This window comes from Bernardetia sp. Wsw4-3y2, from assembly GCF_037126295.1.
GTDB lineage: Bacteria > Bacteroidota > Bacteroidia > Cytophagales > Bernardetiaceae > Bernardetia.
In genome coordinates this window covers 2,130,172-2,186,004 of the sequence record NZ_CP147017.1, presented here as the reverse complement: position 1 = coordinate 2,186,004, position 55,833 = coordinate 2,130,172, and the positions used below count along the sequence as shown (strand labels likewise).

The following is a 55,833-nucleotide window of genomic DNA, read 5'->3' as shown; positions in this document are numbered from 1 at the left end:
TCTTGCTAATAAAATGCTCATAGGCGAACCTACAATATTACTTCTTCCAATTACAACAGCATGTTTTCCTGAAGTTTCAATATTATATTGTTCCAAAAGTTTTACAATTCCGAAAGGTGTTGCAGGTAAATAACACGGTAAACCCAAAACCATTTTACCAATATTAGAAGGATGAAAACCATCAACATCTTTTTCTGGCGAAATTGCTAACGTTATTTTATCAGCATCAATATGATTGGGTAGAGGAAGTTGAACAATAAATCCATCAATATCTTCATTTTGATTAAACTCTTCTACAATTTTTAATAACTCTCCTTCTGTAATAGTAGCAGGAAGATGTTTGAGAGTAGAAGCAAAACCAATTTGTTCACATGATTTGACTTTACTATTTACATAGGTCTGACTTGCTCCATCTTCGCCTACCAAAATAGCTGCAAGATGTGGCGTTTTGAATCCTTTTTCTTTACGCTGTGCTACTTCAATAGCTAATTCTTTTTTGAGTAATTCGGCAGTATTTTTTCCGTCTATTAATTGCATGTAGTTTTGTAGAAATTTCTTCTTAGATAAGAATGAGTATAAAATACATTTTGATGCTTACAAAGGTAATTAATTCAAACTCAATTAAGAAGTTATGATTTTAGATTTAATCTTTTTTGATAAGTAAATAATTGGGCATAATTAGCGAGTGATTTTTATGATTACTATGATAATTACAGGATAATACATTAATACTTTTTTTTAAAATTTAAAACAACAGAAAGTATTTTTATTGTATTTATTTTGCATTTTATCATACAAATCACTTGCTAATCAGTTCTAGTAATTTTTAATTTTCTTTGACTAATTACATAAAACCTAACTAAAAATTTTAGAACTAATCCTCAAATTTCTCATACTATTTTTGTCCAAATATTCTGATTATTTCTTAATTGATTGAGTGTCTTGGCTTCATAACGCCAATGTTTGTTTGTCGTTATTTCAAAATCATCACAGACATACTTTGCAACTGACTTAGAAAAGTCTTGATATAAAAAAGAACTTTCTAATCTAATTACAAATCCCTCTACTTGCCTGTTTTTCTGATTTCTATATTCTTCAAACTTTTCTAAAATGGCTTTTTTATCATAAATTCCTTCATAAATAATGGTAGGATAAGAAATTCCAATTTTATCAAAAATGGCTTTTGTTGCGTGCCAAGATAAAGAATAATTTGATTCCTGATTTTGATTTTCTTGATTTTCTATCCAAATAGAATATCCTAAAAAAACACTTTCCAAATCTTGATAAGAAACAGTATGTTTGTAAAACATATTTTCACCACAAATTCGCCAATTATGAAACTGATTTAATTGAGGGATAATAAAATTTTGAAATCGTTCTAACCAACGATGAGATTCATCTTTCACACTATCTATCGAACGAGCATGCAAATGATTGGTGTAGATAGTTGTGTTTTCTCCATCCATTTTTTCTAGTACAACAATGTACTTTCCTTCAAAATCAGAGTCATCAATCAAAACTTTGTCGTCTGAACCACGTTTTGGAGAATAAGGCAAATGAAATGTACGAGGATATTTATAATAGCTTATTTGTTTTATTTGAGATTCCATTTTATATTTTTGTTTGCTTAGGTATAATTTGAGAAAACAAATTTTGTTTTATGCCTTTGATTTGCTAGTTTTCCTATATTTTTGACTAAAACAATACGTTTTTTTGAATCGTTCCTCTTTACACTTATAAATCATACAAATTTTTAGGAATTTGAAATATACTTTGTTCATCTATTCTTCTTAATACATTAAATCTTGGGAATTCGTCGTACTCTGAAAGACATTTTTAAAGCTATTTATAAATCTATTCCACTTATACGTACTTGGAATTGGTCTCGTCTTTTTCTGTGTATTATTATTTCCTGTTTTATATGGAGTTTTCAAGCTCTCAATAAAGATAATTATCATTCTACAATAAATTTTCCTTTAGTAATTAATTACGAGCGTCAAGATGTAGTTGCTTTAGAAGAGCCTCCCAAATTTATCTCTGTTCAAGTAAGTGGAAGTGGTTGGCGATTGCTTCAAAAAACACTTGGTTTTGGAATAACTCCTCTTCAAATAGAAATAGAAGACCCAACACAAGTAAAATATTTTACTGCCAAATCTTTAATGCCTGATATTGTACAACAACTTAGTGATGTACGAGTGGATTTTATTGCAGAAGATTCGATTCATCTCAACTATGATAGTACAATAAGTAAGCAAGTTTTACTTTTTATCGATAGTTCAAAAATTCCTTTAGCTAAAAATCATCGTATTGCTTCTCATATTTTTCTTGACCCAGATTCTCTAACAATTAGTGGTGCAGCATCTTTTGTGCGTGCCGAACCAGATAGTTTTGAGATTTTTTTAAATGAAAATACACTTGATGAAAATTATGATGAAATGATTGATATTTCTTATGAACCTCCTAGAAAAGTAAGTTTTTATCCACAAGGTGTACAAGTAAAATTTGATGTTGATTTGTATTTCAAAAAAACAATTACAGTTCCTGTAAAGCCTCTTAACTTCCCACAAGATTCTTCAGCATATCTTGCTCGTCAATTAGCTGTTGTTGAATATGATGTTAGAAGAACCAATGAAATGCTTACTATTCCTGATAGCTTATCTATTTTAGCAGATTACAAGAATAGAAATATGAATGATTCGACAATAGAACCTACTTTTCAGCCTCCTAGTTTTATGGAAAATGTAAAAATTATCCCTGAAAAATTGATTCTTATTTTTCCTAAAAAATTAAGTGATAAAAGAAAAAACAGATATAGAAGTGAATAAAATTTAAGAAATACTCTGAATCATTCACACGTTAAGATTCAATAAAAGAAGGATAAAAAAACTAAATTAAATTAAATTCATAACTTTAAAGTGATGATTGCTCGTTATGTTCGTAAATTGAGCTTTCAAATAAACGTATGTTAATGTATTCATTTGTTTCTGTATAAATTATGAAAAAAATTTTCCCCTCTTCGTTTCTAACTCTACTCTTTGTAGTTAGTATTTTTCTTTTCTCTTCTTGCTCAAATGTTTCTGCTCAGATAGAACAGCATTCGCAGTGGAAAACTTATACTCAGCCTAGTGATTTATCAAATGTCAAGGTAGGCGAAACAATAAAACTTTATTTTGAAGTAGATATTGAAAAAGACTGGTATGTATATTCTTCTGACTTTGATAAAAATTTAGGTCCAATAGTAACTGAAGTAGCTTTTGAAAAAAGTGATGCTTTTGAAGTAATTGGAGGTTTGAAAGCTGTAAGTCCTAAGAAAAAATACGATGACCTTTGGGGAGGAGAATATACATATTTTGTCAAAAAAGGTAAGTTTTATCAAGTTATAAAGATTTTGAAGCCTACTGCAACTATCAAAACTACCTTAACTTATCAAGAATGTTCAGAAGTTTCAGGAAAATGTATCATGCAAGAACCTGAATTTGAATTCAATATAAAAGCTCAAGCAACACAAACAGAAAAAGTAGAAGAAAAAAAAGAGGATAAAAACGATAATCAAACACCAACTACTGCACAAAATGACAAGGTTGATGAAAATAAAAACGATGATACAAATACTGAAATTTCAAATGTAGTCGAAATAACAAGCAATGATAGTTCACTCCTTGAAAATCTTACCAAAACAGAAACCACCCAGACAGAAACTGTAACATTAGACAAAACAAAAAACTACATTCCAGCAGGTGACCCTTTTAAAGAATTGCCAGAAGTTACGACAGATTTGAGTGGAGAGAGTGAGAGTTTGTGGGGATTTATGATAGCTGCTTTTTTGAGTGGTTTGGTAGCTCTTCTTACACCTTGTGTTTTTCCTATGATTCCAATGACAGTTTCTTTTTTTACGACACGAAGTAAAAATCGTTTTGAAGGAATTGCTCGTGCGATGTTTTATGGTTTTTCTATTATTGGACTTTATACACTAATTGGTTTTATTGTATCTCGTTTTTTAGGAGATGATGCAGCAAATATTTTGGCTACACATTGGATTCCTAATGTTTTGTTTTTTACAGTCTTTATAGTTTTTGCCATTTCATTTTTTGGGGCTTTTGATATTGTTCTTCCTACCAAAATGGTAAATAGTATAGACAAACAAGCTGATAAAGGAGGTTATGTAGGAATATTTTTTATGGCTCTTACGCTTGTGGTAGTTTCTTTTTCCTGTACAGGACCTATTGCAGGAAGTATTTTGGTAATGTCAGCACAAGGAGAAGTTATCAAACCTGTCTTGGGAATGTTTGCATTTTCTTTAGCTTTTGCGCTTCCTTTTACGCTTTTCGCTATTTTTCCTTCTTTGCTCTCTAGTCTTCCTAAATCTGGAGGTTGGTTGAATACTGTTAAAGTAGTTTTAGGTTTTATAGAGTTAGCTTTAGCGTTTAAGTTTTTGAGTGTAGCTGACCAAGTTTACCACTGGGGAATTCTTGACCGTCCGATTTATATTGTAATTTGGATGTCGACAGCTTTCTTTTTGGGTCTTTATCTTTTAGGAAAAATTCGTTTGCCACATGATAGTGTTATTGAAAAATTAGGAGTTGGAAGACTTTTGATGGCGATTGCTTCTTTTGCTTTCTTTTTATACTTAATGCCTGGTCTTTTTGGTGCGCCACTTAGTCCACTTTCGGGATATTTGCCACCACAAAGCACCAACGAATTTGATTTGGTTGCGCTTATTAGAGGAGAAGAAAGTACATCAGTAAATAGCAAAGCAAAGTATTCAGATATTTTACATTTGCCACATGGCTTAGAAGGTCATTTTGAGTATTTTGAAGCTATAGAAGCAGCTAAACAAGCTAATCAACCTCTTTTTATAGACTTTACAGGACACGGCTGTGTAAATTGTAGAGAAATGGAAGCATCAGTTTGGAATCAGCCAGAGATTTTACCATTATTCAAAAATGAACTTACAGTTGTTGCCCTTTATGTAGATGAACGTCAAGAACTAACAGAAGAAGAAAAATATACCTCTGATAGAAATGGAAAAGAAGTAACCACAGTAGGAAAACGAAATTCAGATTTTCAGATTCGTCGTTTTGGACAAAATGCTCAACCTAATTATTTTATAATTAATCCTTACACACATCAGCCATTAGTAAAACCTGTTGGAAAAGTTAGCACACAAGAGTTTCAAGCATTTTTGAAAAAAGGAATTAAAGAATTTCAAAAACAGCGTTTGAATAATGGATTGTAGAAAAATAGGATTTTGAGAAAAAACTTGTAATGCTGTTCTAGGACTAGACACTACCAAAATAAAAAAAGAGGCTGTCCGAAAAGGTCAGCCTCTTTTTATGCAGCTATTTTTTGTAATTCTTCTTTTTGGTTGATTTTTTTGATGATGCAAACAAATTTTGTCTTTTGGTGATTTTTTTGAGTATAAAAAAAGGTGCAAAAAGATGATTTTTTAGAATTGAAAGTATTTTTTAGCTTATCGGCAGTTTTTGCCACCATTTTTCTAAAATTATGCCCAAGAGCCATCAATAGAAACTCCATTTCTACTTTTGCTAATCCCTTAAAAGTAAATCGATTAAACTTATTATTATATTTGAGATGCCCAAAAACAGCTTCTACTTCTATAGGGCGTTTACTGCGCTGCTCTAATCCTTTCTCACTAGTTAGTAAATTTCTAGCTTTCTCTTTTAGTTGGTTTAAACGATGATTCACTTGTATTATTCTATTGCCTTCAGCTTTATGACATAAATTGCGAAGAGGACAATCTTGACACCTTTTTGCTTGATAATAAGATACTTGCGATTCGTATCCATTACTTGAAGTACGTTTTCCATCTCTTATTTTCTTCATTCTTTGCCCCATCGGACAGACATAAAAATCTAATTCTTTGTTGTAAAATAAATTCTGAACTAAAAAAGGATTATTTTTCATTTTCCTTTTTTGCTCTTTATGGAAATAATTGTACTTAACGTAGGCAGTAATTTCTTTTTTTTCAAGTAATTCATAATTTTCTTCACTTCCATAACCTGCATCAGCTACTACTTCTTTACTTTGTTTATTGTACTGATTTTCAAATCCTTCTAAATGAGAGGATAAAGTGGTGGTATCTCCTGCCGTTTGATGAATAGAAACGTGGGTAATAAATTGATTTTCTGTGGACACTTGAGCATTATAAGTAGGTTTGAGTTGTCCATTTTTCATGTGATCTTCTTTCATCCGCATAAAAGTAGCATCCGTATCTGTTTTACTATACGAGTTTCTACAACCTAAAATTTTCAGAGACTCTTCATATTTACTTAATCTAGGAAGATATTCATCTTGCATTTTTTTTAGTTCTCTTGCCTGTTGTTTACTCGGTTCTTTTAGTTTTTTATTGATTTGAGCGAGTTTTTCTTTTAATAATTCTGAATCTAATGGAGTAGATACTTCTTCTTTATTTTCTTCTTGATTATCTGATTGAATACTACTTTCAATATCAGATAAAATTTTATTTACTTTAGTTTCTAACTTTTCTTTATTTTTTTCAATACTACCACGCCAAACAAAAGTATAACGATTAGAACAAGCCTCTATTTTTGTTCCATCAATATATTGAACATCAAGACTTACATAACCCATTTCAACCAACATTTTAACAACTTCTCCAAATAAACGATGAATGTGTGCCTTCAAAATTTTACCTCTAAAGTCATTAATTGTTCTAAAATCTGGTGTAGAATTGCCTGATAAATACATAAAATGAATATTCTCCCCAAGAGCTTTAGCTATTTTACGACAAGAATAAATATTGGATAAATAAGAATAGAATAGCACTTTAACGAGCATTCTTGGATGATAAGCTGAACAACCTCCACCTTTGTATTGAGAAATCAAATCGCTAATATCCAATGAATCAACCACCTTTTCAACTAAACGAACAGGATGGTGAGCTGGAATTTTGTCAAATATATTGACAGGAAAAAGTTCGGGCTGCTTACCACTTTGGTTTTTGAAAACTACTTTTGCCATAGGCTATATAACGTTAGTATAAAAGTATATATACCTCGAAAATAAAAAAAATTAACCATAAAAAAAAGGCTATCCGTACTTTTCGGACAGCCTCTTTTTTATTATCTTGTGGACCATATTGCACCACGGTAAAAATTATAAAAGCCTGATTAAGTGAGGTTTTAGCACGTAGCTAAAACAGTCGTGTATAAACTAGTGTATAATAATTAAGCAATACTACGATAAATAGTGTCTTTTTCTGCATCATTATTATTCACAAGCTCACTTTCTATACACGCCTTATCCTTTCCCAATTCAATAGTCATTCTATCAAATACTTTTTTTTGAAACTCTATGAAGTCAGTTTTTAACTGGCTTATTTCATTTTGCAGAGTATCAACTTTTTGTTGAGCTTCTAAATATTTTACTTTCCAATAATCATCTTTTGTTTCTACTACTTCTTTTTTTACTTCTGGTAATTCAACACCCTCAAGTTCTGTAAAAAAATATGACAACTCAACATTAAAAATTTCGCATAGGCGAATAAGCAAAGCTGTTTCTATTGTGTCTCTTTCAAATAGTCTTTGCAAAGTAGGACGGCTTATATTTAACTCTAAAGCCACTTTTGTTTGACTAATATCAGAGTTGTCAATTAACTTTTTGATTTTTTTTCCTAACATAACATTCTGATTTACAATATTTTAAGTGATTTTTTTGGTAATTGTAAAAATTATTTACGTAAAATATTTTTACAGTAAAGTATTTTTACATATATTTGTTACATAGATACAAACGAATGACACAAATTTACACAATTTTGTAACGTTTTTCAGTATGTCGTATCTATTTTTTTTACAATTAATCTATTAATTATGGCACAAGCAACCGAGAAAGAAGAAAAACTCACTACAATTTCGGCACGAAATGTAACGAGAAAAACAAAAAGAGACTTTTTGAAAGTTCTCAAAAAAGAAAAAGTAGGAGGGCAATCAGATTTTATAAACTGGTGTGTCGATTTGGCAAACTCTCCACTTAGTAAAGAATTTTTTGAAGCTCTTAGAAATCTAAACGCACGATTAGAAAATGGCGAAATACACACAGGAACAAGAGGCTAAACTTTCTATTCTGACAAGAGAGTACAAGAGATTGACAAAGGCAATGGAAAGACATCCTGAGGACAGGAAAATGTACAAGGAACAGAGAGACAAAGTAGTAAAGCAAAAGGCTGCTATTAGAAACGAAAACTAAATTATTCACTCACTCAGTTAGATTTTGTTTATATGAAATTTTGGAAATTAAAAACAACAGATAAATATGTAGCTGAATTTGATAGATACATTATTTTAGTTGATTCGGATTCTGTACAGAAAACAGAAGATAAAGACATTTTAGATGACTACAAAAAAGAAATATCTAGTAGTACGTTTTTAGAGAAATACAGAAGTACATTATTAGAATATGAAAAATGTATATTCTTTAATCTTTAAACTAAATTATTCACTCACTCAATTTTTATTTATTCAAATTATGGCAAATTCAGAATTAGACCACGCAAAAGAAGTTCAAAAATTAATAAGCTATTATGAGCAGGAACACAATATAAATATTGTTGCTCAAATTGGCATTGAAAGTAAAGATTCTATTAAACATGTATTTACAGCTGTAGGGAATGCAAAGTTTATTATAAACTGTTTTATGATGTTTAAAGATAGAGAGAAAAGGTTTATTGAAGAAGAACTTCTTAAACAATTTTAATTATTCACTCACTCAATTTTATTCACTTATGGAAAAAGAAGTTAAGAGTCTTAGAAAACAGCAAAATATTCTTTTACATCTTATGAAGCATCATTTTGATTTATACATGGGATACACAGCAAAGTACCTTTCTATAAAATGGGAAATTATAAGACTAGAAAGAGAAAGAAAAGAAGAAAAGTAATTTATTCACTCGGTTAAATTTCAATCAAATGGATAGAACTAATTAAACAAAACTCACAATCTAAATTTAAAAACTAATGAATGATGCAAAATATTACAGAGAAAAATATACTAATAATGTTTTCTACTGCAAACAACTTGGAACTATAATAAGAATACAGACAGGTAAATACGCTTGTATTGAAATAGTAAATGATACCTTTCTTAATAGTAAGCCATTCGAAGAAGTAACAGAAAAACACTATAAAACTTTCTTAAGGACAGCTTTTGAACAACTTACCGAAGCTCATGAAGCTATAAACGAGATTGAGGAAAAAGGAGCTTTTGCAGGAACGCCCCCAAGTCTACGCTCAACAATGGAATTACAACCCTATTGTAATGAATTTTGTAATAAACTGATAGAAGAAACAGAAAAGATTGAAAAGGCTTTAGAGTGGCAAAGAAAACTAGCTGAAATTTGTATCGATTTGTTCCAACAAAGAAGAAATATTTTTACTGTTTTGGACGACTTCTATACCAACTTTGACAATTTAGATGATGATTGTGATAAGAAGGAAATAGAAACGGTTGTGAGGATTCTAATTAACAGAATAAAGCAAAATAAAAAAATAGCAAATGAAAACGAAAAACAAGATTTAGTAAGTGAAACGTTAGGTGATTTACCTTTCTAACAAAGCCAAACACGCCCTAGACACCTAGAAAACCCTATTTATTTAGTGAAGTAATAGACTTACTGTAAAAAGTAAGGTTGTAAATTAATGCCTAATTTTTAAGAAAAATGCCAAATAAGAAAAAAGACAGCATCAAAAAAAATGCTTCTGAATTACAAAAAGAATTGCAACAATTATCAGATTTTTTATTCAAAGATGAAAATATGAATCTGATTGAAAAATTAGAATTAGAACACTATTTAAGTATCGATTCTATGATATGTAGTTCTTTAGATTTAATAGAAACAATCAATCAAAAACTAGACTAAATGGAATTATTACACGAAGCCCACGCAATTTTAAACTACTTCTATGTTTTTCTAAAAAACACGGATTTACTAACGATAAGCATTTTAGATGCTATCAAAGTATTAATAGCTTTTTTTGTTTTTATCAAAATAGGAAAAGCACTTTCTAACCTATTTACTCCAAGGAAAAAATGACATTATTAGATATATTTTTCATAACCGTTTTCACTTTGGGAACGGTCTATTTACTCAGACTAAAAAAACAATACGATGCAAAAAACTAAAATAGAAGTTCCTCAGATTGTTAGAAAATATCTAGGTCAAGACTTAATAGACTTTCTGACAAATTATATAATAATATCTCTAAAAGAGAGAGAATATACAGTAAGAAGTATCAAAATAGTAATTATAGATATTTCAAATCTTGTATTTGAAGTAGTCATTTTTGCAGCAAAAAAATGCCATGTCGAAGAGATGCTATACCGTAAAAACGGATCATTCTTAGATATAAAATTAAAGTCTGTTCGTAGTGCTGATGATTTGTTAATAGGACAATTGACAACTCAAATAAGTAAAGGAAGATTGGAAAATCTATATTTTGATTATATCAAATTTCCTCCATTTAAAAAATATTTCAAAACACCTACTAAAAAGTATTACAAATGAAAACAGAACAGATAATATACAAAGACGGTAAGGCAAACACAAGCATCAGGACTTTAGCAGAATACTTGCCGAATATTCTACTTATAAAAGCATTTGTTTTGAGAGTAGCAATATTTGCACTAATAAGCACTTACCTAGTTTCTCAATTCTTAGAAGTCAGTACTTTATTAGGTATTTTAGTTTTTGTAATTGTACTGATTTTAGAAAGTACATTTACTATGTTTAGTGTGGTAACAGCTCGTTTTTTTAATGCAAAAATGAATTATCATGGCGCATTTTTTTTGACAGTTTCTATAATTGGTTTAGCCTTTACTATCCTAAAAGGTGTCGATTATGTAGCTAGTTTGAAACTAGAAACAAAACTAGAAACAACATTAAACGGACTACTTTTTTTTACTTCTCTTTTGGCTTTTGTATGTTCAGAAGCAGGCGCATTTATGATGTTTAAGTTTCCAAACGAAACAAAAAATGAACAGCAGAAACAAGAAACAGAAACAAATGAGAAACAAGAAACAGCAGAAACAGAACAGAAACAGGCTGTTTCAGAGGAGCAAAAAGAGTACACATACACGCCAAAAGAATTAAATAGAATTTCTGAAAAGGAATGTTACGACGAAAAAGGGGAGGTTTACGACCTCACAACATCAAAAAAATACTTCCATATCTACAAAAACAGAACAGGCGAAAACAACGAAAAACAAGCCTTTTTCTATAATTACATTATTTGGTTTTTGGAAAGTGAAAGAAACGATGTAACAGAAGTAAACCCAAATGAAAAGCCTGAAGAATATTTTGAAACCTCAATCACACCGAAACAGCAACCGAAACAGAACGGACATAAAATAAATGGTGTGAAACAACCCTCTTTAAATTTTTAATTATGAAAAAACAACAGATAACAGAAGAAAGAACTTTATCAAAATTTGATATTCTTTCAATTATTGCCTTTGTCTTTTTTCTTGTTTTGCTTCCTATTTCTGTAACAAATTACAGAATCTATTTAGAGAATAGAAACAAAGAAACAGCAGCAGAAACAGAAACAGAAAAACCAAAACAGCCGAAAAAGTCAAAAACAGAGTTCATATTATTTCACTATAAACAGTCTGAAAGTTATGAATAAGAATGCAAAATACAGGAGTGAAAAGGAAAGAGCAGAATTCTTTAAATATCAATGTTTTCTTTTGCATAAAGAAAATATAGCATTGAAAGAAGAAAATACAAGGCTCAAAAAACAGCTACAGGAAGAAGCGAAAACAACGAACGAACCACAACCCCAGTAAATCAAATCAAAATTATTTATTCATTCAGGACCTACCAAGGTTTTTAATTTTGGTAGGGCTGTAAAATACTGTCTATTATGAAAGATGAAAAAGATAAAAAGGAAGTTTTGACAGAGTACGAAAAAGAAATGCAAGAACTTTATAAGTTCAATAAAATGCCTGAAATCGTATCTATTAAAATCTATCTAAATAAAACGTATGATTTTCGTTACAACATAATAAACAACGAAATTCAGATAAAGAAAAAGAACACAGAAGAAAGCGAATTTGAAGATGTCGCATTTGCAGACTTATTTTGTGAATTGCTAGAAAAAGGTTTTAAAATTACAGACCAGTTACTCACTGTTATTTTACAAAGTTCATTTGTTGAAAAGGTAGATTTTTTTGAAAAATATTTTGAGGATTTAGAGTGGAACGGTAACGACGAAATACAAAAACTAGCTAGTTACGTAAATGTAAAAGAACATGACAAAGAACGCTTTTACACACAGTTTAGAAAGTTTTTAGTTAGGAGCGTTGCTTGTAGTCTTGATGCAGGTTATTTTAACAAGCAATGTTTGACTATAATAGGAAAGCAGAACGACGGTAAGAGTACATTTTGTGAGTTTCTAGCACCTCCATTTTTAGCCGAGTTTCTGCAGCGTGGTTTAAATGGAGATGGTAAAGACCAACAAATTACACTTACAAACAATTTTATAATCAATCTTGACGAACTAGCCACTTTTGGAAAGTTTGAGCTAAACAGTTTAAAAAGTATGTTTTCTCAGGCTTACGTAAAAGTGCGCCCACCTTTCGGCAAAAAAGCAATAAGAGCGCAAAGGAGAGCTAATTTTGTAGCCAGTACAAACGAAAAAGATTTTCTAACAGATCCAACAGGTAGCGTAAGATGGCTATGTTTTGAGATTGATAGTATCAACTTTGCATATTCTAAAGAAGTAGATATAAATCAAGTTTGGGCGCAAGCATACAGTTATTATAAAAAACAAGGAGCGCAAAAGTTTGAAATGACAAGAGAGGAAATACAAGAAAACGAGAGAGCAAATAAACAATTCTCTAATAACAGTATAGAAGAGGATTTACTACAAAAGTATTTTACACCAAGCACAAAGACAGAACCAACAGCCGAATTTTTTACAGCTACAGATTTTCTAACAACTCTACACGAGTTAGAGCCAACTATCAGGCTTAAAAAAGTTCCAGTAGGAAAAGCAGCAATTTCTTTAAATTTCGAAAGAACAAAAAAAGCAGGTATCTATGGCTATTATGCTACTCGTAGATTTGGAACAGAAACCGAGCAGGAAGAACAGGAGCAAAAGCCACTAACCAAAGAAGAGAAAAAAGAACTATCAAAAAAGAACGGACAAAAACAGAAATACGGACAAAAGGAATTTGACATTAACAAAGTGCCATACACAACAAAAACGACATTTTAATATGAATAATTTACTAATTTCCTTTAGTGGAGGTCGTACAAGCGCACTAATGACAAAGTTGATTTTGTCTTTGCCTACCTATCAAGATTTTAATATAGTTACAGTTTTTGCAAACACAGGAAAGGAAAAAGAAGAAACTTTATTATTTGTAGAAAAATGTAATAAAGAATTTAACTTAAATTTATTTTGGTTAGAAGCAAAAGTAAATCCTATTAAGGGAAAAGGCACGAGCTACATAATTACAGACTTTGAAAAGGCAAGCAGAAAAGGCGAACCATTCGAAGCTGTAATAAAGAAATACGGTTTGCCTTCAAAATTAGTAAGGCATTGTACAAGAGAATTAAAACAAACAACTATCAATAAATTTGCAAAAGACTATTTTAAAGGCGAACCCTATAAAACAGCCATAGGGATAAGAGCAGATGAAAGTCACAGGATAAAACAAGATTCTAATTTTATATATCCTTTGTTTGATTTTGGAATAACAGAAAAACAAGTTAGGCAATTTTGGGAGCTGCAAAGTTTTGATTTAGAATTAAAAGATTATGAGGGGAATTGTGATTTGTGTTTTTTAAAAAGTAAACGTAAACGAATGACAATTTTAAAAGAAAATCCTTTGCTTTCTGAATGGTGGTATAAAATGGAAAACAAATATCAAAACGGTTATCAAACTAAATTTGATGCTCTTAATGATTTATCAATTTTAGAATTAAAAGAACTATCAAAAACTAAATTTAGAAAGGTTTTAGATAAACACGACAGCGCAAACCCTCAATTATTCGAATTAGATTTTGATATTGAATTTGACTGTTTTTGCAAAAATACTTAAATCATCTTACCCACTTACCCATCAACTTACCCAAACTTTGAAAAACAAACAAAAGGATTTTATCATAAAATCTTTTTTTTGTACAACGTTTTAGAATTCTTTGTAAAAACTTAATTCCTTCTTACCTACCTACCCAAATAAAAAAAAATACTCTTATAGCTTATTAGAGTAGATTATTAAAAAAAAATAATTAAAAAGATAGGGTAAGTAAGGGTAACTTAGGGTAAGAAGCTAAAAAATAGGGTAGGTAGGTAAGTAGAAAAGGAGGTTTTAGTTTTAAATAAATTATTTAGCTTTTAGCGAAAAGAAAAAAATCAAATCAAAATGACAACAGGCACAGCAAAAAACATTCTTTGCATAGATATTTTAAAAAAAGTAAATGCAGTTTACAGTCATAGTACTAACAAAGATTATTATTATTTTGCGCCAACACGAAGCGAAAAAACAGCATCTTTTGGAGTACATAAAACAAAGAATCTGTTTTATGATTACGCAGAACAAACAGGAGGTAATAGTATATCTTTAGTAATGCTTATTCAGAATTGTAGCTTTAATAAAGCTATGATTTGGTTAAAAGAAAATTTTAGTTATTACGAACCAAGCCAAGCTCCAATAAAATCAAATCAAAATTTTTCTTTTCGCCAAAAATCAAATCAGACTTATACAATTAAAAAAACACAGGATTTACAAAACCTCGCTTTATTGGATTATGTAAAAAGCAGAAAGATAAATTTAGACTTTGCTAAAAAATATTGTAAAGAAATTTATTATCAAGTCAGTAATAAAAATCTTTTTGGAGTAGCATTTGGAAACGATGCACAAGGATTTGAAGTAAGCAGAAAAAAATACAACGAAAAAGACAGATACAATAAAATTTGTATTGGAACAAAAGACATAACTACTATACTGCATTCTGAAAACAAAACAGATTTTTCAATCTTTGAAGGATTTTTTGATTTTTTGGCAGCGTGTACATACTTTAAAACAGATATAAAAACTAGTGTAATAGTCCTTAACTCTGTAAGTAATTACGATAATTGTATAAATAAATTACGAGAAGAGAACTCTAAAAAATTGTATCTATTCCTAGACAATGACAGAGCAGGAACAGAAACAAAAGAGAAGTTTTTAAGTATAGAAAGTATTGAAATTATAGACTGTTCACACGTTTATAAAGGAGCTAAAGACTTCAACGAATTCATAGGCTATACATAGTAGCTTTATAGGTAGGTTTTTCTAAGGTTTCAACAAGGTATAATACAAGGTTATAAGCTGCAAAGGCACTTTTGCAGTTTTTACTTCTATCAAAAAAAAGGTTTTTATAAGGTTTTTGCAAGGTTTTTTATTTTTTCATCATCACTCAACTTTACAATTATGAAAGAAATACCGTTTAATAATTTAAATATTTTAGAAGAAAAAGTATTACTTAGATTTGAATTAGACTCAGATTTGTATTTAGATAAATTGAAATTCTTAAGTAAATGCAATGAGAAAGTAAGCAAAACTAAAATAGAAGTTCCTCATGAATTTTTAATTGATACTTATTCTATTGTACTAAAATCAAAAAAAATAAGAATAATTGTTTACTCTCTATAATAAAAAAACGCTTTATAAATACATCTATAAAGCGTTTTTTTTCGTATCTTTATATAATGTAACAGCTTAATTTACTTATACTTATATGGAGAAAATACACTTTATCACAGCAAAAGATGTTTCAATATTATTCGACTGTAAAATATCTCAGGCACATGTGAAAATACAGTTAGTAAAACAGAATTTAAAATTGAGGATAAACAGAAAAATAACTTTAATTGAACTATGTGAAGCATACGATTTAGATTATATAAGAGCTAAAAACACACTTCTTTTTTGATTATTAATTATGAAAAGTAATGATTACTAATGAAAAACTATCTTTTCTGAAAATGTAGTTTTTTTTTGTTCGTAAGTTTGAAATATATAAAGCAGCCAAAAGGTTTGTAAAATTCATTTCTAACTTAAATTTACGAAAGTGAAAAACTATCTATTTTCAATTTTATTCATACTAGTTAGCTTTATAGCTTTTTCTAGTTTTGAATATTCTTCTATAACAGAAGACAACCAACAAACAACAGTTTGTACAACAGTAGAAGACAAAGAAACGCCAGTTTCTAACCTTGTTTTCTCTAATCCTTATTATAATCTGTACCCAAATTATGACAGTCGATCATACTTTGATGCCAAGATTTTACATAATAATAAGACCAGTTTATTTTCTTTTTCCCAAAAAATAGCAAACCGAAAACCTACAACGATAGACTTTTCGACAGATGCCAAAAACTCTATCAGGAGTAGGACAGAGAAAATACAACATACATAACTATACAGGCGCAATGCCACTAAGAACAAATAAAAAAAGCTATCTGATTTAGATAGATAGCTTTTTTTTCTTCACAAAGACAATGAAAAAGCCAAAAAAACTATTTACTCTATTTATCAGGATTAGGCAAGTAGTAAAAGCTATTCGATTTATTCAATCAAAATTCAGAAAAAAACAAAAGTTTGCAATTATGCAGGATAACGAAAATTTAGGAACAGTTCAATTAGTAGCCTTTTTTGGAAATGTTGGAACATTTGCGAATACGGTAGGAACAGCATTGGAAGACAAAAAAGTAAGTGTTCAAGAGGGTTTTACAATTGCATTTGGTTTAATGCCTTTTCTTCAAACAAATATATCTCAAACTTTCGAAGAGTTGAAAGACTTACATGAAAATGAAGTACAGGAGGTTAGCAACGCATTTGCAAAACGTTTTGATATTTCAAACGAGAAAGCTGAGGCATTTATCGAATTGTGCGTAAATGCCATTCTAGCAAACACGGCTATTTTTGTAGCAGGAAAAGATATTTTAGGACGTTAAAAGGGTAGTAGAGTGAGTAAATAAAAAAAACTAGCTAATTTATTTTAGCTAGTCTTTTTCAAAAAATTGACACGATAAAATGGCAAAAAAGAAAAAAAAGAAACTCTCTAAAAAACAGAGAAATAAAAGGATAGCAATAGGAGCAGGCGCAACGGTAACAGTTGGGATTTTGGGTTTTTTAGGCTATAAGTATTACTCTAATATAAAAAACTATTTTAAAGGCTTAAATGCAAATGGTGAAAAACTATCCTCTGTTAAAGAATTTGCAGAACTCGGACTTTCCGACAGAGAGGAAAAAGAAGTAATACAAAATGCAAGAATAGCAGTACAGAGCCTAGAAAATGCAAAAGCAGCAGGAAATACAAAACAAGCCGAAAAAATACAGCAGGATATTCAGAATATGGCAGACAGAACGTATGCAGGACAAAGAGCAGAAACAGCGTGTTTTGAGGATAAATATAAAGACTTCTATGTCTGTAAATATAATTTAAGTTTTTTAGAAAAAGCTAAAACAGGAGTTTACACAGCAGATGAAGAACAGCCTTTGCTGATTTGGAAAAACGGAGACATAGCTAAAAAATGGAAACAAGAAGGACGTTGGTAATAAAAAAAAATACAAGATGTTAAAAACGATAGCAGGAATAGGCACAGGGTTATTTACTACAGTAGCAGCCGTTTACGGTATAAATTTATATTCTCTAGTAAATAATATAGAGTTTGCTTTCTTAGGAATACAAAGAATAGTAGGAGGTTCGCAATTAGGTAATATACTAGCACCAAAATTTCTTATTGCTACACAAATTACAAACCCTTCTAAGATTACAGTTTATTTAAAAGCGATGTTCCTTACAGTTTCTGTAGAAACACAGCCTAATAAATTCGTAGAAATTGGCACTATAAACCAACCAAATTTAAATTTAGAAATACAAGGAAAACAAAACACTACATTAGGAGTCGAATTTGGAACAGATATAACACTTATAATTGGTTTAGTAGCACGTGGAGCAGTTGCAATATACAGGGCATTAACAAGTGGAAATATTCCAAAACTACGATTTACAGGAAATGTACTTGTAAATAAAATAAGAAAAAAAATAGACATCATACACGAATTTTAAGAGAAATGAGCGACCAAATAAAAGGAATTCCTATTGGCACATGGATAACTATTTTACTTCTTGTTCTTTCGGTTGGTGTTAATTATGGTGTTCTACAAAGCAATCTAAGAGTAATTGAAACGCAAATAGAGAACTTTAAAAAAGTAAGTGAAAAGGAAAGTAACAAGCAAGAAATAATACTTCGTAATATAGGAGAGCAACAAAGGTTAATAGATGCAAATGCTAACGAAATAAGGCATTTAAGAGAACTCAGAGCTTTAGAAAAAAAATAGAAACAAAATGAATAAAGGATACGCAGAATACAACGCTAAAAGAGATTTATATATCCCTTCTTATCGACAATTATCGAATTATTCGCATTTGATTAATATGTCTAAAAACGGTTTTTATGTACATTCTGCAAGCGATTTGCCTAAAACTCTAGCACGTGTAGCACAGATAGTCGAAAACGATAATAGGCAAGTTTCAAAACTAGCTCAACACCTGAAAGCAGATACTCACATACAGAGTGCGTACAACGTTTGGCACTTTCTGAAAATGAATATTAATTACAGAAAAGACACTTTAGGATTAGAAGAAATACGAGACTGTGAAAGAAGTTACTACGATAGACGTATTGGAATAGACTGTGAAGATTTTACAGTCTTTGCAGCATCTTTAATGCTGCAAATGGGTTATAAAGCAAGTATGTATGTCGTAGATTATGATAATAAAAATAACGAATACGATCACATTTTTGCAGTAACAGGCGAATACATAATCGACCCAGTTTGGTCGATTTTCAATGAAGAACCAACAAGTAAAAAAATAGAAGAAAAAACATTAAAATATGAATTTTACACCAATAGAGCAAGATAAAGGCTTAGGAGCAGTAACTGAAACAGGAACGCCCCCACAAGGAGCAGCAACAACAACAGCAGTAGTAACAACCCAAGAAAAGGAAAATAAAAGTCTTTGGGAAAAGATTAAAAACTCTAAGATTCTTACTACTGTAGCCAATACAGCAGCACAAAATTTAGTGAGTGGAGGTAATGGAGTAAATCCAGACGTTTACACAAATCTAAATCCAGTAGTACAAAATAAAAGTTGGTTTGAAAAAGACACTATTATTACAAGCGTGCCAAATTGGGTGACAGCTACAGGAGGTACATTATTAATAGTGGGTACAGTGTGGGTAGTTACAAAAGAAGAGGACACACCAAAAAAACGAAAAAGAAGATAATATGCAATTTGTACCAATACAGCAAAACAGAGGTTTAGGAGCTTTTGAAATACCAGGTCTCAAAGAATCTATGGAGCAATATTTTAAAGACAATCCGATAAACATAGACTATAACAAATGGATAAACAATTTAACGCCAGAAGAAAAGGCGCAAATTGATGAAAGAGCTAAGGAGATTGAAAAAGAAATGATAGCAGGTACTTATACTTCTTCTACTTACAATCCAGTAAAGCAGCCAGTTACAACAACAACACAACAGCCAAAAACGACAAATACAACTACTAATACTACTACTACTGTAAAACAAAGTAATACAAGTAATACGGTAGCAACACCAAAAACAGCCGAGGAAAAAAAATGGATTCCCGGGCTAGATAATTGGGTAACAGGAAGCTTGGTAGGTGTAGCAGCTATTACAATTGTAACTACTGTTATTATTGTAACAAAAAAAGATAAGCCAAAAAAGAAAAAGAAAAAATAGAATATTATGCGATTTGTACCAATACAGCAAAAAACAGGATTAGGGTTTACTTGGGATTTTTCAAGCATAAATTTAGGTTCTGGAGCTACAGGGGTAAACCCAAATGTAGATTATTTAAATTTAGATTGGGGATTGTTTGATGATAAAAAAAGACTAGAGAGAGAAGCCGAAGCTGCAAAGTTTAATAAAACTATTCTTACACAAGATGAAGAAGATAGAAAAAGACTTGCAAAAGCTCAACATGATTCAATTTTACAATTAATAGCTAAAACAAAAAGTACAGGTACACAATTCGAAAAAGACTATTATTTACCACAGTATGAAGAACAATTAGAATGTTATAGCAAAAACCTACAGGGTTTTGATTTAACTGAATGTATAACAGCAGCATACACAAAGCATCAAAACCTAAGAAATAAAATTAAAAGAGATGCAGGCTTGCAACACGAATCACAATATTCTGAAATTTATAACGAAAAAGCAGCAGAAGAAAACAAAGCAAATAAAAAAATATACATAATTGGAGGTATCCTTATAGGCACGGCAGTAATAGGAACTACAATTTATTTAGTAAACAAAGACTAAAAAAAAGATACAATAATATGCAATTCACACCAGTAAAAAGAAAAAACGGTTTAGGAGCAATAAGCCAATACACAGGCATTAAAAGAGTTTTAGAGGTAGCAATACAACAGGGTTTTTTACCGAATTCTTTTAGTGCCCTTCTTTCAAACTTTGTCTATCATGGACAACCTTTTTTAGATGCGTACAGAAAAGCAGAAGGGTTTATTTATCCTTCTAAAATTGGAGACTTGCCAAATGTAAACTGTGATTGTTTCGCTTGTAAAGATTTGTGTAATACTATTAAAGATTATAATAATTTACGTGGTAAAATTGCAGTTTTAGGGCAAGAAGAAGGAGCAATACAAAATGTACACAATGCTTTTATTGCAGCTTTCCTTTGGTTAGCAGCAAACGAATTACAAGGAACAGAATTAGCACAAGCAGAAAAATTACTAAGTCCTCTTATGCAAAATGTACCAGTAGAATTACAAAGTAAAATATTAGGAATTCCAGACACGAACATAAAATACATGCAAACAGAATATTTAGAGAAACCACCAGCCCCAACGGTTTTTATGGACGAAATGCCACAAAAGCCAGTTGGAGATGTCACAGATTTTAGAGGCTCAGAACCTTATCACAGAACAAGCACAGATAATGGTATGATGTACACAACAGGCGCACAAAGTCCATTACCTCAAAACTCTTCTGCTTCTACACAAAACTATTATGTAGTAGGCGAAGCAAAAACACCGAATCCAGAAGGTAATAATTATTGGTGGTATGTTGGAGCAGGTGGGTTAGTAATTGGTGGTATTATTACAACAGTTGTATTATTAAAACCAAAAAAGAAAAAATCTAAAAAACGAAGATAATGAGATTTACACCAATACAGCAAGAAACAGGCTTGCAGGGTGGTATTATCGACATATCTGATGTTTGTTTAACAAAAGACTGTAGAGAAAGAAAACAAGAAACAGAGATTTTAAAACAGCAAATTTTAGCAAACGCCTTGCAAACTACTGCAAACTCATTTATTGATGATACCAGTAACACATTAAAAACAGTACAATATGTAGCCATTGCCATTGGTGGAGCTGCAACAATAGGAATTTTATATTATGCTTTTCGTCCCATACCAAATACAACAAAATCAAAGTCAAAACGGACTAGGTAACATCTTCGACAAGGCAGGCTATTTTCTTAGGAATAATTCGAATGTATTTTCAGGTATTCCAGTTGTCGGGCAATTGGCAACGATTGGCGCAAGAATAAGCCAAAACAATGTAGATAGAAACAATCTAGCAAAACAAGAAGAGCAACAAAGACAATTACAACAAGAAGCAATAAAAAGAAGCATACAAACAAAACCTTCTTTTTTCGCTGAAAACAAAGAAATTATTATTGCTAGTGTCGTAGGTGTAACACTTATTACAGCAGTAATTATAGCAACAAAAAAAGACAACAAAACTAAATCAAAATCAAAACAATCAAAATAATTTTATATGTGTAAATCAAATTTTTTAGACAAAGCATATGTTTTCTTATCACAAGAAATAGCAGCAAAAAGAGTAGAAGATGAAGCTGCAAAAGCTGCAAATTCTGGACTGACAGAGTTAGTTCCATATTCTCCAGCTTTTCGCAGAATGGTAACAGGCGAATTAAACGAACTAATCGAAAGTGATGACGATTACAAAATCGGTAGACATCCTTTGCAAGGGGATACTCTAAAGACAAAAGAAGTCTTTATTGTTGGAGGTATTACAATCGGAACAGCAAACAACGCTACAGAAGTAGACCCTGAAACATTGTCTTATGTAACACCGACAGCACTAGCGTTTTTACATGGAGAGGTTGTTCTATCTGTAGCTGATAAAGTTGTTTTTGCTATGGGTATTAAAGACATTGTAAGAGAACAGGAAAAAAGCGAAACAGGCATTTTTGATTTGCGTGGAGTTATGAAACTTATCAACCCAAAAGAAAGCATTCAAATTACTGTTCGTACACCAAAAACAGTGGCTTTACCAGCAGACAGTAACTATATCGAAGTTACTCTACACGGAATCAAAACTCAAGTAAAATAATTTAGACTATGCGTGAAACAAGAAAACAAACTGTTACTATCACGCTTGCATCAGGAGCAACTGAAGGCACAATTGTCGAAGGTCAAATAAACCTCGACAAAGCCTTCGATAGAGTTGTTGGAGTGTGTGTCTATGAAAATTTTAATCCTTCTGTTCCTTATCAAATAATCTTAAAAGATGAAAAGGGAAATGTAAATGATTATGTAAACTCTTTAGACTATCAAGCAAAGCAAAGTAGTAACCACCCAGCCGAAAAATATGCACCTATTAATCTGAATGTAGATGATTCTAATATTCTGACTATTCGTGCGAAAATGTTAGGAGCAACAACAACAAATCTAAGTTTTGATTTTGTCGTACTCTTAGCCAAAGACAAACCAACAAACTGTTAAACTAATAATTAAAACGATTTTAAAAAATGCAAGTAGAGCAAACAACACTAGAAAATGTAATTGACATTATCGAAAATGAAGGTTACCCAAATGTAAAATTGTTTTTACAATATTTTGGTAAAGATTTTTCTATACTCAATTTTTTAGGAGACCATACAGCAGAAGAAGCAAAGCAGGCAGTTTTAAAAAGAGCAGCAGCCTACCCAAACGGCGCAGATTTTAAAATCGTTTTATCTCAATCAAAAACAGCTAATTCATCTAGTGTTCTCGTGTTTTTCTTTTCTACCAAAAACACCAACCAAAATACACCCACACACCAGCCACAGCCACAGGCGCAATATGTAGGTTTAGGAAGTGTCGACAATGTAGGCCTGGGAGCAGTAGAATTAGAAAGAAAAAAACGAGATGCAGACATTGAAGCACTAAAAGGAGAGTTTGCACTTCTATTAGAAAAAAACAGTTTAAAGGATCAAAGGAACAAATTCAAGGAAGAAAAAAGAGAATTTGAAAATCAACAAAGGTTCGCTTTAGCCAAAAAATTTGGTGAAGGTTTGGGAGCAGTAGCAATTCAATACGCACAAAATCACCCAGTTTTGTCAGGACTTTTGGGGCAATTAGGAACAACACAACCGACAGGACTAGGAGCAGCAACAGAAGAAGAAGAAAGTTATGATCCAAAGGAAAGTTTATTTGAAGATTTACAAGATGGTAGCATAACAATACAAGACATACAGGAAGTTTTAAATAACCTACAAAATCAAAATCAAAATGTCAATTCTGAACAAGAAGAAGAAGAAACCAACGAAGACTAAACAAGCAATAACAGAGAATACACTTGACGAACTTCTACAAACACAATTACAGTATTTGACCGAAGAAGATGCAAAGGTATTTATCAAAATGCTTAATAGTAATGTAGCTAGAGAAAGAGCATTACAGGAGCTTCACAAGAATCAATATTTATTTATTTAAAAAAACATATATCAATTATGGCGAAGAAAAAACTTAAACTTTTAGATTTACCAAAAAAACCGACTAAAAGTGCAACACCAGCGCAAAAACTTAAATTCTTAGAAAAAGAAAAAGAAGTAAATGCAGAAAACGACAGAAGAATAAAAGCTGATTTGGCTAGACAAAAAGCCGAAAAAGAATTACAAGCAAAGGTTGAAAAAGCCATAAATGCTAGAAAAAAACGTAAATAAAAATGGAAGATTTAAGCGAATTTTACGATATATTCAAAGTAAAAAAACCTAAGAAATACGAGAGTACAGGAGTAGGAAGTGTCGATAATTCGCTTAATACCTCTTCTATTTCGAAAGAAAAAAAGAACGAAGCCAAAAGGGAGCAGTACGCACAAAAAAGAGATAAACGAGTTGAAAGTCAAATTTCTGAATGTGGTGCATACTATCGTTTAATTTCTCGTATCAAAGTAGATGAAAAACGTTTTCAGAACAGAGAAAATGCTTTTTCTGAATTGTCAGCCCAACAGGTAGCCGAAAACTTCAACAAAAATTATTTTGATCCGATTGTAATTTGGGAAGACCCAACAGACAAAGAATATTATGTACTTTCAGGTCACAGCAGATATGAAGGTCTAATAAGAAGGGGAGAACTTAAAATACTTTGTAGAGAGTTTGTAGGTACAGAATCCGAAGCAATAAACTACTCTAGAGTTATAGCCAATAGAGCAAACAACAAAGAATCTTTAGTAGAAGATTTAGAGGCGTTTCGAATAGCTAGAGATGGAAACGAAAACATCAAACCTAGTAGCAAAAAGGACTTACAGCAGTCTTTTGATGATATTAATAAACTTGATGCTTATACCTATTTGAACCCTAAAGGAATGTTTATCGATGCTCTTAAATTAGATGCAGAAGGAAACGAAAACTTTAAGAAAATCAAAACTTTTAGTTTGTGGGTTGGAGAACTTAGGAAAGTTTACGACCAAATTACAAATACTCATGAAGTTGATATTTTTAATTTCTTGTATGGAGATGATGAACGTTTCAAAATCAAAAAAGATGATTTTATAAAATTGGTTCAAGAGCGTTTGGCAAAAGGACAGGATAGACTTTTTCCTGAGTGTTCGCTTGAAGGTTGTGAACCTATTAAGGATTATGAATTTCTTCCAGCACGACAGCGAAACATCACACGAGATTTAATAGATTTACAAAGTGAATTAGACGAACTAAATGAAAGGCGTGCGTCTAAAAACTGGGTTCGTAGAATCTACACAACCGAGGAAGGTTTGAGATTAGAAGAAGAAGCAAAAAAGAAAAAGGAGCAACTAAAAGCAAAACAAAGGGAACTAAGAGCAGCCGAAAAAGACGAAAAAGAAGGCGTAAAATTCGGCTTATTTGGAGTACATAAAAACCAAAAAAGAAAAAAAAGACGATGAAAAATTTTACAACACTTTTACTAGTTTCTATTGGAACAGCTGCAGTAGCAAAGGGCGTGTATGATATAATAGAACTTATTGCATTAACAAAAGAGCTAAAAACAAAAGAGTTAGAAGCACTTCGAAGAGGGCAGTATTCTGTACAAGTCGATGAAGTTACAGGGCAACGAACTATTTACTTTTACCAACATTCGAATTAAACATGGCTAATAGATTATTAAAATTTCTTTTCGTTCATTGCTCAGCAACAAAGCCGAAACACGGACACACGCACAAAGACATAATTACATGGCACGAGAAAGAATGGGGAAAGGGTGCAATAGGTTACAGAACTGTTATTGAATTAGACGGGAAACCCGTAAAGCTAAAAGCAGCAAATATAAATAATATTGTTGAACAAATAGAAATAACATGGGGCGTTAAAGGCTTCAATTCTGAATCTCATCATATTTGTTATATCGGTGGTATTGATAATAATACAGGAATGCCAGCAGATACACGTAATCAAGCACAAAAAGATACAATGGAAGAAATTATAAAATTCTACATTGAGAAAATGAGTAATGATATACTTATCGCTCCTCACTATTCGGAAGCTGTAAAGGCGTGCCCTAGTTTTCATTTACCTGACTGGTTAGAATCAATAAATATTCCTAGTAAGAACATTTATTATAAAGACAAATATAACATAGGACACTATCATAAAACAGGCGTTTGGATCTAAAAATATTATGGCAAAAAAGAAAAAAACAAAACAAGACAAAACACTCTCAAAAATTGGTGTAGGTTTTGGTGTTGCAGGTGGTTTACTTCTAACTTGGTACGGTATAAACCGTTATCAAATTTGGTTAGATAATCGTAAAATGTTAGACGGTGCAACTACAGCAATTACAGGAGGTAATGGAAATAATACAGGTATTCCAGTTTCTCAAAATGTAATTTGCAAAGGAGACAAAAAGCCTGAGGTACGTATCTTACAATCTTATTTAAAATTCGTAAAAGGTCAAGATTTGGGAGCTTACGGAGTTGATGGCGATTGGGGAACATCTACCCAAAAAGCTGTAGATAATGTATTCTCAAATAAACCTATTTGTTTTAACCAAGCAGCCGTCGATACTTTTAGAATAGCTTACCAAGGAATGTAAAATTATGGAACAAACACTAGGACAAAAATTTGTGAAATATACTCTTACGGGTTCTTTGGGTGTACTTACTTTACTTCTCACAGGAAAGGAACTTTCAAAAAGCCTAAAGAAAGCAAAGGCAAAAGGTTTAAAGTTAAGCACAGACAAGCATGTACGTTGGGCTAGTAGATTATACACAGCTTTACACAATACTAATTTTTTAGGTTTTCCAGATGAAGATGAAGAGGGAATTTATGCAATAGCTATCGAAATGTGTGAAAATGATTTTGAAATAGTATCTAAAGCATATTTAAGAACATTTGAAGAAGATTTATTTACACAATTAACATCTAAGTTAAGTAGTTCAGAATATAATATTTTTCTCAACAAACTAGCTATTTGCTAAAAAATCATGACAAGACAGGAATACATAAAATACATAGCCAACAGCGCAATAAGAGCCGTATCAGGAACAAAACTTTTTCCTTCTGTATTGATAGCTCAAGCAACTTTGGAAAGTGGAAACGGTAACTCTTCTTTGTCAAAACAGCCGTATAATAATCATTTTGGAATAAAAGCAGGAAGTACATGGAAAGGAAAGAAAGCAAGCTTTAGGACCAGGGAAGTAATTAATAATGTATCTGTTTATGTAAATGCTTATTTCCGTGTTTACGATTCTATTACAGAAAGTTTAAAAGATAGAAATTCTTTATTACTTAATAATAGTAGATACAAAAAAGTATTGCAAGCCAATACTGCAGAACAGCAAACTAGAGAATTGCAACAGGCAGGATATGCCACTGATCCAAATTACTCTACTGTTCTTATTCAAATAATAGTAGATAACAATCTAAAAAAGTACGACAGGATAGCAAAAATAAACAAAGTATTGCCTTTTGCTGCAATTCTATTTTTAGGAGCAGGCGCAACGGCATTTTATAAATTTCATAAATCTTAACTCAAACATGAGAATTTTAAAAACAATCGACAGTAGTAGTTGCCAAGACAGAAAACAAACTGTACAAAATCTACAAGAAGATATATTATACAGTATAGATTCTTTTGCAGCAGTTTTAATAAATCCTACAACAGATAAGGATTTAACAGTATTTACAGAACATGACGAAGAAATTATAAAACTTCTACCAGGGCAAACATTTAACCTAGTAAAAGAATCTACATCAAAAACATACGGAAAAATTAAAGTGTCTATTACAGATACAACAGAAACCACAACACCAACACCAACAACAACACCAACATTGGAAACAAAAACAGGAACATTTGCAGTAAGTGATATATCAATCCCACAAGTAGTCGATTTATCTGCACATTTTACAGCGAACGGAAGTTATATTACAAGGCTTAATTTAGTAAGCGCAGGCGAGAAATTTGACGAGCAATTAGGGTATGAAAACTTTGACGGCACAAGATTAAAAGAAGCTGATAGAGTTTTTACATTCGGACCTTTTAGAGCGATAGGAACATACGAATATGTAATTATACGAGTAGATACAGACACAGTAGCAGCATAAAAAAGAAAAGATTTAACAGCTACCAAAAAAGACATGCTATTTTAGTGTGTCTTTTTTTGTGTCTTATATTACACGAAATTATTTAACCAGGTGAACCTTGGTAACAGCTGAGAGCGCAGGAAGTAAAACACACTTTAAAATACATTCAAGGCAGATTAAGAAAATTAAGGGTTTTCTTATCTGTCTTTTTTTTGTGCTTTTATTTGGGAAATAGTACACCATAAAAACAAGGGGATTGTTTTGTTTATTCTGCTATGTATTTTATCAAAGTAGCTTTCGAACCATCATCAGCTATAATAACAGCGTCAAAGTCTCCAATACGGTTTCGATCTTCTTTTTTACGTATTCTAGTTATTAGTTTGTCAACTGTTGCCCTTATAGAGTATTCTCTACTAGGATTGTTTTCACTTGCAACAACTTCGTAATCGTCCAAGGGTTCGGACATTATGTAAACTGGTATTCCTTGTACTTTATCGACTCTAGCATTATAATCTTTTTTTGTTGCAAAAGAGAAAGCTAAAAGAAAAACTACTGTAATTCCTAATAAAAATATAGATACATTTTTCATATAAAATTTAGTTTATTTGAGTAAATAATTAAGTTACGAATATAGAAATTTATTTTATTCTTTCTTTCCAAATACTTGATTAATTTCTCTAGCTATACGAGTTTGACGTATCTCTACATAAGAGTTTTCAGTTATTTGTGTGTTAGAATGTCCGTACATTTTAGATATAGATTCGTTGCTTATACCTAATTCAGATAAATAATTACCGAAGGACTTTCGACCATTGTGACTTGAAATGTCCTTTTTTATTTTGGCTAAAGTACAAATACATGCTATTGCTAAATTATAATTTCCGTTCTCAAATTTTGGAATCTTATAATTATACTTTTCTAAAATTTTCTTTGCTTCTGGAAGAACAGGAATAATACATGGTTTTAATTTTCGTTTTTTGGTTTTCTTTCTTTTAATCAAAATCCATTCTTTCCATTCCAGTTTTGGAGTTTCAAAAATAGTATCTTTTGTTATTCGTGTCAATTCTGCAAAAGCAACACCAGTATAACACTGTAGTAGAAAGCCGTCTTTTGCCTTTTGTACGTGTGGAGCTTGTTTACTAATATCTACATCAGCAAATCTTTTTATTTCCTTAGCAGTCAGATAAACCAAATCAACAGGAAGCCTTTTAATAGAATGTTCGACAGGAACAGAAACAATATATTTTTTTTTCTTTCCAAACTTAAAAACTTCTCTTAATTGTGAAAGGACCTTTTCAGCGTGATTATGCCCTCCCTTGTATTTTTTAATATAACTTTCTAATTCCATAGCTATACCATCATTCCAAGAGTTCGCATTTAGATATTTTGTCTTTGTAAAAGTTACAAAATCTCTAATATTATTTAGTTTTGATTTGTAAGATTTGAAAGTTGAGTATTCTAAATCTGTACCTACTCTACTTTCTAAATAGTCTTGCCACTCTTGAATAAGAACCAAAAACGAAGTATAAGCCGTTTCTTTATTTTTCCAAACTTCATTGAATAATTGCCTTAATGTATGTGGATTGTGTTTTTGAAGTATTAAAAGCTCTTCATGTCTTTGCTCAAATAAAGCTCTTAATTCTGTAATACGTGCATTGTCAGCCGTATTATTTTTTGTCCGTTCTTTTTGTTTATCCCAGTTTTCAGGTGTACAACGCATTCCAGTTACAAACTCTACTCTTTTTTGATTTGTACTTGATAGCTTACAAGTAATAGAATTATTTCGAATAAAGAACCAAATCTTTAAGCGCATTTTTTTTAAACATAAATAATTTTAAGATTTAATGAAATAAATAAAAAATGTACACTAGTGATAATAAGTGTATCATATAGTGTACATCTTGAATAAAATTACTTCATTCTATAAAAAAAGGCTATACATATTAAAATATATAGCCTTTTCAGTTTCTAAAACCTTACTTAATCTCTTTATTTATCCTATTTGTGGACCATATTGGATTCGAACCAATGACCCCTACCTTGTCGAGGTAGTGCTCTAAACCAACTGAGCTAATAGTCCTTTTTGCTCTACTTTTCACTTCTTAACAACCTTTACAATAAAGAGTGTTAATTATCTGCAAATATACACACATAGCTAGTAACTTTGCAAACACTTAGACTACTTATTTTCTTAAAAGAAAAGTGGTTTTATTTCTATAGTCTGTCTAACACCTGATTATAAACTAGTTATAAGGCAATTCTCATTTTTTTTATTTCCTTATTTTACCAAATTTTTAATCAATAATTTATTTTTTACTTTCTGCTATTTGTAGTTGAAGGTTTTATACAAAACTCTACTTCCTTGGAGTTCTCATAAAATGTTATGAAAAACAAAGTTTTACTCTCTCTTGCTGCTGCAATTATTTTTTTAGGTGGAGGCTATGGTCTTTATGTATGGCTTGGTAGTATGCAACAAGAACCACCCAAAAGAGCAGCCAAACCACAAGCCATAGCTGTCAAAATCCAAAATGCAAATCCTTCTACTATAGAAGCCGAAATAGTTACATTCGGTAGAGTAGAATCGGAGCAACCTGTTGATATTGTAGCTGAAGTTTCAGGCAAAATTCGTGAAAGTGTTCATTTACAAGTAGGGCAATCTGTCAGAAAAGGACAAGTTTTGTTTACACTTGGTAAAGAAACATTTGAATTAGGACTTCAATCACAAAAAAGTAATTTTATGCGAGAAGTTGCAATGATTTTACCAGACATGAAAATTGACTATCCAAATCGTTATCAAGCTTGGAGTAGTTATTTTGCTAGTTTGGAAGTAGATAAATCATTACCAAAACTTCCTTCTTATGAATCCGAAAAAGAAAAAACATTCCTTGCTACAAAAGGAATACTGACAAGTTATTATAACATAAAAGCGCAAGAAGCTACTTTAGATAAATATGTTGTAACTGCTCCTTTTTCAGGTTCAATTAGTGAAGTCTATTTACAAAACGGTTCGGTAGCTCCTCCAAACGGTAAAGTATTGCGTTTGGCTCAAAATAGTCAATTAGAACTCAAAGTTCCTGTAGATACTAGAGATGTACATTGGCTCAAAATAGGAACGAAAGTAGGAGTAGCCACAGAAGATGATAGCCAACAATGGATAGGAACAATTGCACGTATAGGCGATATTGTCAATCCAGCCACCCAATCTTTAGATGTGTATGTAAAAATTCAGAATGGAAAAAATCCGATTTATGCAGGAATGTATTTGCGTGCAACTATGCAAGGAGGAACAATCCAAAATGCTATTGAAGTACCAAGAAGAGCTGTTTTTAATGATAATGAAATTTATACAGTCAAAAATGATTCTGTTTTGCATCTTCAAACTGTTCAAATAAAGAAATCCAATAAAGAAACATTGATTATTTCAGGTATAAATGAAGGTGAAAAAGTAGTAACTGAGCCTTTAATAAATGCTTATGATGAAATGATTGTCAAAATTTTGAAGGAAAATACAGGAAGCACTGACGCAAAATTATCTGTTAAATAAAAACATAAATCCTAAAGGTCTTTGAAGCCCCTTAGGGTTTTAATGATAAATACTATGAAAAAACTTGTAGAATATTTTGTAAAATATCCAATTTGGGCAAATGCCATCATTTTTACCATGGTAATATTTGGTGCAGTTTCGTATGGTTGGGTCATGAAACGTTCCTTTTTTCCTGAAACTGACCCTACTACAATTACAGTAGGTGTAGTTATGCCAGGAGCATCACCCGAAGAAATGGAAGAAGGCGTAACTATCAAAATTGAGGAATCCTTAAAAGGAATTGAAGGAATTAAAGAAATTACTTCTACTTCCTCTGAAAACAATGCAAATATTGTCGTTCAGTTGGAGCGTGGTGTCGATGCTGATGAAGCACTTGCTGAAGTAAAAAATGCTGTAGATAGAATCAACTCTTTTCCAACCAGCGCAGATCGACCTTTGGTTTTCAAAGTAAAGCCACGAAGCAGAACCATGTACTTGGGTTTGAGAGCAAGAGAAGGAAAAGATTTAGATTTGTTTCTCTTAAAAAAATATGCTGAACAAATTGAAGATGAAATGTTGGCATCAGGAGTTATTTCTCAGCTTAATATTAGTGGTTATCCTGATATAGAAATTTCTATTGAAGTTCCAGAGGCTACACTTTTACGTTATAATTTACGTTTTGAGCAAATTGCAGCAGCAGTTAGATCAAATAACCGTGATATTTCGGCAGGTGCAATCAAATCTAAAGAAGAAGAAATTCTAATCCGTTCAAGAGCCAAAGAAAAAATGGCTGAAAAAATTGGAAATATTGTTCTTCGTGCTAATACAGATGGAAGTAATCTTCGTTTGAGAGATATTGCTACTATCAAACAACAGTTTGCAGATGTTCCGAATGCCTTACACATCAATGGAGAAAGAGCTGTTTCACTAGAAATTACAAAACTTAAAGAAGAAGATTTAGAAGAAATCTCAATTTATGCGAATAATTATGTCACAGAATTTAATAAAAAACATTCTGATGTTGAATTAGTCGTTTCGTTTGATTTCTTTGATTTGCTTTCGCAACGTCTTCAAATGCTAATCGATAATGGAATCATGGGACTTGTTTTGGTTCTGATTTGTCTAGGACTTTTTCTTAGTCTTCGTCTTTCCTTTTGGGTAGCTATGGGTATTCCAATTTCATTTGCAGGAATGTTTGTTATTGCTGCCTTAATGGGAATTACGATTAATATGATTTCCCTTTTCGGAATGATACTCGTTGTCGGTATTTTGGTAGATGATGGTATTGTGATTGGAGAAAATATTTTTACGCACTTTGAGATGGGCAAGTCGCCTATGCGAGCAACTGTTGATGGTACTTTTGAGGTAATGCCTTCTGTTTTTACGTCTGTCCTTACAACAATTGTAGCCTTTTTGCCTATTGCTATTGGTATTGAAGGATTTGATTTTCTTCAAGAAATGGGACTGATTGTAGTTCTTTGTTTGGGCGTTTCGCTGATTGAAGCCTTTTTTGTTTTGCCTTCTCACCTTACTCATAAAGATATGGGAGATACAAAAAGTGAAGGAAAATTTAGAGGAACACTAAATAAAGGCATTGATTTTTTACGTCATAAAGTTTATGGAACTGCACTTGCCCACGTTTTACGCTTTCGTTATGTGTATGTTTTTGTTCCTGTTGTTTTTGTGATGCTTGTTCTAGGACTGATAAACGGGCAATTTATAAAAGTAGTTTTCTTTCCAAATATTCCTTTTGATAGTTTTGATGCCAGTATTGCCTTCAAAGCAGGAACACCAAAAGAAAAAGTTATTTCTTATTTAGAACGCTTCGAAAAGGCTACTTGGGATGTAAACGAAGAACTCAAAAAAGAATATAATGATGAAAAAGATTTTATCAATTATACCTTTAGAAATTTGGGCAGAACTTCTGATGGAAGTGAAAACGGTTCGCATGCAGGACATGTTTCTATTTCGCTTTTGGATATGGATGATAGAGAAATTACCAGTAATGAAATTTCAAACCGAGTAAAAGAAAAAATAGGTAAGATTCCAGAAGCTGAAACCTTTACTGTTGCAGGAAGAAACCGTTTTGGAAAACCTATTTCAGTTCGTTTATTATCCAAAAATAATGAAGCCTTAGACCAAGCTACCGAAGAACTTAAAAGGGAGCTTGAAAATTTTTCAGAACTAAAAGAAGTTACAGATAATCAGCGAGTAGGGCGAAGAGAACTACAATTAGAACTCAAACCGAAAGCCTATTTCCTAGGACTTACACACGCAGATATTACTAACCAAATCCGACAAGGTTTTTTTGGAGAAGAAATACAACGTCTTCAAAAAGGAACTGATGAGGTACGTGTGTGGGTGCGTTATCCAGAAGCTAGTAGAGAAACTTTAGGGCAACTTGAAACTATGCGTATCAAAATGGCTGATGGAAAAGAAATTCCATTGTCAGAAGTTGCTTCTTATACCATTGATAGAGGAATTGTAGATATCAAACACTTCAATGGCTCAAGGGAAATTGCTGTAGAAGCAGAATTAGCTGATCCAAATGGTTCACCTGTTAGTATTATCCAAAAACTAACAGATTCTACATTTGTAGATATGAAAAGTAAATATCCAAGTCTTTCTTTTGAATTTGGTGGACAACAGCAACGCAGTAGTCAGTCACAAGAATCGTTGAAGTTTGCACTTCCAATTATGCTTTTTGTAATTATTCTTTTGATTACACTTACTTTTCGTTCGCTGAGTCAGTCGCTTTTAGTAATGTGTTTGATTCCTTTGGGACTGTTTTGTGCTGTCTTTGGTCATTTCTTTGCTGATAAGCCTGTTTCACTACTAAGTTTGTGGGGAATTTTGGCACTTTCAGGCGTTATTATCAATGATGCTGTGGTTTTGGTCAGTAAATTCAATTCCAATTTACAAGAAGGAATGACAATGCCTGATGCCATTTATAATGCAGGAATCTCTCGTTTTAGAGCAATTTTACTTACAACTATCACGACTGTTGCAGGACTTGCACCACTTATCATGGAAACAAGTTTTCAAGCTCAATTCTTGATTCCGATGGCTGTTTCGGTGGCTTATGGAGTTGGTTTTGGTACGTTCTTGATTCTACTTATTTTCCCTGTTATTCTGCTTGTTGTAAATGATATGCGTAGAATGATTGTTTATTCTAAGCGTTGGGTTAAACACACTTGGAAAGGATATAAAGGAGAAGTTCTTTATCCCACTTCCGAAGAAGTAGAACCTGCCAATCGTGAAATGATACGCTTGAAGATTATGAAGGAAATGGAGTAATTTTTATGTGTCGTTTGTGCAGACACCATGTCCGTTAAGTTAAGAAAACTGTACTCTATTTTTCCCATTATCAACGTCCATTTTGGCTTCGCCGACTTAAAAGTTCTTCGAAAATACACGATTGCTAAGGGAGAAAAGTGCTGATTTTGTTTATTTTACCTTAGCAATCGTCAGTTATCGAAGATAACAAGACGTTGATAATGGTAGAATAAACAATAGCTTGACGGCTATGGGGGAGACACAAACAAAGGCTAGATAATTTTATCATGAATAACAAAAAAATTGCCTTACTTTTATTATAGAAGTAAGGCAATTTTTTGTGGAAATTTTTAGCAACCACAATAACCAGAAATTGTCAAAATCTTATTTTTGTTTTCTATAATACTTATGTAACAACCTGCTCCTTGATCACTCGGCTCAATAGATATAATTTTTGTTTTTTTATCAAATGTAATTGTATGAGGTATTGTATTTTCATCATAATATTCTTGATAATATAAAACAATAGCAAAAAAGTAAGCTTCTCTTAAAGATAAATTTGGAATCATCATATCCCAATCCATTCCTCCTTCACCACAACTATTTTGTTTATATTGTATATCTTTTTTGCTCCCAAATTTTTGTTGAAAAGCACAATCGTATTCATCTTCTCCATCATACTTTTGCCTTTTTATTTCATATCTATCATGATTTTTAAAATTACTTTGTAGATAATATAAATCACCAGATAAATAATCATTCTCTTGTGTTCCTCTATAATCCAAAACAGGCACAGGAAATTTAGTCAAGTACCCATCAAAAACATATCCTTCTAAATTATTCAAACTATCAATCTGACTGATTACTTTTACTTTTTGCATCCGTCCTTTTATCTCAAAATATTTTGTTTCTTGAACTGTTAGTTCATCAGAAATTGTATCTTGATTTAATAAAACTATTTTAGTGGCGTAGGGAAGTTTAGCTAATTTATTACAGGTCAGATTTGCACTATCTCTCAAATAAATTCCGTGAGAAGCCATAATATTGAAAGTGTCTTTTTCAATTACATATTCTGTTTTTTTACTTGTTGTAATGGAATTTTTAGGAATAGAAAAGCTAGTTAAGGCTAAAAAGCTAAAGACTAAAATGAGTAGTAAATAATTGGTTTTCATATCGTTGTGAGTTTTGACTGATTTTAATAAATTGGTTCTTACTTAACACGCCCAACATTCATATTCAATAACTAATTCATTCGTATTATTTTTAAAAATAGAATAATAACATCCCACTCCTGAGAGAGGTTCTATAATAAAGCTATTATTATTTTTATCAAAAATTACTACATCTCCTTCATTATATTCGTTGTTTTCACTAAAGAATAATACTAGAGAGAAAAAATAGGCTTCTCGTATTGACAAATTAGGAATTATTATTTTATGTATAGGAACATCGACAGTTGTAGATTCATTGTATTCATAAGTTATATTTTCGCCATACCTTTTCTTCCATTTAATAATCCAATCTTCATTTTCCTTATGTCTTTCAATAGCATATTTTTCAGACTCCTTAAAGTTACCTTTCAAATAATTTAATTCAGAACTCAAATAATCATTTTCCTTTGTTCCTCTATAATCCAAAACAGGTACTGGAAATTTAGTCAAATACCCATCAAAAACATAGCCTTCCAAATCATTCAAGCTATCAATCTGACTGATTACTTTCACTTTTTGCATTCGTCCTTTTATCTCAAAATATTTTGTTTCTTGAACTGTTAGTTCATCAGAAATTGTATCTTGATTTAATAAAACTATTTTAGTGGCGTAGGGAAGTTTAGCTAATTTATTACAAGTTAAGTTTGCACTATCTCTCAAATAAATTCCGTGAGAAGCCATAATATTGAAAGTGTCTTTTTCAATTACAGATTCTGTTTTTTTGCTTGTTGAAATGGAATTTTTAGGAATAGAAAAGCTAGTCAAGGCTAGAAAACTAAAGGCTATAAGAAGTGATAATAAATAATTGGTTTTCATTTTTGATGATTCAAGTTGTAAGTTATTTTTTATCAGTACGACTAAAGTACTGGTTTCGTTAAAAAAATCGAATAAAAAAACCTTTCCTAAAAAGAAAAGGTATTTTTTGTCCACTTACTTACTTTACTTACTACTTAAACTGTTCAGAAAATCGAACGACGATTTCATTCCTCAAAAGAAAGTGTAAAAATTGTCAGTTGCTAAAAATTTGTTTATTTAATAAATAAACGCTAACTAACGACTTTCTTTCTTGATTTTCCAGAATTTTAGTTTGCTATGATTTTAGTATGAAACCAAAACAAACACTCACAAAAAATAAGATTTTGATAAAAATGGTGTAATTGCCAATAAAGAGAAGCTACAAACAAAAATCTTGGTGAGTAAATATCTTTTCATTCTACATCTTTTTGTAGAAGTTATTATCTATATTTCAATCTGTTTGCCAAGCCAAATTAATTATGCTATTTTTTTGATTTTTTCTATGAATTAATATAAAAACGTTTATTTAAGCAAATAGAGCTAGTTTTTTAAAGAAGATTTTTTTTTCTTAGTTTTTTAGATTCTATTTTTATAGTCAATTCCTTTCCAAAATGAAAAGGTGTTTTTTTCATTGTGAAAATTAGATAGAATAAGTCTAATTAAAACTACATATCAAATTTGCCAAGTTGTCTTAAAAGTGCATTAAAATCTTTTGGGTATTCTGTTATTGCTTTTATAACTTCTCCATTCATTCCATTAAAAGCTAATTCTTTTGCATGAAGAGCTACACGCTGCATCAGAGGAAGTTCTTCTTCCCATTTTTTAAGATTGAATTTTTTACGCTTGATTTCTGACAAGAATAAATCTTTTCCTCCATACGCTTTATCAGCCACCAAAGGCGCACCTATAGTCTGTGCATGCACACGAATTTGATGCAAACGCCCAGTAATCGGACGACATTCCAAAAGTGTATAATGACGGAAAGCCTCTAAAGTAGTAAAAAATGTAAGTGAATGCTTTCCTTGTTTGTAGTTAACAGCTGAAAGTCCATTTTTCATTTTGTGTAAAGGAACTTCAACAGCTTGCTCTTGAAAATCATGCACTCCCACAGCAATAGCATGATAAACTTTTTCTACCTGACGTTCTTGAAATTGAATAGAAAGATGACGATAGGCTTCAAAGTGTTTTGCTATTGCAACAGCTCCACTTGTTTCCTTGTCCAAACGGTGTCCCAATTTTGCTTCTGGTAGTTCTGCTCTGACAATCTGTAAAAGATTCATCGCATTTCCTAAGCGTTCATCTAAAGAAGACAAAAAAGGAGGTTTATCAACAATTAAATAATCGTCGTTTTCAAAAATAACAAGGTCAGAAAGTTTATAGCGTTTCATAAAATACTCTACAGAATAAAGAAAGTCAAAAAATAAAGACTACAAAATTACGTATTTATTTGATTCAATTACGAATTACAAATTAAAAATTACGATTTGTTGAGTATTCTAGTTATAAATGAAATGTTTTTGTTTTTTTGGTATTGCTAAGAATTTCGTAGATTGTGTATTTATTGTTTTTAATTAAAAGATAAAAATTTGCCTTGTATTAGATGTTATCACAGTTAATGTTTATGTCCCTATGTTGTACTCTCATATTGTGTAATGCAACTGCAATTCTAAATATTCGTTCTCTCACCTTAAAAATTTTGAATCTAATTTTGTTCTGTATAGTTTTCAGTCATTTTACACCTATAAATGTGTGTTCTACTGTCATTCTTAAAATTATATCACTTTTTTAGTTTTTGTCTAGTAGTATGTATTTTCACAATAAAAAACGAACCACCTCTTTTTTTGAGATAGTTCGTTTTTTGAGATAGTTCGTTTTTTATTATTTACTTTATACCTGTACTGACACTTTAAAATGTCTGCCAGTTTACTTTTATTTAAGCATCAGCTTTTGCGTCATGAAATTGCTCTTCTTCTGTCGAACCTTTCAAGGCAGCAGTAGATAAACCTTCGCCTACGATAGCTTGAGCTACTTGATCAAAATAACCAGCACCTACAAAACGTTGGTGTTTAGTTCCAGTATAGCCTTTTTCTTCGTAATCAAATTCTTTGTCTTGAAGACGAGAATAAGCAGCCATTCCTTCAGTTTTGTATTTTAATGCAAGTTCGAACATTCCCATGTTTAAGCTATGGAAACCTGCAAGTGTTACGAATTGGAATTTGTAACCCATTTCTCCTAATTGCTGTTGGAAACTAGCAATTGTGTCTTTATCTAAATTAGCTGTCCAGTTGAAAGAAGGCGAACAGTTATACGCCAATAATTTACCTGGGAATTTTTCATGAATTTTTTCAGCAAAATAACGAGCTTCCTCTACATCTGGCTTACCAGTTTCACACCAAACTACATCAGCATACGGTGCATACGCCAATCCACGAGCAACAGCAGCTTCAATTCCACCTTTCAAAACAAAAAATCCTTCTGAAGTACGAGGCTCATCAGAAATAAATGGAGCATCAGTTTCGTCAATATCACTTGTAATCAAAAATGAACCATTTGCATCTGTACGAGCAATCAGAACAGTAGGAACGTCCAAAACATCAGCAGCCAAACGAGCAGCTTTCAATTTTTGAACAGCTTCTTTAGTAGGAACTAATACTTTTCCTCCCATGTGTCCACATTTTTTAGCAGAAGAAAGTTGATCTTCAAAGTGAACACCTGCTGCACCTGCTTCAATCATTGCTTTCATAAGTTCAAAAGCATTCAAAACACCCCCAAAACCAGCTTCTGCATCAGCTACAATTGGAGCTAACCAATGAATTGGTTCTTGCCCTTCTGCATTTTCAATTTGATCGGCACGTAAAAGAGCGTTATTGATACGAGTTACCATTTTTGGAACACTATCAGCAGGGTACAAACTTTGGTCTGGATACATTTGTCCAGCATTGTTTCCATCTGCTGCTACCTGCCAGCCACTCATATAAATAGCTTTCAAACCAGCTTTTACTTGCTGTACAGCTTGGTTTCCTGTAATTGCACCTAATGAATTTACATAAGGTTCATTGTGCATAAGATTCCACAAACGCTCTGCGCCCATACGTCCTAATGTATGTTCTACTTTTACTGAACCACGTAATTTAGCTACATCTTCTCCTGTATAATCTCTAGTAATTCCTTTCCAACGAGCTGATGTTTTCCATTCGTTTTCTAATTCTGACACGCTTCTGTGAGCAAATTTGTTCGAAGTTCCGTTTGTCTTAGACATAATATTTCAGTTATCAGTTTTTCAGTTATCAGTTATCAATTACTCATAATCAGTAAATCACAATCTAATAACAGGTTTTAAATTATTTTTTTATGTTAGAAATACAGTTTGGCGTGTGTTTGTGCTTGTCGATTTATTGTGTGTCCAGTTAAGGATTTTGGTTTTTCTTTTTACTAGACCCTAAGGGTTTCTGAAAACCCTTAGGGTCTAAAACTTTATATTAAATGATATGCTTCTGTTGTCAAAAAGTCTTTGTATTCTTTTGTGAAAACCAATCCTTCCATAAGCTCTTTTGCTTTTGGAAATTTTGAGTTTTCGAAGTCAAAGTTTGGATATTGAGCAGCTTCATCTTTTATAGATTGATACTCTTCTTCCATACATTTTCTCAAATATTCTTCTGTAATTGGCTTACTGCTATCTCCATCCAATACAGCATTTGGATTGTTGAGCCATTGCCAAAGTTGTGTTCTTGAAATTTCGGCTGTTGCTGCGTCTTCCATTAAATTAAAAATAGCTGCTGCACCAACTCCATCTAGCCAAGAAGCGATATAACGAATGCCTACATTGAAGTTCATTCTGACACCTGCATCAGTAATTTTTCCCCCTTCAATATCAAAGTTGGTAAGATTTTTTGCAGTTTCTTCTACATTTACATCTTCTCTCAAACGGTCTTTTTGGTTGGGTTTGTCTCCAAATTTAGCATCAAAAACATCTTTTGCTACTTTTACCAAATCTGGGTGCGCTACCCAAGAACCATCAAAACCATCATTGGCTTCACGTTCTTTGTCTTTCCTTACTTTTTCGAAGGCTTGTTTGTTGATTTCCTCGTCGTGTCGTGTCGGAATAAAAGCAGACATTCCACCAATAGCGTGCGCTCCTCTTGTATGACACCCTTTTACCAAAAGTTCAGTGTAAGCTCTCATAAATGGAACTGTCATTGTAATTTGTCCACGGTCAGGAAGTGGATTTTTGACTACATTTCTGAATTTTTTGATAGCAGAGAAAATATAATCCCAACGTCCTGCATTGATTCCTGCCATGTGGTCTTTGAGTTCGTATAAGATTTCCTCAATCTCAAAAGAAGCCATAATAGTTTCTAAAAGAACAGTTGCTTTAAACGTTCCGATAGGAATATCAAGATAATTTTCAGCAAAAACAAAAGCCTCATTCCAAAGACGAGCCTCTAAATGAGATTCTATTTTTGGAAGGTAAAAATAAGCTCCCGAACCACGATTCATAAGTTCTTTTGCATTGTGGAAAACATATAAACCAAAGTCAAAAAGACCTCCAGAAATAGGTTTTCCTTCAATCAATAAATTCTTTTCATTAAGATGCCAACCACGAGGACGAACCAGCAAAACAGCCGTTTCTTTATTCAATTCATAGTGTTTATTTTTCTTTTCATCGTGGAAAGTAATTGTTTTGCGAATAGCATCATAACAATTTATCTGACCTTGAACAGCATTTTCCCAAGTAGGTGAATTTGAATCTTCAAAGTCTGCCATAAAAATATTTGCACCCGAATTAAGTGCATTTATCATCATTTTTCTTTCAACAGGTCCTGTAATTTCTACTCTTCTATCTTGTAAGTCTTTCGGAATTGGAGCAACTTTCCACGTTTTGTCTTCTCTGATATGCTTCGTTTCGGCTAAGAAAGTAGGCATTATTCCATTATTGATTTGCTCTTGTCTTTTATTTCTTTTTTCTAATAATTCGTGGCGACGAGCATCAAATTTTTGGTGTAACTCTGCCAAAAAAATAAGGGCATCATCAGTAAGTATTTTCTTAAATTCAGGCGTAACTTCTCCTTTCACTTCTAGATTCACTAGAAGTTCAGATTTTGTGTTAGACATAATTGATTGTGTTGATTTTTTGAATGAAATATATTTATTTCTATGATAGAATTTCTTGTGATAAGATTTACTAAAAACAAAGCGACAAAAAAATAGTGAAGTTTGGAAACCAAACAACAAGGTAGCTTTTGGAAAGAATTTATATCTAAATAGATAACCAGTCTTTTTATGTTTTTTAAATCTAAAACGTGTATCACAAAACGGATGATTAGCGATTAATTAGCAATAAATCAGAATTTATTAAATTCGATTCAATAAAATTAAAACTAGAACTAGACTAGAACACTAAGACCCTAAATCGAATTTCTTATCTATTTATAGTAAGAATAGAGCGATTTTTTTTACAGTAAAGCTAATTTAGAAAAGGATTAACTTTGTTAAGAAAAAGTTAACTACTTATTATGTTTTCTAAAATTGTTATGCGTGCAGCGTATTTATTGGTATTTTGTTCAAATAAAGTCAATTATTTGGATAAAAGCAAATTTGAGTATAAAAAAATTATGTATTTATTCTAATAAGTAATTTTTGATTTGGCTATAAACAAGGTTTCAAAAAAGTAAGAGACAAAATATTGATTAATTATGCCACAAAAAAACTCCTTATTCATTTTTAGACAAATAAGGAGTTTTGAATAAACGTTATCACAGTTGTTTACAGGTCTAATAATTAGCAAGTTATAGAAAAACAAATCAGTCTTATTTTTCCATAACGCAGGGTTTGCAAACCCTGCGCTATGGAAAAATGAACATTACTAATTTAATTGTGATAACGTTTAGAGCCTGTTCGAGTTTTTATTTTTTCTTTCTTCTAGCCCCTTTATTTATGAGGTTTAAAATCATAGCTAAATACACAAATGCTTTAGCAGAATCTACAGTTTTCTCATAATCTACTTTTAGTCTTCTGTTTTGATTAAGCCAAGCAAAAGTTCTTTCTACTACCCACCTTTTGGGTTGAGGTACAAATGCTTTATCCTCTTTTTTTTCTCTTCTTGGACTATTGACAATCTCAATTTGTACTCCTGTTTGACTAAATATTTCAGCAGCCAAACTAGCACTTCTATAGCCTGCATCAGCAAGAATTTTAAAGAATTTTCTTCCTCTAAATTGAGCTAAATAAGCTAGATAAGCAAGTTGATTCACGTCAGCTTCATTGGCTGGACTAATCTCTAATTCTAGTAAATTTCCTTGCGTATCTACCAGTATATGCCGTTTACGTCCTTTTTTGAGCTTGTAACCATCTACACCTATAGCTTCCCCTCCATATACACTTTGTACACTTTGAGAGTCTATAGAACCCAAAGAGGGTTTAGCATTTCTACCTTGAGCCAACCGTTCTCTTGTGACCAACTTGTCCAAAAGTTTTTTGTACCAACCCATCTTCTGCCATTTGCTAAAGTAGTCATACAAACTACTCCAAGGAATACCATAACTACTGGGAAGTAAACGCCAACTACTGCCAGAACGAGTGATGTAAAATAGTCCTGAAAAGATATTATACAAACTGTGTTTGCGTTTTCTTTCCAAGTACGAAAAAGGTATAAATTTTTTCATATATTGCCAAAGAGCATCAGATAAATATTCATTAGTAAACATAGTCATTGATATTTTAATTAGTAACTGAAAATCAATAACTTAACTAATAAAAAAATCTGATGTTCTTTTTTATGTATCTAAACTCGAACAGGCTCTTAATATATATTTATTAAAAAAGATATTAATCAAATCTAGAACGAACAAACCATCTATCACTAATAGAAATTCCTAAACCAAATTTTACATATTGTTCTTTTATAGTGTTCAAACTTCCACGCTGACCGATTGCTCCATACATATTAAGTGAAGAGAAGTTATTCTTGACAGGAAGTGAAAAGCCAATACTTACACTCATATCTTCAATTGATTCATTATTGACAACTAATGGTGTTTGAGAATAAGAAAACCCTGCTCGGTAAGTTGTTCGGGCTAGATAATTAGAGTTACGAACATTAGGTGTAATTTCTCCTCCTACACTAACTTTATAACTATTCTGCAAACGATTATTTCCTACAATAGAAGAGCTATTTGAGATGCTCCAATCTTGCATACTATAATCTATACCAAAACTATAAGCTGTATTTTGAGTTCCTGATGCAGCTTCTAGATAACCACGTTGTAAGCTAATACCAAACGTAATAGCATCAGGAATTTGAATAGCTTCTTTCTTTTCTGAAAAAAGTGTATCTCCATCGATAACTATATCACTAAAATTTTTGCGTTCGAAGGCTCTGAAATGAGTTGCTTCAAAGTCAGCAGCTCCATCATAACTTACTCCTACATTAATCTGTGAATTATCAAAAACAGGAATAAAATAGTGTACTCCCAAACGATACGTAAAATCACCATAATTATAACGGTCACTGAGTTGAGCTATAAAACCACCTCTAAAGTCATCTAAGGAAGCAGTAGAAGTATTACTGACTGCTCCAAAATTATAATTGATTTGTGCACCTACAGAAAGATTTTGAATAATTTTATATCCTGTACTCAAAAATACTTGTGAAACACCTCCTGAGCCTGCATAATCATATTTTACAAAAGTAGGAGTATTTTGTAAAAGTTCATAACTAACAGCATTATAATTGACAGAAGAAAAGGGTTGAAAGCCAATATTGATAGCCATATTTTTATAAACAGGAAAAATAAGTGATAGATAACCCAAATTTCCACCAAAATCATTTGTCTGAATAGTATTTGTTCTTAAATCTTTGTATTCTCCGATTCCAGCAGCTTCAAAAACAGTAAGTTTATGATAACTCAAAAGAGCTGGGTTTTGAAGGTTTGAATATTTTACTGTCGGAAGACTCACCCCTACTCCTCCCATTCCAAGATTGGAAATAGAACGCTGTGAAGAAATTTCTCCTAATCCAATTCGTGAAAAAGGATTATTTGCTGTTTGAGCAAAAACTGAAAAAGATACAGAAAAATAGGTAAACAAGATAAAAATTACTACCAAAACAGGAGTAAATAACCTTGAACTAGAACGGAGATAAAAATTAGTTGTCTTCATTATTTTTTATAAACTGGAAAATTCGTTGTAATCCTATCAAAACCAAATTTGATTCGATAGTCCATTTTGGGTAAGTGTGAGAATTATTTGGAAAACGTATTAAATATTCCTCCCACCATTTTTTTAAAATTTGAGCATCGCCACCACAGACGACAATATTTAGCTCTTTATTTGTGTTGTTTTCATTAGTATTTATTTGATTCTTTTTTATAGAAACTTGATTCTGATAAAAATCAATAATACCCTTTATTTCAGAAATAAGTCCAAACTGAACCCCACTCTGCATTGCTTCCTGTGTTGTTTGTCCTATAGGTGTAGGCAATATTTCATTTGGTTCAAACAAAGGTAGTTTTGCTGTAAAATGATTCAGAGCCTTAAAACGCATCTGCAAACCTAATGAAATGCTTCCTCCTTCAAAAATTCCTTCTGACTGATTTGTATCAATAAAATCAAAGGTAATACAAGTTCCTGCATCAATTACTAAAGTAGGCTGTTTGATAACTTGTTTTTGTAAAAAAAAAGCACCAATTACAGCAGCCAAACGATCTTTACCTAAAGTTTTAGGGGTTTTATAATTATTTTGAATGGGCAAAGGCGTATTTTCATCTAATAGCATAACTGATACTACGACGCTAACTCCTTTACTATCTGTTGCAATTTCTTTTATTTCTGAATTTGATTTTATGATTAATTTAGAATTATCAAGATGAGTAGAAATTAATTTTCTTTTTAAATTTTCCACAAAAGAAAGTTCAATCTCTTCATTTTTTCTAACAGAACTTATCATTATACCTTCTAAAGAAGTAGAAAACGAATTTCTAATTTCATTTATCCAATTCTCTAAGTCAGTAGTAGAAAGAGAATAACGCACTTCTAAAAGCACTTCACTTTCGAAGAGTGCTGCTTTGAGCGACGTATTTCCAAAATCTACTGCCAAAAGAAGCATAAAATCATTTTGTATAAAAAAACCTCATTCGTAAATCAAATAAGGTCGCAAATTTCGCTTTTTTGTAGCGAAATAGAAAATATATAAAGAAATTAAAACAATAAATCATTTTTTTTCTAAGAAAACCACCTCATGAGCTTCTTGTATATCAGGAAATTCTAAACGCTGGTACATCTCCCAAATCTTTTTAGTAGGCACAATCTCTTTTTCTTCTCTTGCTTTATTATCTTTTACAATCTGATTAATATTTTTATGAAGAAACACAATCTTGATTTTGGGTTTGTAAGGAAGCCAAATTGAAATCAAACTACTTCGAACTTGTTTTGTCAGATTGGTAGCATTCCAAATAAAAGATTGTTTTTTTCGGCAATATTCTCGGCTTCGTTCTTTGGCTGCTTGAATGATTTTACCCTGATTATCAGTTGGTTTTACTTTTAGTTCTCTTCTCAAATTATCCATTGCAACGATAGGCAAATCTTCATTCATTTCTACTATGAAGCTATCCTTTCCACTAGCAGGAAGTCCACAAAGCATCGTTATTTCAAAATCATAACTGGCATAAAGCTGTGTGTTTGGAAAATTATCTTCTTTTCTAAAATATTCAAATCTATCATAATCTGAATAAAAAGTATAAGGCACATCAAAACACTCATTTTCTGCTCCCAATTCTTTAAAAACTTCTAAGCGATATGCCCACTCTTCCCAGTCTTTACAAATACGTCCTCCTAAATCAGCTTTTCCAAAAGTATACAACCATTTATTATTTGATAAAATACTGGTCAAAATCATACTCTTTTGAGGATTATCTTTTGAGTATGCCCAAAATGGATAACCGTGATAAAAAATAGTTTGATAGACTTTATAGATTGTATCAAAATCATAGTTTTCTTTATCTAAAATCTGTCTTGTTAGTTGTGCACCTTTTCGTGCATGGCTTGGGTGACTAATACCTCCATCAGCTTCATGTGTAAGTGTATGAGGTTTGCAAATGTCATGAAAAATAACTGTCAAGAGCAAAATATCTTGTTCTTCTTTAGAAAATGTATTCCATTCTTCTGTCTTTAATATAGAATCCAAAACCATTTGAGTATGTGTAAAAACATCTCCTTCTGCATGTTTTATTGGGTCTTGTATGGTATTTTTCATATCCTCAAAAAAAGGATTATATTTTTTCACTAATTCAAAGTCTTCTAGTTTCATTACTTCTATTTTTTATTTGATATTCAATTGAGACAATACTCAAAACACACAAAAGTTGATTTAAGTGTCCTTGCTTGAACAACTTTCATGAAAAAATAGTGCATTTTATATGAAAAATTTCTCAGTCCTCTGACAAAAGATTTTGAAACGAGATAAAAAAAAGCCATAATTGAGTTTCTTACAAAATTTTTCTCACAAATTTTTCTCAATTATGGCAAAAGCAAAGTATGCTTCTAGTGGTAAAGTTACAAAATTAGTTACTGTTTTATCTTCTCATTTAACAGAGTTTCATTTTGCACGAGTTCAATTTATAGGTCTTTTTGTAATAGCTGTTATAAAAGTAGGATTAGGAGGGTTGATTCAAATTGCTACAGCTTTTGAACGGAATGTAGAGTGCAGCTCCTCTTTACGTCGTATTGAACGCTTTTTAAATCACTATAACCTTGATTTTAAGGCAATTACTCTTTTAATTGTTTCTTTACAAGGTATTGATAAGTGGAAGGATATTGTTTTATGTCTTGACCGTTCCAATTGGAAAGTGGGTAAAAAAAATATAAATATTTTGTTACTTTCAGCAGCTTATAAAAATGTTTCAGTGCCTCTTATTTGGTCTGTTTTTCCAAAAAAAGGAAACTCTTCTACTGAAGAACGCATCGAATTAATAGAACGTTTTTTATCTATTTTTCCTAACCTATCTATTTCTTCTATTGTAGCAGATAGAGAGTTTGTAGGTCAAAAATGGTTTACTTATTTATCAGGAAAAAACTTTGATTTTGTAATGCGACTAAAGTCTAATTTTAAAGCGACTAGAAAAGGTAAAACAAAGTCAATTGCAGCCTGGTGTAGAGGACTGGCTATTTCAGAAACGTATCATTTAGAGGGTGTTTTTATAGTCAATGGTGTAGAAGTATATTTATCTGTAAGTAGAACACAAAAAGGATATATTTATCTAGCTTCACCTGTTTTTTTAGAAAACGCTTTTGAAATTTATAAACAACGTTGGGAAATAGAAACGCTGTTTAAAGCACTAAAAACACAAGGTTTTAAGCTAGAAAATACAAAATTGACAGAACCAGAGAAAATAGCTAAATTACTTGCTCTTTGTTCTATTGCATTTGTTTGGTGTTACAAAGTAGGGGAGTGGAAACATAAAAAAACGAAAATAAGAGTCTGTTCAAATGGATATAATGAATACTCTTTTTTCCGATATGGATTACTAGAAATCAAAAAAATACTCAATAATCCAATGAGTAAAGAAACTAAATTCAATCAGAAAATTAAAGTTTTGTCAATGGAGTGAGGAAAAATTTATACTTTTGAAACATTCAAAAAAAAATATCTTATACAACATATTTTATTATTATTCTTTAATAATGATTTTTATTAATAAAATACATAAGAAGCAGAAAACACAGAAAGAAATTTCAGAATATTTTTTACGTCCAAGATATATAACAATAGATAAAAATTGCCTAACAGAGAGCAACTATTTTATTTACTCCTCCTCTACTACTTCGGTACGCTGCAATTTAAAAGTAAACTGTGTTCCTTCTCCCATTTTACTTTTAACACTAATTTTAGAATCGTGCTTTTCAATAATATGTTTTACAATGGCAAGTCCTAAACCTGTTCCTCCTTCTTGTTTCGAACGGCTTTTTTCTATTCTATAAAAACGCTCAAAAATACGAACTAAATGTTCAGGTTCGATTCCATTTCCATCATCTTTAATAGATATTTTTAGATTTTTGGTGGTTTGAGTGAGCATAACTGTTACCGTTCCGTTTTCTTTTCCATATTTGATGGCATTAATAATTAAGTTTATCAAAACCTGTCGGATACGATTATAATCAGCATATACATAAACACCTTCTTCGTACTGACTGACTAGTTTTAGTGTAACTCCACGCCTTTCAGCCTTATTTTCAAGCTGTTCGAAAACTTCCAAAACTTGGTCTTGCATTTCATATTCTTCCAAACGCATCGTAATGTCGCCTGATTCTATTTGGGAAAGAGTCAATAAATCTTCCACCAAAGCAGCTAAAGCCTTTAAACTACGGGCAGCTTTACCCAAAAAAGCATCACGTACATTTTCATCATCTACTGCACCATCAATAAGAGTAAGAATAAAACCTTGTGCCGAAAAAATAGGTGTTTTAAGTTCATGTGAAACATCTGCAATAAACTCTCTTCGAAAAACTTCCATTCTACGAAGCTCATCAATTTCTTTTTGTTTCTGTCCTGCATACGCTGTAATTTCTTGATTTACTCTGCGAATAGGATTTGCAGAAGGAAGAAGGTCAGAAGAAGGAGGAACAAATTTGAAATCTTTCTTTTTTATCTTTGATAGCTTACTATATACATTATTTATTTCCTTGAAAATAAGAAACTCAAAAGCAATATAGATTAAGATGAAAGAAGATGAAAATGAAACTAAAAAACAAACTGATAAAGCCACCGAATTAACACTAGGAATTAGCGATAAAAAAGCACTCGTTACACTACTTACCAATAAAGAAAGTATAATGGCTACAGCTCTTGAGCTTACCAAAGAACGTTTGATAGCATTCATCAGACTTTCATAAATGCTCTTATTTTTTTTTCCTTCTAGCAAGGTTTTACTTTTTATTATCATGTAGTTATGATAAATTCTTAAATACATTGATTTTCTGCCTTTGTTGATATTTTAGAGAAACGAGACCAACAAAAGTAAATTTCTACATTTCATCAATTGACATAAATTTATATCCGACTCCTTTTACAGTTTTGATATAATTATCTCCAATTTTTTCTCTGATTCTACGGATATGAACATCAACAGTACGAGCCAAAACATACACATCTTGTCCCCAAATATTTTTCAATAAATCTTCACGATTATATACTTTATTTGGACTTTGAGCTAAGAAATAAATTAGTTCAAACTCTTTTTTAGGAAGTGCAATCAGTTCACCATCTTTCTGTAAGGTATAACTTGTTTTATCAATATACAAATCCGAAATTTCAATTACTTCATGAGATTGTGTCTGCTGCTTTTTAAACTCTCTACGAAAAAGCGCATTAATACGGCTCATAAGCGCACGAGGCTTGATAGGTTTGTTCAAATAATCATCTGCTCCAACATCAAAAGCTGCTACTTCTGAATATTCTTCAGCACGAGCCGTCAAGAAAATGATATAAGAATCTATCATATCAGGCATTTCACGAAGCAAACGACAAGTTTCTACCCCATCCATTTTGGGCATCATGATGTCCAAAAGAATGAGTTCAGGTTTAAAAAACTCAGCTTTTTTTATAGCTTCTTCGCCATTGGAAGCGACCTCTACTTCATATCCTTCACGTTCCAAATTGTATTTGAGCAAATCCAAAATATCGGGTTCATCATCTACGACAAGTACACGGTTGTTATTCTGCATGAGAATGGGGTATTTTTTTGATTGATAGAAGTAAAAATAGCATGTGTAAACTTTTATACGTCTTAAGGTGTGTATAAAACTATACAAAAATGCCTCTATTCTTTTAGTTTTGCAAAAATAAAGTTAATTAGGCAGTTTTCTATCAACAAATAAATAAACTTATTATGAATTTTTGAAATATTTGTTTTTGATAGATTAACATCAGAGAAATATAGACACAAAAAAAACCATTTTAGAAACTAATCTAAAATGGTTGATGTCAATTTAATGACTTAGTAGCGAGAACAGGACTCGAACCTGTGACCTCCGGGTTATGAGCCCGACGAGCTACCAACTGCTCTATCTCGCGCCGTAATTGGTACAACCAAGATTTATTTACCCTGATTGTTTTACAAAGGTACGAAAATATTTTTAATCTGCAAGTATTTATCTAAAAAAAAGTAATTATTTTCTATAAACAACCTAAATTATAGGTTTTTATCAATTTAGTTGTCCTTTTTTTGAGCAAAAAACAACAATTATACTATATTATTCTATAAAAAAAGCGAACTTTGTAGTATGAAAGAACTTGACTTAGATGCCATTTTAAATGCTGGCAAAGAATCTGAAAATCATAAAGCTGGTTTTGTAGCGTTGGTAGGAAAACCAAATAGTGGCAAATCTACACTTATGAATACTGTATTAGGAGAAAAATTAGCTATTGTAACTCCCAAAGCACAAACTACTCGCCATCGTATTATGGGGATTTTGAATAGTGAAGACTATCAAATTGTGTTTTCAGATACACCAGGGATTATTTCTCCAAAATATGAGCTTCATGAAAAAATGATGCGTTTTGTAGAAAAATCATTAGAAGATGCTGATGTAATTTTGCTTGTAACTTCCCTTGATGAGAGTCATGATGAAGAAAATGCTATCGAAAAACTTCGTAAAGCATTAGATAAAAAGAAAATCCCTCTCATTGTTCTACTAAATAAAGCTGATTTAGTTGATCAAGATATCATTGATGAAAAAATTGCTCGTTGGAAAGAGGTATTAAATCCACAAGAAATTTTGCCTATTTCTGCCTTAATTGGTTTTAATGTAAATGAAGTATTAGAACTTATCTTAAAATACCTTCCAAAACATCCTGCTTATTACGACAAAGAAATGCTGACAGATCGTCCAGAACGTTTTTTTGCAGGAGAGATTATACGAGAAAAAATATTTTTGCATTATGATCAAGAAATTCCTTATTCTACTGAAGTAGGCATTTTAGAGTTTAAAGACGAACCAAAAATTCTTCGCATCAATGCAGAAATACATGTTGAAAGAAAATCTCAAAAAGGTATTTTGATAGGTAAAAATGGAAGTGCACTCAAAATAATTGGACAAGCAGCACGATTAGACATGGAAGCCTTCTTTGGTAAAAAAGTATTTTTAGAACTTTATGTCAGAGTAAGTGAAAACTGGCGTAAAAAATCTGATAAATTGGGTTGGTTTGGCTATAAATAGTCAGTAACTAGTTATGTAGTTATCCTTAGTCAGTCAATTTCACTGAATTTCACTTCATAATTTTTAATTTTTAATTAGCTTCGCTGATTATTTCATAATTCGTAATTTATATATAATGAAAGATTCAAATTTCCGTATTCCAACTGTTCATTCTGATAAAAATATTAAAGTAGAAATGTCTGGTTCATTAGCTTCTATTAAAGAAAGTGAACGTCAACTCTCTAAATTTATAATTGATGAAAAAATATACTTTGTTCTTACTCAAAGCGATATTGAAAAGCTAGAAGATGATAGTTTGGTTATAAAAGGATATGCTGTTTGGGTTTTTGAAAATGAAGCTAAAGAAGAAAACTATGTGGGTAAAATGGTAAATATAGGAGGAAAAGAACCTGAAATGGAAGCTAAAGAAGAACACCAGAAATATGTTTTTGTAGTTTTAGATATAATTAGAGAATGGTTAAAGAAGTAATTAGCTATGCTAACTTTCAGTTGTAAATGATAAATATAAATTGTAAATGTCTAGAAATACTTTTAGTTTCTTATTGATTATAGTGGTTTTCTGCTTTTTATCGGCTTGTCAGTCTGATACGAAGCAGTTTGTCGAAACATTACCTCCTCTTCCAGATTCTGTTACAACAATTATTTCTAATCAAGTTCAGTTTCTTAATAAGCAAATTGAACGAAGTGAAAATACAGACAACAAAGAAAATACAGCTCATTATTACTATAAACGAGCTTCTTTGTATCTATCTTCTGGAAAAGAAAATATTGCGTTAGAGGATATTGAAAAGGCAATTTCTTTGGATAGCACAAAAAGTAAATATTATTTTGCATTGGCACAGGCTTATCAACAAAGAAACGAACCTCAAAAAGTTCTTAGTGCTGCTCAAAAGGCGATTGATTTGGGTTTTACAGACTTAGAATTATATCGCTTGTATGCCTATTCTGCATTTAATCAAAAAAAATGGTCTGAATCTTTGACTGCCTTTGAGAAAATTGCAAACCGAACAGGAGAGAAAATAGAAACACTCTATTATCAGGGAATGATTTGGAATAAGAAAAGTGATACTACAAAAGCAATTTCATTTTTAAGAAAAGCAATTGAAAAAGATAGCACCTATCTGCCTGCGTACATAGAAATCATCAAAACTTATAATGCATCAGAACTTCCAAAAAATGCATGGAAAGAAGCACAAGTTGCTTTTCAAAAGACAAGTTATACTGCTTCAAATAAGAAAGACAATAAACTAGATAATAAAATTCGTTCTCAACTTTCTCTTCAATATGGAAATACTTGGCTGAACCTAAACAAGCGAGATAGTTCTATTGTATGGTATAGAAAGGCAATTCGACAAGATTCTACATTAGATGAAGCTTCTTTACAAGTCGGTATTTATATGTTTGAAAAAAAATATTATCCTCAAGCAGAATATTATTTCAAAAAAGTAATAAAACAAAAACCACTACAAAGTACAGCTAATTATTTGTTAGGTTTTTTATATGAATACAAGCTCTTCGAACCTCAAGATAAATTAGAACGCTTCGAACTAGCAGAAACCTATTTTAAAAATGCCTACAAAACAGATAGTTTAAAAACTGACTATAGAGAATCGTTAAATAGAATTGAAAAAAAAATAGAGAGAGAAAAATATAAACTTACTCCAGAATATGCTGAACAAATGAGAAAAATCAGATTGAAAGAGCAGCAAAGACAAGATTCTATTGGAAGGCTAATTTTATCTAATCCTATTTTTTAAAATAAGAATTTGACGTAATTGTAATAAAACTTAATTAGTGTGTACTTATTAGTTGTAAGAAAAATTTATTTTTATTTCTCAACTAACTATTTATTATTATGCAAGTAGCTATTCGTTATGGTTTAATTTTAGGCGTTATAAATATTTTATTAGCTGTCTTTGGTTATATAATGGGCGTAGAATTTTCAATGAGTTATTATGCTATTATTTCAGGTGTATTCTCTATTGCAGCAATTATTTTTGTTTGTGTTCGCATTAAAAAGGAAAATGAAGGAATAATAAAATATTTTGATGCTGCCAAAATGGTTTTTGTAGCTTTAATGTTGAGTTATATTATTGGTTCTTCATACAATTATGTATTCAATAACTTTGTTGCTCCAGAATATACAGAGCAAATAGCAAAAGCTTCATTAGATAAAGCAGAAAGTATGTTAGAAAGTATGGGGATGGGAGAAAGCGAAATAGATAAAGCGATGAAAGAAGCTCGTAAAAGTTCAAGTGAAGCACTCGAAAATCCTTTAATGCCATTTCTTCAAAGTATTATGGTAGGCGCAGTTGTGCTTTTTGTAATTGCTTTACTTGCTGCTATTTTTGTCCAAAGAAAACCTATAGAAGGAGAGTTTCTATATGATGATGAAATAGTAGATAATAATTCTGAAAAGGATAGTTGGTAATTTTAAACTAGCTTGATACAAAATAGCCTACTTATTTTTATTAAAATTGGTAGGCTATTTTTTTATGTTTCAAAACCATCCAAAAACTAAAGAAGGAAAGATTCCTAAAAGAACAATAAAGAAAATCAAGATAGAAGCAATTACTTTTTGAGAAGTAGAAATATCTTGTAAGTTGATATTTTTAAGGTTATGATGTAACCAAAAATCACCTAAGAACATTTTTTTATATGTCCAAAGAAAATAACTAGCTGTCAAAATTAATGTTATTGCAGACAAAATACCCAACCAAATTGGTAAATAATCTGAAGAAAATACGCCTAAAAAAACGGTTAGTTCAGCTATAAAACTAGAAAAAGTAGGCAGTCCCAAACCTGCAAAAAAAGCAATTCCTACAAAAGCTGTATAACGTGGTAGCTTATGAAAAAGTCCACTATAATTAGTAATAGTAAGGTCATTTGTCTGTTCATAGAGAACACCTACCAAAAGAAAAAGCAAAGGCGAAATAACTCCATGACTGAGCATTTGATACATCGCTCCATTAGTTCCTTCTGCATTAATAGCTGCAAAACCCAAAAGAACAAAACCCATGTGGGAAATGGAAGAGTAAGCAATCATTCTTTTTAGATGAGTCTGTCCAAGAGCTAAAAAAGCTCCATATAGCATTGAAAAAACGCCCCAAGCTCCTATCCAAAATGAATAATCTATTGCTACATCAGTAAAAACAGAAAAAGGAAGACGCAAAAGTCCATATCCTCCTACTTTTAAAAGAACTCCTGCCAAAACCATTGAAATAGGTGTTGAGGCTTCAACATGGGCAATCGGTAGCCAAGTATGAAGAGGTGCAATTGGTAATTTGATAGCAAAACCAATAAGAAGCAAGAAGAAAACAATAGCACGAGTAGTATTTCCTTCATAAGAAAAGAGAGCAGATTGAGGAAGAAAATAGTTTGCATCTTTGAAAGCAAGCATATCAAAGGAATGCACAATTTGAGTAGAATTTTGAGTAATGAGAGTAGAATTTTTGAGTTTTAAAACTACTTCATCCGTAGAAATGCCTAGTTCTAAAGCTGTTTTTTGTATATCTATTCCAGAATTTACAATGATAATTCCTGCCACTAAAATCAAGACAGAACCAATTAATGTATAAATAAAGAACTTAATAGCTGCATATTCTTTGCGTTTTCCTCCCCAAATTCCTATCAAAAAATACATAGGAAGTAACATAAACTCAAAACAGATAAAGAAAAGTAAAAAGTCTAATGAGAGAAAACTTCCCATTACAGCAGAAGAAAGCAACAGATACAAGAAAAAATAGAGACGAGGACGAGCAAGTACTTTTTTAGAGAAAATAGAAACCAAGCTTCCTACCCACAAAACAAGTGCAGAAAGAGCAATTAAGAGAACATTTTTAGCATCTATTCCTAAAAAATAATCAGCATGCAAAATTCCAAATTTCCCCACACTGACATGCCACCATGTATATTTTTCTGACAAAAGCAAATTTT

Annotated in this window: 66 protein-coding genes and 2 tRNA genes (2 of these 68 cut by a window edge); 48 read left to right on the top strand and 20 right to left on the bottom strand. The window is 31.5% G+C overall.

Annotated features, from left to right (window positions below; genetic code table 11):
- Positions 1–537, bottom strand: the 5' portion of a protein-coding gene (locus V9L05_RS08825; protein WP_338815188.1) for a tetrahydrofolate dehydrogenase/cyclohydrolase catalytic domain-containing protein. 351 nt of this gene lie to the left of the window's left edge; only the first 537 of its 888 coding nucleotides appear in the window; the start codon lies at positions 535–537; its stop codon lies off the left edge, out of view.
- Between the two features lie 353 nt (positions 538–890).
- The gene (locus V9L05_RS08820; protein ID WP_338815187.1) at positions 891–1,610 is read right to left on the bottom strand and encodes an RNA ligase family protein; all 720 of its coding nucleotides are present in this window, start codon (positions 1,608–1,610) and stop codon (positions 891–893) included.
- Positions 1,611–1,805: 195 nt separating this feature from the next.
- Here V9L05_RS08820 and V9L05_RS08815 point away from each other — a divergent pair, with 195 nt between their 5' ends.
- Both V9L05_RS08815 and V9L05_RS08810 read left to right on the top strand, forming a co-directional pair.
- A complete protein-coding gene (locus V9L05_RS08815; protein ID WP_338815186.1) occupies positions 1,806–2,825 on the top strand; it encodes a hypothetical protein in 1,020 nt (339 codons plus the stop codon).
- A gap of 170 nt (positions 2,826–2,995) precedes the next feature.
- A complete protein-coding gene (locus V9L05_RS08810; RefSeq protein WP_338815185.1) occupies positions 2,996–5,236 on the top strand; it encodes a cytochrome c biogenesis protein CcdA in 2,241 nt (746 codons plus the stop codon).
- Positions 5,237–5,331: 95 nt separating this feature from the next.
- Here the strand turns inward: V9L05_RS08810 and V9L05_RS08805 are convergent, their stop codons facing one another.
- Positions 5,332–7,002 carry an IS1182 family transposase gene (locus tag V9L05_RS08805; protein ID WP_338812820.1) on the bottom strand — a complete coding sequence of 557 codons (1,671 nt, stop codon included), beginning with the start codon at positions 7,000–7,002 and terminating at the stop codon, positions 5,332–5,334.
- A gap of 206 nt (positions 7,003–7,208) precedes the next feature.
- Positions 7,209–7,661 carry a helix-turn-helix domain-containing protein gene (locus tag V9L05_RS08800; protein ID WP_338815184.1) on the bottom strand — a complete coding sequence of 151 codons (453 nt, stop codon included), beginning with the start codon at positions 7,659–7,661 and terminating at the stop codon, positions 7,209–7,211.
- Positions 7,662–7,853: 192 nt separating this feature from the next.
- Here V9L05_RS08800 and V9L05_RS08795 point away from each other — a divergent pair, with 192 nt between their 5' ends.
- From V9L05_RS08795 to V9L05_RS08605, 39 genes are all read left to right on the top strand, one after another.
- Positions 7,854–8,096 (top strand): hypothetical protein, encoded by a 243-nt coding sequence (locus V9L05_RS08795; protein WP_338815183.1) that lies wholly within the window; start codon positions 7,854–7,856, stop codon positions 8,094–8,096.
- Complete coding sequence (locus V9L05_RS08790; protein ID WP_338815182.1) at positions 8,065–8,229, top strand: hypothetical protein; 165 nt, start codon at positions 8,065–8,067, stop codon at positions 8,227–8,229. Before V9L05_RS08795 ends, V9L05_RS08790 begins: the two co-directional genes overlap by 32 nt.
- Before the next feature lie 32 nt (positions 8,230–8,261).
- Positions 8,262–8,468, top strand: coding sequence for a hypothetical protein (locus tag V9L05_RS08785; RefSeq protein ID WP_338815181.1), 207 nt, complete (start codon positions 8,262–8,264; stop codon positions 8,466–8,468).
- A gap of 40 nt (positions 8,469–8,508) precedes the next feature.
- Positions 8,509–8,736, top strand: coding sequence for a hypothetical protein (locus V9L05_RS08780; RefSeq protein WP_338815180.1), 228 nt, complete (start codon positions 8,509–8,511; stop codon positions 8,734–8,736).
- A 28-nt stretch (positions 8,737–8,764) separates the two neighbouring features.
- Entirely contained in the window at positions 8,765–8,920 is a 156-nt protein-coding gene (locus tag V9L05_RS08775) for a hypothetical protein (protein WP_338815179.1), read from the top strand.
- A 76-nt stretch (positions 8,921–8,996) separates the two neighbouring features.
- Positions 8,997–9,590 (top strand): hypothetical protein, encoded by a 594-nt coding sequence (locus V9L05_RS08770; RefSeq protein ID WP_338815178.1) that lies wholly within the window; start codon positions 8,997–8,999, stop codon positions 9,588–9,590.
- Positions 9,591–9,697: 107 nt separating this feature from the next.
- Positions 9,698–9,898: a hypothetical protein gene (locus V9L05_RS08765; protein ID WP_338815177.1), complete on the top strand. Its 201-nt coding sequence runs from the start codon at positions 9,698–9,700 to the stop codon at positions 9,896–9,898.
- Positions 9,899–10,147: 249 nt separating this feature from the next.
- Positions 10,148–10,543: a hypothetical protein gene (locus tag V9L05_RS08760; protein ID WP_338815176.1), complete on the top strand. Its 396-nt coding sequence runs from the start codon at positions 10,148–10,150 to the stop codon at positions 10,541–10,543.
- A complete protein-coding gene (locus tag V9L05_RS08755) occupies positions 10,540–11,421 on the top strand; it encodes a hypothetical protein (protein ID WP_338815175.1) in 882 nt (293 codons plus the stop codon). Before V9L05_RS08760 ends, V9L05_RS08755 begins: the two co-directional genes overlap by 4 nt.
- A gap of 2 nt (positions 11,422–11,423) precedes the next feature.
- The gene (locus V9L05_RS08750; protein WP_338815174.1) at positions 11,424–11,663 is read left to right on the top strand and encodes a hypothetical protein; all 240 of its coding nucleotides are present in this window, start codon (positions 11,424–11,426) and stop codon (positions 11,661–11,663) included.
- Complete coding sequence (locus V9L05_RS08745) at positions 11,656–11,823, top strand: hypothetical protein (RefSeq protein ID WP_338815173.1); 168 nt, start codon at positions 11,656–11,658, stop codon at positions 11,821–11,823. Before V9L05_RS08750 ends, V9L05_RS08745 begins: the two co-directional genes overlap by 8 nt.
- A 77-nt stretch (positions 11,824–11,900) precedes the next feature.
- Complete coding sequence (locus V9L05_RS08740) at positions 11,901–13,256, top strand: VapE domain-containing protein (protein WP_338815172.1); 1,356 nt, start codon at positions 11,901–11,903, stop codon at positions 13,254–13,256.
- 1 nt (position 13,257) lies between these two features.
- Positions 13,258–14,085: a phosphoadenosine phosphosulfate reductase family protein gene (locus V9L05_RS08735; RefSeq protein ID WP_338815171.1), complete on the top strand. Its 828-nt coding sequence runs from the start codon at positions 13,258–13,260 to the stop codon at positions 14,083–14,085.
- A 324-nt stretch (positions 14,086–14,409) separates the two neighbouring features.
- Positions 14,410–15,300 (top strand): toprim domain-containing protein, encoded by an 891-nt coding sequence (locus tag V9L05_RS08730; protein WP_338815170.1) that lies wholly within the window; start codon positions 14,410–14,412, stop codon positions 15,298–15,300.
- Positions 15,301–15,459: 159 nt separating this feature from the next.
- Positions 15,460–15,681 carry a hypothetical protein gene (locus V9L05_RS08725; protein WP_338815169.1) on the top strand — a complete coding sequence of 74 codons (222 nt, stop codon included), beginning with the start codon at positions 15,460–15,462 and terminating at the stop codon, positions 15,679–15,681.
- A 418-nt stretch (positions 15,682–16,099) separates the two neighbouring features.
- On the top strand, positions 16,100–16,447 hold the full coding sequence (locus V9L05_RS08720; protein WP_338815168.1) for a hypothetical protein: 348 nt from the start codon (positions 16,100–16,102) through the stop codon (positions 16,445–16,447).
- An 82-nt stretch (positions 16,448–16,529) separates the two neighbouring features.
- On the top strand, positions 16,530–16,985 hold the full coding sequence (locus V9L05_RS08715; protein WP_338815167.1) for a hypothetical protein: 456 nt from the start codon (positions 16,530–16,532) through the stop codon (positions 16,983–16,985).
- 79 nt (positions 16,986–17,064) lie between these two features.
- The gene (locus tag V9L05_RS08710; protein WP_338815166.1) at positions 17,065–17,589 is read left to right on the top strand and encodes a hypothetical protein; all 525 of its coding nucleotides are present in this window, start codon (positions 17,065–17,067) and stop codon (positions 17,587–17,589) included.
- Positions 17,590–17,605: 16 nt separating this feature from the next.
- Complete coding sequence (locus V9L05_RS08705) at positions 17,606–18,103, top strand: hypothetical protein (protein ID WP_338815165.1); 498 nt, start codon at positions 17,606–17,608, stop codon at positions 18,101–18,103.
- Positions 18,104–18,108: 5 nt separating this feature from the next.
- Entirely contained in the window at positions 18,109–18,375 is a 267-nt protein-coding gene (locus V9L05_RS08700; RefSeq protein ID WP_338815164.1) for a hypothetical protein, read from the top strand.
- A 7-nt stretch (positions 18,376–18,382) separates the two neighbouring features.
- Positions 18,383–18,961: a transglutaminase-like domain-containing protein gene (locus V9L05_RS08695; RefSeq protein ID WP_338815163.1), complete on the top strand. Its 579-nt coding sequence runs from the start codon at positions 18,383–18,385 to the stop codon at positions 18,959–18,961.
- Positions 18,933–19,325 carry a hypothetical protein gene (locus tag V9L05_RS08690; protein WP_338815162.1) on the top strand — a complete coding sequence of 131 codons (393 nt, stop codon included), beginning with the start codon at positions 18,933–18,935 and terminating at the stop codon, positions 19,323–19,325. Before V9L05_RS08695 ends, V9L05_RS08690 begins: the two co-directional genes overlap by 29 nt.
- Before the next feature lies 1 nt (position 19,326).
- Positions 19,327–19,806, top strand: a complete 480-nt coding sequence (locus tag V9L05_RS08685; RefSeq protein ID WP_338815161.1) for a hypothetical protein — start codon at positions 19,327–19,329, stop codon at positions 19,804–19,806.
- 6 nt (positions 19,807–19,812) lie between these two features.
- The gene (locus tag V9L05_RS08680; RefSeq protein WP_338815160.1) at positions 19,813–20,391 is read left to right on the top strand and encodes a hypothetical protein; all 579 of its coding nucleotides are present in this window, start codon (positions 19,813–19,815) and stop codon (positions 20,389–20,391) included.
- 17 nt (positions 20,392–20,408) lie between these two features.
- Positions 20,409–21,245 carry a hypothetical protein gene (locus tag V9L05_RS08675; protein ID WP_338815158.1) on the top strand — a complete coding sequence of 279 codons (837 nt, stop codon included), beginning with the start codon at positions 20,409–20,411 and terminating at the stop codon, positions 21,243–21,245.
- A complete protein-coding gene (locus tag V9L05_RS08670; RefSeq protein ID WP_338815157.1) occupies positions 21,245–21,547 on the top strand; it encodes a hypothetical protein in 303 nt (100 codons plus the stop codon). Before V9L05_RS08675 ends, V9L05_RS08670 begins: the two co-directional genes overlap by 1 nt.
- A complete protein-coding gene (locus tag V9L05_RS08665; RefSeq protein ID WP_338815156.1) occupies positions 21,492–21,869 on the top strand; it encodes a hypothetical protein in 378 nt (125 codons plus the stop codon). Before V9L05_RS08670 ends, V9L05_RS08665 begins: the two co-directional genes overlap by 56 nt.
- A 6-nt stretch (positions 21,870–21,875) precedes the next feature.
- Entirely contained in the window at positions 21,876–22,454 is a 579-nt protein-coding gene (locus V9L05_RS08660) for a hypothetical protein (RefSeq protein WP_338815155.1), read from the top strand.
- Positions 22,455–22,462: 8 nt separating this feature from the next.
- Positions 22,463–22,846: a hypothetical protein gene (locus V9L05_RS08655; protein ID WP_338815154.1), complete on the top strand. Its 384-nt coding sequence runs from the start codon at positions 22,463–22,465 to the stop codon at positions 22,844–22,846.
- A gap of 26 nt (positions 22,847–22,872) precedes the next feature.
- Positions 22,873–23,658 (top strand): hypothetical protein, encoded by a 786-nt coding sequence (locus V9L05_RS08650; RefSeq protein WP_338815153.1) that lies wholly within the window; start codon positions 22,873–22,875, stop codon positions 23,656–23,658.
- Positions 23,615–23,818 (top strand): hypothetical protein, encoded by a 204-nt coding sequence (locus V9L05_RS08645; protein WP_338815152.1) that lies wholly within the window; start codon positions 23,615–23,617, stop codon positions 23,816–23,818. Before V9L05_RS08650 ends, V9L05_RS08645 begins: the two co-directional genes overlap by 44 nt.
- 17 nt (positions 23,819–23,835) lie before the next feature.
- Complete coding sequence (locus V9L05_RS08640) at positions 23,836–24,048, top strand: hypothetical protein (RefSeq protein ID WP_338815151.1); 213 nt, start codon at positions 23,836–23,838, stop codon at positions 24,046–24,048.
- Between the two features lie 2 nt (positions 24,049–24,050).
- Positions 24,051–25,244 carry a hypothetical protein gene (locus V9L05_RS08635; protein ID WP_338815150.1) on the top strand — a complete coding sequence of 398 codons (1,194 nt, stop codon included), beginning with the start codon at positions 24,051–24,053 and terminating at the stop codon, positions 25,242–25,244.
- Positions 25,241–25,444: a hypothetical protein gene (locus V9L05_RS08630; RefSeq protein ID WP_338815149.1), complete on the top strand. Its 204-nt coding sequence runs from the start codon at positions 25,241–25,243 to the stop codon at positions 25,442–25,444. The genes V9L05_RS08635 and V9L05_RS08630 overlap by 4 nt, the downstream gene beginning before the upstream one ends.
- A 2-nt stretch (positions 25,445–25,446) precedes the next feature.
- Complete coding sequence (locus tag V9L05_RS08625) at positions 25,447–25,968, top strand: hypothetical protein (RefSeq protein WP_338815148.1); 522 nt, start codon at positions 25,447–25,449, stop codon at positions 25,966–25,968.
- Between the two features lie 7 nt (positions 25,969–25,975).
- On the top strand, positions 25,976–26,389 hold the full coding sequence (locus V9L05_RS08620; protein WP_338815147.1) for a hypothetical protein: 414 nt from the start codon (positions 25,976–25,978) through the stop codon (positions 26,387–26,389).
- A 4-nt stretch (positions 26,390–26,393) separates the two neighbouring features.
- Positions 26,394–26,774, top strand: coding sequence for a hypothetical protein (locus V9L05_RS08615; RefSeq protein ID WP_338815146.1), 381 nt, complete (start codon positions 26,394–26,396; stop codon positions 26,772–26,774).
- 6 nt (positions 26,775–26,780) lie between these two features.
- Complete coding sequence (locus V9L05_RS08610; RefSeq protein ID WP_338815145.1) at positions 26,781–27,326, top strand: glucosaminidase domain-containing protein; 546 nt, start codon at positions 26,781–26,783, stop codon at positions 27,324–27,326.
- A 7-nt stretch (positions 27,327–27,333) separates the two neighbouring features.
- Entirely contained in the window at positions 27,334–27,903 is a 570-nt protein-coding gene (locus V9L05_RS08605) for a hypothetical protein (protein ID WP_338815144.1), read from the top strand.
- Positions 27,904–28,147: 244 nt separating this feature from the next.
- On the opposite strand, the gene V9L05_RS08600 is transcribed toward V9L05_RS08605, so the two are convergent.
- The 3 genes from V9L05_RS08600 to V9L05_RS08590 all read right to left on the bottom strand — a co-directional run bounded on the left by V9L05_RS08600 (position 28,148) and on the right by V9L05_RS08590 (position 29,962).
- On the bottom strand, positions 28,148–28,471 hold the full coding sequence (locus tag V9L05_RS08600) for a hypothetical protein (protein ID WP_338815143.1): 324 nt from the start codon (positions 28,469–28,471) through the stop codon (positions 28,148–28,150).
- 54 nt (positions 28,472–28,525) lie between these two features.
- The gene (locus tag V9L05_RS08595) at positions 28,526–29,695 is read right to left on the bottom strand and encodes a tyrosine-type recombinase/integrase (protein WP_338815142.1); all 1,170 of its coding nucleotides are present in this window, start codon (positions 29,693–29,695) and stop codon (positions 28,526–28,528) included.
- A 192-nt stretch (positions 29,696–29,887) separates the two neighbouring features.
- Positions 29,888–29,962, bottom strand: a tRNA-Val gene (locus V9L05_RS08590).
- A gap of 303 nt (positions 29,963–30,265) precedes the next feature.
- Between V9L05_RS08590 and V9L05_RS08585 the strand changes: the two genes are divergently transcribed.
- Complete coding sequence (locus tag V9L05_RS08585; RefSeq protein ID WP_338815141.1) at positions 30,266–31,426, top strand: efflux RND transporter periplasmic adaptor subunit; 1,161 nt, start codon at positions 30,266–30,268, stop codon at positions 31,424–31,426.
- Between the two features lie 54 nt (positions 31,427–31,480).
- Positions 31,481–34,702, top strand: coding sequence for an efflux RND transporter permease subunit (locus V9L05_RS08580; RefSeq protein WP_338815140.1), 3,222 nt, complete (start codon positions 31,481–31,483; stop codon positions 34,700–34,702).
- Between the two features lie 329 nt (positions 34,703–35,031).
- On the opposite strand, the gene V9L05_RS08575 is transcribed toward V9L05_RS08580, so the two are convergent.
- From V9L05_RS08575 to V9L05_RS08535, 9 genes are all read right to left on the bottom strand, one after another.
- Positions 35,032–35,853: a hypothetical protein gene (locus V9L05_RS08575; RefSeq protein ID WP_338815139.1), complete on the bottom strand. Its 822-nt coding sequence runs from the start codon at positions 35,851–35,853 to the stop codon at positions 35,032–35,034.
- A 42-nt stretch (positions 35,854–35,895) separates the two neighbouring features.
- On the bottom strand, positions 35,896–36,708 hold the full coding sequence (locus tag V9L05_RS08570; protein WP_338815138.1) for a hypothetical protein: 813 nt from the start codon (positions 36,706–36,708) through the stop codon (positions 35,896–35,898).
- A gap of 644 nt (positions 36,709–37,352) precedes the next feature.
- Entirely contained in the window at positions 37,353–38,075 is a 723-nt protein-coding gene (locus tag V9L05_RS08565; RefSeq protein ID WP_338793665.1) for an RNA pseudouridine synthase, read from the bottom strand.
- A gap of 545 nt (positions 38,076–38,620) precedes the next feature.
- Positions 38,621–39,946 (bottom strand): isocitrate lyase, encoded by a 1,326-nt coding sequence (gene aceA / locus V9L05_RS08560; protein ID WP_338793666.1) that lies wholly within the window; start codon positions 39,944–39,946, stop codon positions 38,621–38,623.
- 215 nt (positions 39,947–40,161) lie between these two features.
- Positions 40,162–41,799, bottom strand: a complete 1,638-nt coding sequence (gene aceB, locus V9L05_RS08555) for a malate synthase A (protein ID WP_338793667.1) — start codon at positions 41,797–41,799, stop codon at positions 40,162–40,164.
- Positions 41,800–42,590: 791 nt separating this feature from the next.
- Positions 42,591–43,391, bottom strand: a complete 801-nt coding sequence (locus tag V9L05_RS08550; protein ID WP_338811837.1) for an IS5 family transposase — start codon at positions 43,389–43,391, stop codon at positions 42,591–42,593.
- A gap of 121 nt (positions 43,392–43,512) precedes the next feature.
- The gene (locus V9L05_RS08545; protein ID WP_338815137.1) at positions 43,513–44,844 is read right to left on the bottom strand and encodes a hypothetical protein; all 1,332 of its coding nucleotides are present in this window, start codon (positions 44,842–44,844) and stop codon (positions 43,513–43,515) included.
- Positions 44,831–45,790, bottom strand: a complete 960-nt coding sequence (locus tag V9L05_RS08540; RefSeq protein ID WP_338815136.1) for a type III pantothenate kinase — start codon at positions 45,788–45,790, stop codon at positions 44,831–44,833. Before V9L05_RS08540 ends, V9L05_RS08545 begins: the two co-directional genes overlap by 14 nt.
- 105 nt (positions 45,791–45,895) lie before the next feature.
- Positions 45,896–46,990, bottom strand: a complete 1,095-nt coding sequence (locus V9L05_RS08535; protein WP_338815135.1) for an AAA family ATPase — start codon at positions 46,988–46,990, stop codon at positions 45,896–45,898.
- A 211-nt stretch (positions 46,991–47,201) separates the two neighbouring features.
- Here V9L05_RS08535 and V9L05_RS08530 point away from each other — a divergent pair, with 211 nt between their 5' ends.
- On the top strand, positions 47,202–48,290 hold the full coding sequence (locus V9L05_RS08530; RefSeq protein WP_338811925.1) for an IS4 family transposase: 1,089 nt from the start codon (positions 47,202–47,204) through the stop codon (positions 48,288–48,290).
- A 195-nt stretch (positions 48,291–48,485) separates the two neighbouring features.
- Here the strand turns inward: V9L05_RS08530 and V9L05_RS08525 are convergent, their stop codons facing one another.
- The 3 genes from V9L05_RS08525 to V9L05_RS08515 all read right to left on the bottom strand — a co-directional run bounded on the left by V9L05_RS08525 (position 48,486) and on the right by V9L05_RS08515 (position 50,752).
- Positions 48,486–49,622: an ATP-binding protein gene (locus tag V9L05_RS08525; protein ID WP_338815134.1), complete on the bottom strand. Its 1,137-nt coding sequence runs from the start codon at positions 49,620–49,622 to the stop codon at positions 48,486–48,488.
- Positions 49,623–49,704: 82 nt separating this feature from the next.
- Positions 49,705–50,403: a response regulator transcription factor gene (locus tag V9L05_RS08520; protein ID WP_338793674.1), complete on the bottom strand. Its 699-nt coding sequence runs from the start codon at positions 50,401–50,403 to the stop codon at positions 49,705–49,707.
- Between the two features lie 276 nt (positions 50,404–50,679).
- Positions 50,680–50,752: transfer RNA gene (locus V9L05_RS08515), tRNA-Met, on the bottom strand.
- Between the two features lie 209 nt (positions 50,753–50,961).
- Between V9L05_RS08515 and era the strand changes: the two genes are divergently transcribed.
- From era to V9L05_RS08495, 4 genes are all read left to right on the top strand, one after another.
- Complete coding sequence (era, locus tag V9L05_RS08510; RefSeq protein ID WP_338793675.1) at positions 50,962–51,897, top strand: GTPase Era; 936 nt, start codon at positions 50,962–50,964, stop codon at positions 51,895–51,897.
- A 115-nt stretch (positions 51,898–52,012) separates the two neighbouring features.
- Positions 52,013–52,366, top strand: coding sequence for a hypothetical protein (locus V9L05_RS08505; protein WP_338793676.1), 354 nt, complete (start codon positions 52,013–52,015; stop codon positions 52,364–52,366).
- 46 nt (positions 52,367–52,412) lie between these two features.
- On the top strand, positions 52,413–53,654 hold the full coding sequence (locus tag V9L05_RS08500) for a CDC27 family protein (protein WP_338815133.1): 1,242 nt from the start codon (positions 52,413–52,415) through the stop codon (positions 53,652–53,654).
- 98 nt (positions 53,655–53,752) lie between these two features.
- Positions 53,753–54,328 carry a DUF4199 domain-containing protein gene (locus V9L05_RS08495; RefSeq protein WP_338815132.1) on the top strand — a complete coding sequence of 192 codons (576 nt, stop codon included), beginning with the start codon at positions 53,753–53,755 and terminating at the stop codon, positions 54,326–54,328.
- Between the two features lie 69 nt (positions 54,329–54,397).
- On the opposite strand, the gene V9L05_RS08490 is transcribed toward V9L05_RS08495, so the two are convergent.
- Positions 54,398–55,833, bottom strand: partial view of an NADH-quinone oxidoreductase subunit M gene (locus V9L05_RS08490; protein ID WP_338815131.1) — the 3' portion only. Its footprint extends 196 nt past the window's final position; 1,436 of the gene's 1,632 nt are visible here — the last part of the coding sequence; its start codon lies off the right edge, out of view; the stop codon is at positions 54,398–54,400.

Excerpts from the sequence above, each read along its gene's own strand:
- V9L05_RS08800 (WP_338815184.1), bottom strand. The coding sequence starts at position 7,661 with ATGTTAGGAAAAAAAATCAAAAAGTTAATTGACAACTCTGATATTAGT.
- V9L05_RS08790 (WP_338815182.1), top strand. The coding sequence starts at position 8,065 with ATGGCGAAATACACACAGGAACAAGAGGCTAAACTTTCTATTCTGACA.
- V9L05_RS08700 (WP_338815164.1), top strand. The coding sequence starts at position 18,109 with ATGAGCGACCAAATAAAAGGAATTCCTATTGGCACATGGATAACTATT.
- V9L05_RS08570 (WP_338815138.1), bottom strand. The coding sequence starts at position 36,708 with ATGAAAACCAATTATTTATTATCACTTCTTATAGCCTTTAGTTTTCTA.
- V9L05_RS08625 (WP_338815148.1), top strand. The coding sequence starts at position 25,447 with ATGGCTAATAGATTATTAAAATTTCTTTTCGTTCATTGCTCAGCAACA.
- V9L05_RS08630 (WP_338815149.1), top strand. The coding sequence starts at position 25,241 with ATGAAAAATTTTACAACACTTTTACTAGTTTCTATTGGAACAGCTGCA.
- V9L05_RS08810 (WP_338815185.1), top strand. The coding sequence starts at position 2,996 with ATGAAAAAAATTTTCCCCTCTTCGTTTCTAACTCTACTCTTTGTAGTT.
- V9L05_RS08730 (WP_338815170.1), top strand. The coding sequence starts at position 14,410 with ATGACAACAGGCACAGCAAAAAACATTCTTTGCATAGATATTTTAAAA.
- V9L05_RS08565 (WP_338793665.1), bottom strand. The coding sequence starts at position 38,075 with ATGAAACGCTATAAACTTTCTGACCTTGTTATTTTTGAAAACGACGAT.
- V9L05_RS08745 (WP_338815173.1), top strand. The coding sequence starts at position 11,656 with ATGAATAAGAATGCAAAATACAGGAGTGAAAAGGAAAGAGCAGAATTC.
- V9L05_RS08710 (WP_338815166.1), top strand. The coding sequence starts at position 17,065 with ATGGCAAAAAAGAAAAAAAAGAAACTCTCTAAAAAACAGAGAAATAAA.
- V9L05_RS08635 (WP_338815150.1), top strand. The coding sequence starts at position 24,051 with ATGGAAGATTTAAGCGAATTTTACGATATATTCAAAGTAAAAAAACCT.
- V9L05_RS08665 (WP_338815156.1), top strand. The coding sequence starts at position 21,492 with ATGCTTTTCGTCCCATACCAAATACAACAAAATCAAAGTCAAAACGGA.
- V9L05_RS08820 (WP_338815187.1), bottom strand. The coding sequence starts at position 1,610 with ATGGAATCTCAAATAAAACAAATAAGCTATTATAAATATCCTCGTACA.
- V9L05_RS08785 (WP_338815181.1), top strand. The coding sequence starts at position 8,262 with ATGAAATTTTGGAAATTAAAAACAACAGATAAATATGTAGCTGAATTT.
- V9L05_RS08750 (WP_338815174.1), top strand. The coding sequence starts at position 11,424 with ATGAAAAAACAACAGATAACAGAAGAAAGAACTTTATCAAAATTTGAT.
- V9L05_RS08595 (WP_338815142.1), bottom strand. The coding sequence starts at position 29,695 with ATGCGCTTAAAGATTTGGTTCTTTATTCGAAATAATTCTATTACTTGT.
- V9L05_RS08655 (WP_338815154.1), top strand. The coding sequence starts at position 22,463 with ATGCGTGAAACAAGAAAACAAACTGTTACTATCACGCTTGCATCAGGA.
- V9L05_RS08680 (WP_338815160.1), top strand. The coding sequence starts at position 19,813 with ATGCGATTTGTACCAATACAGCAAAAAACAGGATTAGGGTTTACTTGG.
- V9L05_RS08740 (WP_338815172.1), top strand. The coding sequence starts at position 11,901 with ATGAAAGATGAAAAAGATAAAAAGGAAGTTTTGACAGAGTACGAAAAA.
- V9L05_RS08645 (WP_338815152.1), top strand. The coding sequence starts at position 23,615 with ATGTCAATTCTGAACAAGAAGAAGAAGAAACCAACGAAGACTAAACAA.
- V9L05_RS08755 (WP_338815175.1), top strand. The coding sequence starts at position 10,540 with ATGAAAACAGAACAGATAATATACAAAGACGGTAAGGCAAACACAAGC.
- era (WP_338793675.1), top strand. The coding sequence starts at position 50,962 with ATGAAAGAACTTGACTTAGATGCCATTTTAAATGCTGGCAAAGAATCT.
- V9L05_RS08715 (WP_338815167.1), top strand. The coding sequence starts at position 16,530 with ATGAAAAAGCCAAAAAAACTATTTACTCTATTTATCAGGATTAGGCAA.
- V9L05_RS08795 (WP_338815183.1), top strand. The coding sequence starts at position 7,854 with ATGGCACAAGCAACCGAGAAAGAAGAAAAACTCACTACAATTTCGGCA.
- V9L05_RS08725 (WP_338815169.1), top strand. The coding sequence starts at position 15,460 with ATGAAAGAAATACCGTTTAATAATTTAAATATTTTAGAAGAAAAAGTA.
- V9L05_RS08525 (WP_338815134.1), bottom strand. The coding sequence starts at position 49,622 with ATGATAATAAAAAGTAAAACCTTGCTAGAAGGAAAAAAAAATAAGAGC.
- V9L05_RS08530 (WP_338811925.1), top strand. The coding sequence starts at position 47,202 with ATGGCAAAAGCAAAGTATGCTTCTAGTGGTAAAGTTACAAAATTAGTT.
- aceB (WP_338793667.1), bottom strand. The coding sequence starts at position 41,799 with ATGTCTAACACAAAATCTGAACTTCTAGTGAATCTAGAAGTGAAAGGA.
- V9L05_RS08610 (WP_338815145.1), top strand. The coding sequence starts at position 26,781 with ATGACAAGACAGGAATACATAAAATACATAGCCAACAGCGCAATAAGA.
- V9L05_RS08600 (WP_338815143.1), bottom strand. The coding sequence starts at position 28,471 with ATGAAAAATGTATCTATATTTTTATTAGGAATTACAGTAGTTTTTCTT.
- V9L05_RS08620 (WP_338815147.1), top strand. The coding sequence starts at position 25,976 with ATGGCAAAAAAGAAAAAAACAAAACAAGACAAAACACTCTCAAAAATT.
- V9L05_RS08520 (WP_338793674.1), bottom strand. The coding sequence starts at position 50,403 with ATGCAGAATAACAACCGTGTACTTGTCGTAGATGATGAACCCGATATT.
- V9L05_RS08535 (WP_338815135.1), bottom strand. The coding sequence starts at position 46,990 with ATGAAACTAGAAGACTTTGAATTAGTGAAAAAATATAATCCTTTTTTT.
- V9L05_RS08540 (WP_338815136.1), bottom strand. The coding sequence starts at position 45,790 with ATGCTTCTTTTGGCAGTAGATTTTGGAAATACGTCGCTCAAAGCAGCA.
- V9L05_RS08505 (WP_338793676.1), top strand. The coding sequence starts at position 52,013 with ATGAAAGATTCAAATTTCCGTATTCCAACTGTTCATTCTGATAAAAAT.
- V9L05_RS08640 (WP_338815151.1), top strand. The coding sequence starts at position 23,836 with ATGGCGAAGAAAAAACTTAAACTTTTAGATTTACCAAAAAAACCGACT.
- V9L05_RS08580 (WP_338815140.1), top strand. The coding sequence starts at position 31,481 with ATGAAAAAACTTGTAGAATATTTTGTAAAATATCCAATTTGGGCAAAT.
- V9L05_RS08605 (WP_338815144.1), top strand. The coding sequence starts at position 27,334 with ATGAGAATTTTAAAAACAATCGACAGTAGTAGTTGCCAAGACAGAAAA.
- V9L05_RS08685 (WP_338815161.1), top strand. The coding sequence starts at position 19,327 with ATGCAATTTGTACCAATACAGCAAAACAGAGGTTTAGGAGCTTTTGAA.
- V9L05_RS08615 (WP_338815146.1), top strand. The coding sequence starts at position 26,394 with ATGGAACAAACACTAGGACAAAAATTTGTGAAATATACTCTTACGGGT.
- V9L05_RS08675 (WP_338815158.1), top strand. The coding sequence starts at position 20,409 with ATGCAATTCACACCAGTAAAAAGAAAAAACGGTTTAGGAGCAATAAGC.
- V9L05_RS08775 (WP_338815179.1), top strand. The coding sequence starts at position 8,765 with ATGGAAAAAGAAGTTAAGAGTCTTAGAAAACAGCAAAATATTCTTTTA.
- V9L05_RS08670 (WP_338815157.1), top strand. The coding sequence starts at position 21,245 with ATGAGATTTACACCAATACAGCAAGAAACAGGCTTGCAGGGTGGTATT.
- V9L05_RS08585 (WP_338815141.1), top strand. The coding sequence starts at position 30,266 with ATGAAAAACAAAGTTTTACTCTCTCTTGCTGCTGCAATTATTTTTTTA.
- V9L05_RS08690 (WP_338815162.1), top strand. The coding sequence starts at position 18,933 with ATGAATTTTACACCAATAGAGCAAGATAAAGGCTTAGGAGCAGTAACT.
- V9L05_RS08545 (WP_338815137.1), bottom strand. The coding sequence starts at position 44,844 with ATGAAGACAACTAATTTTTATCTCCGTTCTAGTTCAAGGTTATTTACT.
- V9L05_RS08780 (WP_338815180.1), top strand. The coding sequence starts at position 8,509 with ATGGCAAATTCAGAATTAGACCACGCAAAAGAAGTTCAAAAATTAATA.
- V9L05_RS08770 (WP_338815178.1), top strand. The coding sequence starts at position 8,997 with ATGAATGATGCAAAATATTACAGAGAAAAATATACTAATAATGTTTTC.
- V9L05_RS08705 (WP_338815165.1), top strand. The coding sequence starts at position 17,606 with ATGTTAAAAACGATAGCAGGAATAGGCACAGGGTTATTTACTACAGTA.
- aceA (WP_338793666.1), bottom strand. The coding sequence starts at position 39,946 with ATGTCTAAGACAAACGGAACTTCGAACAAATTTGCTCACAGAAGCGTG.
- V9L05_RS08650 (WP_338815153.1), top strand. The coding sequence starts at position 22,873 with ATGCAAGTAGAGCAAACAACACTAGAAAATGTAATTGACATTATCGAA.
- V9L05_RS08550 (WP_338811837.1), bottom strand. The coding sequence starts at position 43,391 with ATGTTTACTAATGAATATTTATCTGATGCTCTTTGGCAATATATGAAA.
- V9L05_RS08735 (WP_338815171.1), top strand. The coding sequence starts at position 13,258 with ATGAATAATTTACTAATTTCCTTTAGTGGAGGTCGTACAAGCGCACTA.
- V9L05_RS08805 (WP_338812820.1), bottom strand. The coding sequence starts at position 7,002 with ATGGCAAAAGTAGTTTTCAAAAACCAAAGTGGTAAGCAGCCCGAACTT.
- V9L05_RS08760 (WP_338815176.1), top strand. The coding sequence starts at position 10,148 with ATGCAAAAAACTAAAATAGAAGTTCCTCAGATTGTTAGAAAATATCTA.
- V9L05_RS08765 (WP_338815177.1), top strand. The coding sequence starts at position 9,698 with ATGCCAAATAAGAAAAAAGACAGCATCAAAAAAAATGCTTCTGAATTA.
- V9L05_RS08575 (WP_338815139.1), bottom strand. The coding sequence starts at position 35,853 with ATGAAAACCAATTATTTACTACTCATTTTAGTCTTTAGCTTTTTAGCC.
- V9L05_RS08495 (WP_338815132.1), top strand. The coding sequence starts at position 53,753 with ATGCAAGTAGCTATTCGTTATGGTTTAATTTTAGGCGTTATAAATATT.
- V9L05_RS08660 (WP_338815155.1), top strand. The coding sequence starts at position 21,876 with ATGTGTAAATCAAATTTTTTAGACAAAGCATATGTTTTCTTATCACAA.
- V9L05_RS08695 (WP_338815163.1), top strand. The coding sequence starts at position 18,383 with ATGAATAAAGGATACGCAGAATACAACGCTAAAAGAGATTTATATATC.
- V9L05_RS08500 (WP_338815133.1), top strand. The coding sequence starts at position 52,413 with ATGTCTAGAAATACTTTTAGTTTCTTATTGATTATAGTGGTTTTCTGC.